The sequence below is a fragment of the Plantactinospora solaniradicis genome (assembly GCF_042658085.1).
Taxonomy (GTDB): domain Bacteria; phylum Actinomycetota; class Actinomycetes; order Mycobacteriales; family Micromonosporaceae; genus Plantactinospora; species Plantactinospora solaniradicis.
In genome coordinates, this window is the sequence record NZ_JBHSPR010000055.1 from 1 (window position 1) to 57,671 (window position 57,671).

Annotated in this window: 37 protein-coding genes (1 of these 37 running past the window's edge); 14 read left to right on the forward strand and 23 right to left on the reverse strand. The window is 70.4% G+C overall.

What is annotated here, in order from left to right:
• Positions 1 to 394: 394 nt before the first annotated feature.
• Positions 395 to 1,588 (reverse strand): flavin-containing monooxygenase, encoded by a 1,194-nt coding sequence (locus ACFP2T_RS38865; protein ID WP_377431280.1) that lies wholly within the window; start codon positions 1,586 to 1,588, stop codon positions 395 to 397.
• Positions 1,589 to 1,688: 100 nt separating this feature from the next.
• Positions 1,689 to 3,326: a helix-turn-helix transcriptional regulator gene (locus tag ACFP2T_RS38870; protein ID WP_377431283.1), complete on the reverse strand. Its 1,638-nt coding sequence runs from the start codon at positions 3,324 to 3,326 to the stop codon at positions 1,689 to 1,691.
• Positions 3,327 to 3,458: 132 nt separating this feature from the next.
• Between ACFP2T_RS38870 and ACFP2T_RS38875 the strand changes: the two genes are divergently transcribed.
• Positions 3,459 to 3,650, forward strand: coding sequence for a hypothetical protein (locus ACFP2T_RS38875; protein WP_377431285.1), 192 nt, complete (start codon positions 3,459 to 3,461; stop codon positions 3,648 to 3,650).
• The gene (gene xylB / locus ACFP2T_RS38880; protein WP_377431288.1) at positions 3,647 to 5,032 is read left to right on the forward strand and encodes a xylulokinase; all 1,386 of its coding nucleotides are present in this window, start codon (positions 3,647 to 3,649) and stop codon (positions 5,030 to 5,032) included. Before ACFP2T_RS38875 ends, xylB begins: the two co-directional genes overlap by 4 nt.
• A gap of 201 nt (positions 5,033 to 5,233) precedes the next feature.
• Here the strand turns inward: xylB and ACFP2T_RS38885 are convergent, their stop codons facing one another.
• The 4 genes from ACFP2T_RS38885 to ACFP2T_RS38900 all read right to left on the reverse strand — a co-directional run bounded on the left by ACFP2T_RS38885 (position 5,234) and on the right by ACFP2T_RS38900 (position 14,142).
• Positions 5,234 to 9,952, reverse strand: coding sequence for an outer membrane protein assembly factor BamB family protein (locus ACFP2T_RS38885; RefSeq protein ID WP_377431291.1), 4,719 nt, complete (start codon positions 9,950 to 9,952; stop codon positions 5,234 to 5,236).
• Between the two features lie 33 nt (positions 9,953 to 9,985).
• A complete protein-coding gene (locus tag ACFP2T_RS38890) occupies positions 9,986 to 11,128 on the reverse strand; it encodes a HupE/UreJ family protein (RefSeq protein ID WP_377431293.1) in 1,143 nt (380 codons plus the stop codon).
• A 217-nt stretch (positions 11,129 to 11,345) separates the two neighbouring features.
• Positions 11,346 to 12,686, reverse strand: a complete 1,341-nt coding sequence (locus ACFP2T_RS38895) for a S8 family peptidase (RefSeq protein WP_377431296.1) — start codon at positions 12,684 to 12,686, stop codon at positions 11,346 to 11,348.
• Positions 12,687 to 13,134: 448 nt separating this feature from the next.
• Positions 13,135 to 14,142, reverse strand: a complete 1,008-nt coding sequence (locus tag ACFP2T_RS38900) for a hydroxyacid dehydrogenase (protein WP_377431298.1) — start codon at positions 14,140 to 14,142, stop codon at positions 13,135 to 13,137.
• Between the two features lie 167 nt (positions 14,143 to 14,309).
• Between ACFP2T_RS38900 and ACFP2T_RS38905 the strand changes: the two genes are divergently transcribed.
• From ACFP2T_RS38905 to ACFP2T_RS38915, 3 genes are read left to right on the forward strand one after another with little or no spacing between them, the layout of a single operon-like run.
• Entirely contained in the window at positions 14,310 to 15,311 is a 1,002-nt protein-coding gene (locus ACFP2T_RS38905; protein ID WP_377431300.1) for an ABC transporter permease, read from the forward strand.
• A complete protein-coding gene (locus ACFP2T_RS38910; RefSeq protein ID WP_377431303.1) occupies positions 15,308 to 16,207 on the forward strand; it encodes a carbohydrate ABC transporter permease in 900 nt (299 codons plus the stop codon). The genes ACFP2T_RS38905 and ACFP2T_RS38910 overlap by 4 nt, the downstream gene beginning before the upstream one ends.
• Positions 16,208 to 16,232: 25 nt before the next feature.
• Positions 16,233 to 17,873, forward strand: coding sequence for an extracellular solute-binding protein (locus tag ACFP2T_RS38915; RefSeq protein ID WP_377431306.1), 1,641 nt, complete (start codon positions 16,233 to 16,235; stop codon positions 17,871 to 17,873).
• A gap of 20 nt (positions 17,874 to 17,893) precedes the next feature.
• Here the strand turns inward: ACFP2T_RS38915 and ACFP2T_RS38920 are convergent, their stop codons facing one another.
• A complete protein-coding gene (locus tag ACFP2T_RS38920; protein WP_377431309.1) occupies positions 17,894 to 18,904 on the reverse strand; it encodes a LacI family DNA-binding transcriptional regulator in 1,011 nt (336 codons plus the stop codon).
• A gap of 123 nt (positions 18,905 to 19,027) precedes the next feature.
• Entirely contained in the window at positions 19,028 to 20,980 is a 1,953-nt protein-coding gene (locus ACFP2T_RS38925; protein ID WP_377431312.1) for a DUF2264 domain-containing protein, read from the reverse strand.
• Between the two features lie 158 nt (positions 20,981 to 21,138).
• On the opposite strand from ACFP2T_RS38925, the gene ACFP2T_RS38930 reads away from it, so the two are divergent.
• A complete protein-coding gene (locus ACFP2T_RS38930; protein WP_377431314.1) occupies positions 21,139 to 23,886 on the forward strand; it encodes an exo-rhamnogalacturonan lyase family protein in 2,748 nt (915 codons plus the stop codon).
• A 9-nt stretch (positions 23,887 to 23,895) separates the two neighbouring features.
• A complete protein-coding gene (locus tag ACFP2T_RS38935; RefSeq protein ID WP_377431316.1) occupies positions 23,896 to 26,130 on the forward strand; it encodes a rhamnogalacturonan lyase family protein in 2,235 nt (744 codons plus the stop codon).
• Positions 26,131 to 26,290: 160 nt separating this feature from the next.
• Here the strand turns inward: ACFP2T_RS38935 and ACFP2T_RS38940 are convergent, their stop codons facing one another.
• Positions 26,291 to 27,610 (reverse strand): hypothetical protein, encoded by a 1,320-nt coding sequence (locus ACFP2T_RS38940; protein ID WP_377431318.1) that lies wholly within the window; start codon positions 27,608 to 27,610, stop codon positions 26,291 to 26,293.
• Between the two features lie 311 nt (positions 27,611 to 27,921).
• Between ACFP2T_RS38940 and ACFP2T_RS38945 the strand changes: the two genes are divergently transcribed.
• Entirely contained in the window at positions 27,922 to 29,631 is a 1,710-nt protein-coding gene (locus ACFP2T_RS38945; protein WP_377431320.1) for an ArnT family glycosyltransferase, read from the forward strand.
• A gap of 22 nt (positions 29,632 to 29,653) precedes the next feature.
• Here the strand turns inward: ACFP2T_RS38945 and ACFP2T_RS38950 are convergent, their stop codons facing one another.
• Both ACFP2T_RS38950 and ACFP2T_RS38955 read right to left on the reverse strand, forming a co-directional pair.
• Entirely contained in the window at positions 29,654 to 30,370 is a 717-nt protein-coding gene (locus tag ACFP2T_RS38950) for an SDR family NAD(P)-dependent oxidoreductase (protein ID WP_377431322.1), read from the reverse strand.
• 103 nt (positions 30,371 to 30,473) lie between these two features.
• Positions 30,474 to 31,466: a HEAT repeat domain-containing protein gene (locus ACFP2T_RS38955; protein ID WP_377431325.1), complete on the reverse strand. Its 993-nt coding sequence runs from the start codon at positions 31,464 to 31,466 to the stop codon at positions 30,474 to 30,476.
• On the opposite strand from ACFP2T_RS38955, the gene ACFP2T_RS38960 reads away from it, so the two are divergent.
• The 4 genes from ACFP2T_RS38960 to ACFP2T_RS38975 all read left to right on the forward strand — a co-directional run bounded on the left by ACFP2T_RS38960 (position 31,428) and on the right by ACFP2T_RS38975 (position 34,021).
• Positions 31,428 to 32,018: a DinB family protein gene (locus ACFP2T_RS38960; protein ID WP_377431327.1), complete on the forward strand. Its 591-nt coding sequence runs from the start codon at positions 31,428 to 31,430 to the stop codon at positions 32,016 to 32,018. The two genes, ACFP2T_RS38955 and ACFP2T_RS38960, sit on opposite strands and share 39 nt — an antisense overlap.
• A gap of 137 nt (positions 32,019 to 32,155) precedes the next feature.
• Positions 32,156 to 32,311, forward strand: coding sequence for a hypothetical protein (locus ACFP2T_RS38965; protein ID WP_377431330.1), 156 nt, complete (start codon positions 32,156 to 32,158; stop codon positions 32,309 to 32,311).
• A gap of 261 nt (positions 32,312 to 32,572) precedes the next feature.
• Entirely contained in the window at positions 32,573 to 32,833 is a 261-nt protein-coding gene (locus ACFP2T_RS38970; RefSeq protein WP_377431332.1) for an MmyB family transcriptional regulator, read from the forward strand.
• Between the two features lie 339 nt (positions 32,834 to 33,172).
• Positions 33,173 to 34,021, forward strand: a complete 849-nt coding sequence (locus ACFP2T_RS38975) for an alpha/beta fold hydrolase (RefSeq protein ID WP_377431333.1) — start codon at positions 33,173 to 33,175, stop codon at positions 34,019 to 34,021.
• A 113-nt stretch (positions 34,022 to 34,134) separates the two neighbouring features.
• On the opposite strand, the gene ACFP2T_RS38980 is transcribed toward ACFP2T_RS38975, so the two are convergent.
• Both ACFP2T_RS38980 and ACFP2T_RS38985 read right to left on the reverse strand, forming a co-directional pair.
• Positions 34,135 to 37,653 (reverse strand): glycosyl hydrolase family 18 protein, encoded by a 3,519-nt coding sequence (locus ACFP2T_RS38980; protein WP_377431335.1) that lies wholly within the window; start codon positions 37,651 to 37,653, stop codon positions 34,135 to 34,137.
• 53 nt (positions 37,654 to 37,706) lie between these two features.
• A complete protein-coding gene (locus tag ACFP2T_RS38985; RefSeq protein ID WP_377431337.1) occupies positions 37,707 to 40,565 on the reverse strand; it encodes an ATP-binding protein in 2,859 nt (952 codons plus the stop codon).
• Positions 40,566 to 40,962: 397 nt separating this feature from the next.
• Between ACFP2T_RS38985 and ACFP2T_RS38990 the strand changes: the two genes are divergently transcribed.
• Together ACFP2T_RS38990 and ACFP2T_RS38995 are read left to right on the forward strand one after the other, a co-directional pair.
• Complete coding sequence (locus ACFP2T_RS38990; protein ID WP_377431340.1) at positions 40,963 to 41,607, forward strand: TetR/AcrR family transcriptional regulator; 645 nt, start codon at positions 40,963 to 40,965, stop codon at positions 41,605 to 41,607.
• A gap of 187 nt (positions 41,608 to 41,794) precedes the next feature.
• Positions 41,795 to 43,021, forward strand: coding sequence for a hypothetical protein (locus ACFP2T_RS38995; protein WP_377431342.1), 1,227 nt, complete (start codon positions 41,795 to 41,797; stop codon positions 43,019 to 43,021).
• Between the two features lie 82 nt (positions 43,022 to 43,103).
• Here ACFP2T_RS38995 and ACFP2T_RS39000 read toward each other — a convergent pair whose 3' ends face one another.
• The 10 genes from ACFP2T_RS39000 to ACFP2T_RS39045 form a co-directional block, all read right to left on the reverse strand.
• On the reverse strand, positions 43,104 to 49,997 hold the full coding sequence (locus ACFP2T_RS39000) for a P-loop domain-containing protein (protein ID WP_377431345.1): 6,894 nt from the start codon (positions 49,995 to 49,997) through the stop codon (positions 43,104 to 43,106).
• 3 nt (positions 49,998 to 50,000) lie between these two features.
• Positions 50,001 to 50,300 carry a trypco2 family protein gene (locus tag ACFP2T_RS39005; protein ID WP_377431348.1) on the reverse strand — a complete coding sequence of 100 codons (300 nt, stop codon included), beginning with the start codon at positions 50,298 to 50,300 and terminating at the stop codon, positions 50,001 to 50,003.
• A gap of 317 nt (positions 50,301 to 50,617) precedes the next feature.
• Positions 50,618 to 51,802 (reverse strand): thiolase family protein, encoded by a 1,185-nt coding sequence (locus ACFP2T_RS39010; protein WP_377431351.1) that lies wholly within the window; start codon positions 51,800 to 51,802, stop codon positions 50,618 to 50,620.
• Positions 51,799 to 52,536, reverse strand: a complete 738-nt coding sequence (gene fabG, locus ACFP2T_RS39015) for a 3-oxoacyl-ACP reductase FabG (protein ID WP_377431354.1) — start codon at positions 52,534 to 52,536, stop codon at positions 51,799 to 51,801. The genes ACFP2T_RS39010 and fabG overlap by 4 nt, the downstream gene beginning before the upstream one ends.
• Before the next feature lie 48 nt (positions 52,537 to 52,584).
• A complete protein-coding gene (locus ACFP2T_RS39020; protein ID WP_377431356.1) occupies positions 52,585 to 53,265 on the reverse strand; it encodes a TetR/AcrR family transcriptional regulator in 681 nt (226 codons plus the stop codon).
• Positions 53,266 to 53,364: 99 nt separating this feature from the next.
• Positions 53,365 to 54,417 (reverse strand): branched-chain amino acid ABC transporter permease, encoded by a 1,053-nt coding sequence (locus tag ACFP2T_RS39025; RefSeq protein ID WP_377431359.1) that lies wholly within the window; start codon positions 54,415 to 54,417, stop codon positions 53,365 to 53,367.
• Positions 54,414 to 55,286, reverse strand: a complete 873-nt coding sequence (locus ACFP2T_RS39030; protein ID WP_377431362.1) for a branched-chain amino acid ABC transporter permease — start codon at positions 55,284 to 55,286, stop codon at positions 54,414 to 54,416. The genes ACFP2T_RS39025 and ACFP2T_RS39030 overlap by 4 nt, the downstream gene beginning before the upstream one ends.
• Before the next feature lie 68 nt (positions 55,287 to 55,354).
• Positions 55,355 to 56,599, reverse strand: a complete 1,245-nt coding sequence (locus tag ACFP2T_RS39035; protein WP_377431364.1) for an ABC transporter substrate-binding protein — start codon at positions 56,597 to 56,599, stop codon at positions 55,355 to 55,357.
• 51 nt (positions 56,600 to 56,650) lie between these two features.
• The gene (locus ACFP2T_RS39040; protein ID WP_377431367.1) at positions 56,651 to 57,343 is read right to left on the reverse strand and encodes an ABC transporter ATP-binding protein; all 693 of its coding nucleotides are present in this window, start codon (positions 57,341 to 57,343) and stop codon (positions 56,651 to 56,653) included.
• Positions 57,336 to 57,671 carry the final stretch of an ABC transporter ATP-binding protein gene (locus ACFP2T_RS39045; RefSeq protein ID WP_377431370.1) on the reverse strand. Its footprint extends 429 nt past the window's final position, so the window shows 336 of its 765 coding nt (coding positions 430-765); the start codon falls outside the window, past its right edge — the gene reads right to left on this strand; it ends in the stop codon at positions 57,336 to 57,338. The genes ACFP2T_RS39040 and ACFP2T_RS39045 overlap by 8 nt, the downstream gene beginning before the upstream one ends.

Sequence of the window (57,671 nt, forward strand, 5' to 3'; positions counted from 1 at the left end):
GCATGGATCGGCGCATCATGCTCCTTCTCTTGCGGCGGCGGGGATTCGTGGTGATGCGAGGGGCGTGGGGGTGGTGGATCCCGGCGATGGCCGCTCAGGTAGCCGCGCAGGGTGCCGTTGCCGTCCGGTTGGGGGTTGTGCGCTCGCGGAGCGGCTGACCCGACCCGCATGGCCACGCTAGGGCCGCGTACACAAGGGAGAGTTGACAGGGAATCGACATCTGCCCGCACCGATGTGACCAGCGGAAGAGCCTCAACCGATGGCATGCCAGCCGGAAGCGGAGCGGCAGTTTCCCACCGGTCGGACCGGCGGATCAGGCTTGAGGTCGTCGAGCATCGCCGGTAAGACCGGGGCGTCGGTGACCACCTCGGACGACTCGGTATCCTCACCCGTCCTACCAGGGCCGCGAGCGTGTCTTCGCGTCGGCCGCCGATGCATCCTGACCCACCCGGTGATGCGCGCGCTGGTCGGCTCCGACGTGTCCGTCGCGGCGGTCCCGGCCGCCGCCGCGGTGCCGGGCCAGGTGCCGGGCGATGTGCGCGGCGTCCCGGCCCACCCCGCCAACCAGCATCGAGCCGAAGCCGTACAGGAACGGCAGGCCGACGAAGTAGAGGCCCGGCGCGCCCGGCACCACCCCACGGATCTGGCGGGGCCAGCCGCGGTCGTCGAAGACTGGCAGGTCGATCCATCCGAACTCCTGGTGGAATCCGGTGCACCAGACCACGTTCGGCACGTCGAGCACACGGCCGTCATCGAGCAGTGGGCCGCCGTCCCGCACGCCGACGACCCGGCCGAGGTGCCGCTCGACCCCGGCCGCGACAAGGTCGGCCAACCTGGTACGCACCAATGGACCACCATGCGCCTGTACGTGCGGGCGCAGTTTCCGGCCCAGGGGGGTCCGCACGGTCAGCACGCGGTTGGCGAGGAGCCAGAGGACCGGCAGGATGCCCCGGGCCGGCCGGCCGTCGACGCGGAACGGCACCTGGCCGTTGTCCCGGCCGGCGAGCACCACGCGATGGTCCCGGGCCGCCTCCATCGCGATCTCCGCACCGGAGTTGCCAGCGCCGACGACCAGTACCCCGCCGGGACGCAGTTGCCCGGCGTTGCGGTACTCGCTGGAGTGCAACTGGACGATCCGCTCGTCCAGTTCCGGGGCGAAGTCCGGGATGGTGGGACGCTGGCAGGTGCCGGTCGCCACCACCACGTTCTCGGCCTCGAAGGTCCGCTCGCCGGCGGTCACCAGGTACCCGGTGCCGTTGCCGGTCACCCGGTTGACCCGTACACCCGTCCGCACCACCAGGTCGAAGCGGTCGGCGTACGCTTCCAGGTAGTCGCCGACCTGGTCCCGGGTCGGGTACGACCAGCCCGGTGCCGGGAACGTCCAGCCCGGCAACCCGTCGTAGCGCGCCGGCGAGAACAGCCGGAGCGAGTCCCAGCGAGCGCGCCAGGAGTCGCCGACCCGGTCCCCCGCGTCGAGGATCACGGCCGGCTGGCCCAGCCTGGACAGGTGGTGGCCGACCGCAAGACCGGCCTGCCCGGCACCGATGACGACGGTCGGGACGCGTTCGGAGCTGCCATTGTCGGCCATGCTCCGACGCTAGGTGGGGCGGCGCCGGGCGCGCTTGCGCAGAATCACCCAACCTGGCGGGCCGGCACACTGGGTGGTTCTGCCCAGCGTGTCCCCGGCGTCAGCGGATGCCGTGCTCGAAGGCGAACGCGGCGGCGGCGGTCCGCGAGCCGACCCGGAGCTTGCCGAAGATGTTGCTGACGTGCCGGGCCACCGTCTTTTCGCTGAGGAAGAGATCGGCGGCGATGGCCTGGTTGCTCTTGCCGGCCGCGACCAGCCGCAGGACCTCCAGCTCCCGGCGGCTGAGCCCGGCCGGCTCGGCCGCGGGCCGGCCGGGCAGCAGCCCGTCGACCCGGGCCAGGTCCGGGGCCGTGCCGAGCCGCCGGAACACCCGCCGAGCGGCGTCCAGCTCCAGCAGCGCCGCGTCGTCGTCCCCCAGGCCCCGGCAGGCCAGCCCGACGAGGACCCGGGTCCGGGCCACCTCGTAGGGCACGTCGAGGTCGTGCCACAGCCGCCCGGCGAGCCGCAGCGCCGGCAGCGCGGCCTCCGGCGCACCGTCGGCGAGCTGGACCGCGCCCCGGGCGTACGCTGCGCGGGCGTGCAGCGCGGACGTGCCGTACGCCTCGGCGATCACGGTCAGCTCCGCCGCGCCGTCCCGGGCCGTGCCGAGGTCGCCCGTCGACAGGCTGATCTCGACCTGGGCCGGCAGTAACCGCGCGCGCCCCAGCCGGTCGGTCGTCTCGGCCAGGGTCCGCCGGATCGCCGCCAGCGCGGTCTCCCGCCTGCCCTGGCCGAGCCGCAGCAGTGCGAGGCCGGGCTGGGTGGACCACCCGTGCTCGCCGGCCCGCCGGTACGCCGTCTCGGCGGCCGGCAGGTCCCCGGCGAGCCGGTGCAGCTCGCCGAGCCGGTAGCTGGCGGCGCCGATCACCTGCTCCCCGTACCCCTGGACCGGCTGCTCGCAGGCGAGCCTCGCCTCCCGAATCGCGTCCGACCAGGCGCCGCTCAGTTGCAGCAGTTCGGCACGGTGGACCTGGCACACCCCGGAATAGGCGCCGGTGAACTGCGGCCGGCCGTCGCACCAGGCGTTCAGGGCGAGGGTCCACTCGCGAGCCCGGCCCAGCTCCTGCAACTCGTGGCAGGCGGCGATCACGCTGCAGTAGACCCAGCCGGTGACCCGGATCGAGGACTCGCCCGCCGCGACGGCCGTCATCGCCTCGTCGAAGTGCGTCAGGCCCTCGCCGACCCGGCCCTGCTTGATTCGCACGTGTCCCTGCAGGTGGCAGGCGATGACCGCCAGATCGCGGTCGGCGCAGCGGTCGGCGATCTCCAGGGCCCGGCGGGCGGCGTCGAGGGCGGCGGCGTGCTCGCCGTTCCGGAGCAGCCGTTCCGCCTCCGGCACCAGCAGGTAACCTCGCTCGTCGCAGTCGGGCCGCGGCCGGACCAGCCGGGCCGCCCGGGCGATCCAGCCGGCGGCGTGCGCGAACTCACCGTTGAAGCCCAGCGCGAGGTAGAGCCAGAACGCGGTGCGCACCGCAGGACCGATCGCGCCGGCCTCGGCGTGGGTCTGGTAGACCCGTTGCAGGGCCCGCACCGCCTCGTCGCGCCGGCCGAGCATGTGTGCGTCCTCGGCGAACCGCTCCAGGTCGTCGATCGCCAGCGGAGCGACCGCGTCGACCGCCGCGAACCCGTCGACCGCGTCGGCGAACTCCTGCCGCCGATGGGACTCGCGGGCGTGGTCGAGCAGTTCGATCGGGTCCACGGGCTCCTCCGGGGTCCATTGAACCGCGCGCTCCGGCCGGACGGCCAGCGGCCCGGACCACTTTGGCAGGACATTGAGCTGACCGGTTGGTGGTCGTAAGATCAGCCAACCGCAAGCTACGGAGGCACCGCGATGAGTGGCGTCACGTCTACTCGGTGGGCCCGGTACTCGTTCGGATTGTGGACGGTCGGCTACGACGGCCGTTCCGCCATCGAACCCACACCCGACGAGTCACGTGACATCCTGGGGCCCACCGTCGGGCACGCGCCGGCGTTCGAGCGCCTCGACCAACCGGCCATGGAACACCTGCTGGGCGTGCGATGACGCTGGTTGCCGGGGTCGACACATCGACGCAGTCGACCAAGGTCGTGGTGTGCGACGCGGACACCGGCGAGGTGCTCCGCGAGGGCCGCGCCGCACACCCCGACGGTACCGAGGTCGATCCGCGGCTGTGGTGGGCCGCGTACGAGCAGGCCAGCGCCGGACTGCTGGACGGTGTCGCCGCGATCGGAGTCGGAGGGCAGCAGCAGGGCATGGTCTGCCTCGACGAGGCCGGCGAGGTGGTGCGTCCCGCCCTGCTGTGGAACGACACCCGCTCGGCGCGCGCCGCGGTCGACCTCACCGGCGAACTCGGCGGCCCGCAGGCGTGGGCCGACGCGGTCGGGCTGGTGCCGGTGGCCAGCTTCACGGTCACCAAGCTGCGCTGGTTCGCCCGCGCCGAGCCGGAACTCGCGGCCCGGACCGCCACGGTGCTGCTGCCGCACGACTGGCTCACCCACCGGCTACGCGCGGACGGCGGCGAGCCGACGACCGACCGCGGCGAAGCCTCCGGTTCCGGCTACTGGTCGCCGGCGACTGGGAAGTACCGCCGGGACCTGCTGAAACTCGCGTTCGGCCGGGACCTGGCGGTCCCACGGGTCGCCGGGCCCGCCGAAACGGTCGGCGAGACCGCGTCCGGCGCGGTGCTCGCGGCCGGCACCGGCGACACCATGGGCGCGGCACTCGGCGTCGGCCTGCGGCCCGGCGACGTGGTGGTGTCGCTGGGTACCTCGGGGTGTGCGTTCGGGGTGAGTGAGGTTCCGACCGCCGACGCGAGCGGGCTGGTGGCCGGCTACGCCGACGCGACCGGCCGGTTCCTGCCGCTGGTGTGCACGCTCAACGCGGCCCGGGTGCTGGGCACGGTCGCCGACCTGCTGGGCCGGTCGCTGGCCGAGCTCGACGAGTTGGCGCTCTCGGCGCCGCCGGGCGCGGGCGGGTTGACGCTCCTGCCGTACCTGGACGGGGAACGTACCCCCAACCTGCCCGACGCGCGTGGTCTGCTCGCCGGGCTGACGCGGGCTAACGCGTCGGCGGCGAACCTGGCGCGGGCCGCGGTGGAGGGCATGCTCGGCGGCCTCGCCGACGCCCTCGACGCGCTCCGCGCCCAGGGCACCCCGGTCAACCGGGTGCTGCTGATCGGCGGCGCGGCCAAGTCCCGCGCGGTACGGGCGGTCGCGCCGGCGCTGTTCGACGCGCCGGTGAGCGTGCCGAGCCCCGGCGAGTACGTCGCGCTCGGGGCTGCGCGTCAGGCGGCCTGGGCGCTGTCTGGCGGTGCTGAGCCGCCGCAGTGGCCGGTCGCGGCCGAGGAGGTCGCCGCCGCCGGTACTCCGGAGGTGCACGAGCGCTACGTCGACGTCCGCCAACGGGCGCTACGGCTGCTGACGTAACGGGACGGAGCACGGCGGGTCGAACGCGGCGGCGCCGGCTCCCCCGCCCTGCGGGGTTTCGAAACCCTGTCGCCGAAACCTCCGTACGCCCGAATCATTCTCGGTGATTCGACCGTCGGGGCGCGGCCGCCGCCGGCTCGCCGCACGGGGGGGCCGGCCCGGTTGGAGTCCAGGGCCGGCCCCGTGTGGGGTGGGTGTGCGTTACGGCGCGGGGACGCTGTCGAGGATGCCCACCGCGTCGACGCCCGGGGTGACGACGAGCTTGCGGGTGAGGGTGTAGGAGCCACCCGCCGGCACGTCGACGTTGAACCGGCTCATCACCCAGTTGCCCGCGGCGTAGACGTCGAAGGCGCTGGCCGGCGTGCCGTAGACGAGGCCGAAGACCTGCGGGTCGGTCCCGGTCATGCCGAGGTACGGCTTGGTCGGGGCGTACGCCGCCGTCGCACCCGGCGTCACGAGGCCGGCGCCCGGGATGACACTGGCCTGACCGGCCGCGTCGTGGTCCATCGCGTCACCGGTCCACACACGCTGTGGAGCCGACCCGGAGTTGCTGAGTTCCGTCGAGACCGTGGCGAAGTTGTCGCCCGGCTTCAGCGTGTACGTCGTCGTCGCCGTCAGACCCGTGAAGCCCTTGACCGGCCCGGACACCCGGACGACGGCCTTGTCTCCGGTCGCCTGGACGATCTGGACGTCGGTCGCCGCCACCGAGCGGATGTCCCACGCGCTACCGTCGGTCGGCTGGGTCGCCGAGACGTAGGGCAGGTTGATCCAGTCGAACTGGTCGGCCATGCCGCGGACGGCGATGTCGACCGGCTTGCCGCGGGTGGCACCGGAGAGTTGCGAGTCGTTGTAGGCGTCGGCGATCGCCATCGAGAGCTTGTCGTTCTCGAGCATCACGTCGCCGTAGCCCGCCTCGACCAGACCCGAGCCGATCTGCTTGCCGTAGCTCGCCTCGACCGTGACCGGGCTCAGCGCGACGTCGGCGACGCCGCTGCCCGCCGCCGGCACGGTCACCGTACCGGTGGCCGTCGTGTAGCCCAGCTTGGACACCCGGACGTCGTACCGGCCGGCCGGGGCCTTGACGAGGTACCTGCCCTGGGCGTCGGTGCTCGTGGTCGCGACCACCGTGCCGGCCTGCTCCAGGGCGACCCGGGCACCGGAGACGGCGGCGCCGCCCGCGGTGATCGTGCCGGCCGCGCGAGCGGCGTCCGGGACGGCCGCGTCGTGCAGATCGATCTCGTCGGCCCACTTCGCGATGTTGCGGGTGGGGTCGCCGCCGGCGGTCGCGTAGTCGGTCAGGTGGTAGAAGCTGAACTGCTTGGTGGCACCGGGCGCCATCGTGGCGTCGTAGTAGAGACCCTCGACGTAGCCGTACGCACCGACCGCGGTCGGCGTGTCCAACGCCCACGCGAGACCGTGGGCGGCCTGACCGTTCGTGGTGGCGGCGTCGGCCCCGACGTAGACGTAGTTCCCGGTCCAGCCCGAGGTCTTCAGACCCGGGTTGACGCCGCTGAACCCGGGGATCCGGCCGTTGTCGGCCGAGCTGTCGGGGTCGATCATGTAGTTGAAGTAGCCCTGGTAGTCCGTCGTGCCGGTGTTGGTCAGCGTGACCGTCATCTTCACGATCGGAGCGTCGGGCAGCGTCGCGTAGCGGACCTGCGCCTTGATGGCCGGGTTCGCCCGGTACTGACCGTTGCCGACCACGGCGGCGCCGTCGACCGCGAGGTCGGGCAGGTCGAGTTGGTCGTTCGGCCGGTCCCACGAGTCGGGCGGCGTGAGGCTCGGACGCAGCAGCATCTCGCCCCAGTCGAGGGTCTCGGCACCGTTGGCGTCGTTGAGCATGATGTCCGACAGCGCTCCCTGGCCCAGACCGCCGACGCCGTTGTTGCCGCCGACGCCGTTGTTGCCCGCGGCGTACGGCGTCACGGACGCCCGGATCTTGTCGTTGGCCAGGTAGTAGTACTCGGTGCCGGTGACGACGTCCGTGCGCGTGCTGCCGTTGCCGTAGTCCGGCGCGTACGTCGACTTGCCGGCGGTCGGGTGGATCACCTTGATCAGCTTCAGGTTGACCGTCGTGTTGCCGGTGGTGCGGACCGTGACGCTGGCCGTCGAGCGACCGTCGGCGATCAGGCCACGCTTGGCCGCCGTGACGGTCCAGGTCGACGCCGGCAGACCGATCCGGTAGCGACCCTTGGCGTCGGTGGTGGTCACCGCGGTCTCCTGACCGTCGGCGACGGTGGTGACCTTCGCGCCGGCGATCGGAGCGCCCGTCTCGGGGTCGCTGACCGTGCCGGTCACGGTCGCCCAGCGCTGTGCGGACTCGCCGCCTGGCACGAAGGCGTAGAGGTTGCCGTCCCAGGCGCCCGTCACGACGGTGTTGCCGCTGACGGCCGGGCCGGCGCCCACCCAGGTGCCGATCTCGTGGCTCCACAGGATCTGGCCGGTGTCGGTGGCCAGGGCGTAGAACCTACCGTTGTTGGCGCCGACGAAGAGCGTGTCGCCAGCCACGACCGGGCTGGACATGACGCCACCGTGGTAGATGTCGCCGGGCAGCACCCGCTCCCATGCGACGTTGCCGGTCTGGGCGTCGAGGGCGACGACGGCGCCGCTCGGGAAGCCCATGTAGACGAGGCCGTGCTTGACGGCCGCGGCGCTCGGGGTCGAGCCGCTCGAGACGAGCGAGGAGCGCGGGCTCCGGTACGTCCACAGCGTCGCGCCGGTCTTGGCATCACGGGCGACGATGCCGTTGTTGGCCCCGATGAAGACCTTTCCCTCGGCCGCGGTCGGTACGCCGTCCTGCCAACTGCCGAGCGACTCGGCTCCGGTCCACTTGCGGGCGCCGGTGGTCAGGTCGTAGGCGAGCACGCGGTCAGCGGTCTCGTTGCCGACGTAGACGGTGCCGTCCAGGACGGCGGGCGTGCCGTCGCTCATGGTCGCGCCGGACATCGGGGAGGCCCAGATCTGCCGCCCGGTGCGGGTGTCGAGCGCCTTGAGGACGCCCTGGCTGCCGATGCCGAAGCGGGTCTGGTAGGGCCAGAGCACGGTGTGCCCGGAGACGGCCGGCGAGTAGTAGCCGTAGGTCCGCTGGTTGTTCGGGGCCGGCGCCTGCTCGGGCACGGCCTTCCAGCGGAGTTTGCCGGTCCTCGCGTCGACGGCGTAGAGCTCCGAGCCGAGGGTCGGCGCGAAGATCAGGCCGTCACCGTAGGCGAGGCTGCCGTGGATCGACTGCGGCACCTTGAAGTTCCACAGCTCCTTGCCGTCCTTGAGCCCGACGGCGTAGATCCGGCTGTTGCCGTCGCCGTTCTCGTCGCGGGTGCCCGCGTAGACGACGCCGTCGTGGATGACCGGCGACCCGGTGAGGAAGGTGCCCTCGGTGCGGAAGCTCCAGGCCAGGCGGCGGCCGGCCTCCTGCGCCGGCGCGACACCGGAGTGGGCCTCGTTGCCGTGGTGCTGGTTCCAGTCACCGCCGGCGACCGGCCCCAGCGCGGGCTCGCGGGTGAGGGTGAAGTCCGCCGATTTGGTCCAGGTTCTGCCGTCCGCGTCGACCACCTGCACGTCGACGCGGTGCTTACCGACCTTCTGCAGGTTGCCGGGCAGGTTGCCCTGCCAGGTGAACTCGCCGCTGTGGCGCAGCGGCCTCCACTTCCTGTCGCCGGCGATCCGGTAGCTCGCCTCGAGAACCTCGTCACCGGTGTCGTAGGCGTTGATCTGGATGCCCGGGAACTTCGCGGCCGGCACCTTCGAGCCGGGTGCGGGGCTGACGATGGTGAGGTGCTCGTTCTCGCCGTACATCCGGAACGGGTTGTCGAAGCCCCGACCCGCCATGTGGATGTAGCGGAAGCCGCGGGGCGCGTTGTCGATCGTGTAGGAACTCGACACGGTCTGGATGTGCTTGGCGGCCCTGGCGAACGCCGAGTTGTTCTCGACGTGGTTGGAGTGCTCGTGGCCGACCAGGATCAGCTGCGCCTTGTACTGCTCGAGCACGTCACCGAAGGCGTCGTACGTCGACGGCGAACCGAACGGGACGTTCATCGGCTGGTGGGTGAGGACGACGACCTCGATGTCGTTCTTCGGGTTGTCGTCGAGCGGAACGCTCGCGGCGAGGTCGTCCTTGAGCCAGTCAAGCTCCTCGTCGAACGGCGCCGAGCCGTTGTTCTCGAGCACCACGAAGTGCCGGTTGCCGTAGTTGAACGAGTACCACTCCGGACCGACGTTCCGGCGATAGTTGTCGATCTTGTCCGCGTACGCCGACCCTCCCGCGTACTCGTGGTTGCCGACGGCCGGCCACACGCCGACTGTCGACTGCTGGGTGCCGCGGCGATACGTGTCGAACTGCCCCTGGCTGGCGTCGTTGGTGAGGTCGCCGCTGACCGCGATGAAGCGCAGGTCCGTACCCGTGGAGTTGATCTCGCGGATCTGGTCGGGCAGCTGCGCGTTGACGTGCGGGTCGGCGATGTTCGCCCAGGAGAACGTGTTCCCGTCGGAGATCCGGTCGCGCTCGACGGCGAAGTCCGCCGCGGGCGTCGCGCCGTCGACGAGCTGGCCGAGGTTGGCCCAGAACCTGGGCTCCTTGAACTCGTCGAGGCCGAACTGGTAGCCGCGGGGCTGAGTGGCCCACACGATGTCGGTCGTGCGGCGGTCGGTCGAGATTGTCAGGGAGTAGCTGCCGTCGGCTGCGCTCGTGGTGGCGACCACGCCGTCGGAGACGCGGACGCCGGCAAGACCGGCCTCGCCGTCGCTCCGTTCGCCGTCGCCGTTGGCGTCGACGTACACGGCGCCACTGACGGTGGCCTCCGGCGGGTCGATAGCGTACGCCACGTACGACGTCATCGGGCCCGCCACGACGCTGGCGGCGAGCCCCAGCGTGGCGGTGTACAGGACGACGCGCAGGCGCGCGCGTGTCCAGGCTAACGCGGACATCGGGATCCTTCGGGATGGGGTGGGAAATGGAAGTCAGGTCAGGATCGGCGAACGTTCGACGAACCAGACCAGACCGGCACCGGCGACGGCGACGGTCGCCGCGACGGTGCCGAGCGTGAGGACGCGAGCGGCGACCGGCGCGGTCGCGGCCCTACGCAGGAACAGCAGCCCTGGGAAGGCGAGCCCGATGATCGCCAACTGGACGAGTTCGATGCCGACGTTGAAGGAGACCAGGTCGGCCAGCGTCGAGACCGACAGCGGCCCGTCGACACTGAGCGCGCCCGCGAAGCCGAGCCCGTGCAGCAGCCCGAAGCCGAAGACCACGGGCAACCGGTGGCTCGTCCTCGGCGAGATTAGGTTGTCGACCGCGACGAACGCGATCGACAGCGCGATGAGCGGCTCGACGATCCACCCGGGCACGCTGACCCAGCCGATCGCGGCCAGCACCAGGGTCACCGAGTGTGCGACCGTGAAGGCCGTGGCGACCTCGACGACGTCACGCAGCCGCTTCGCGCCCAGCAGCAGCGCCAGCAGGAACAGCACATGGTCGAGCCCGAAGAGCAGGTGCTCCGCCCCGAGCCGGACGAACCGCGGGATCTCGCTCCGCAGCTCGCCGTGCCCCACGGTAAAGCTGGTGCGGGCGGTGTCGAGCAACGTCGAACCGCGGCGCCCGTCGATGTCGTAGGCCACCATCGTGGTGGTGTCGTCGACGACGCCGTCGGAGACGCGGAAGATGTCGGTGCGGACGGTGAGCGGGCCGGACGCCGGGCAGTCGTAGGAGAGCGCGACCTGCACCGCGCCGGAGTCGGCGAGTTCGACGCGGGCGTCGTCCTCAGTGGTGCACACGATCGAGCTACGGCGGAGGAGCAGCCGCTCGCCGAGGTATGCCGCCACGTCGCTCGCGTGCGCGTCCAGCGAATCGCGCCGCACCTCGGTCGGCACCTCGGCGGCCGCGTCGCCCACGCCGACCGCGTCCGCGTCCGGGTTCGGGTTCGGACCACCGTCGAGACTCAGCAGCCGGGCGAGGACGTCGTACTCCACGTCGACGACAGCCGCGACGCTGTCACCCTGGCTACGCAGGTCGACCGCGACCGTGGTCGCGCGGACGTGCGCCTGCGCCGGAGCGGCGACGAGGAGCACGGCAACAAGGGGGGCGAGGAACGCCAGTAGCCGCACAGGCAAGAACCCTGCAGCGCTCGCTCCACCCTCGGCAACTCGAAACGGCCCTATTCACCGAACCTTCCGATGCCGGTCACCCACCCACCGGAATCCGGGCTTTCGGGCCGGCCACGAGGCCCGCGTACGGAGCCGGGTGAACTCGGCGGCGCGACTCGGCAGCATCCGGCTGAGGGCGGTCCCGCCCGGTCTGGCACCGAGCGGGACCGCTGTGGGTTCAGGAGGAGGGCACGTACAGCATCCGGCTGGTCGTGTTCGGCCGGGTGTTGTAGACCACGCCCGAGGTGGCGTTGGCGAGCACCTGGGCGTGCACCTGCGCCGGCGTCCAGGTCGGATTGGCGGCCAGGATCAACGCGGCGGCGCCGGCCACGTGCGGAGTGGCCATCGAGGTACCGGTCTTGACGGCCACCGCGGTGTCGTTGGAGTGACCGGCGGAGACGATGTCCTGCCCGGGGGCGAACAGGTCCACGCACGGGCCCTGGTTGCTCAGCCAGGCGGCGGCGTCGTCCGGCCAGGTGTACCCGACGGTGATCGCCGCCGGGATGAAGGCCGGGGTCTTCTCACAGGCGTCCCTGCCATCGTTACCGGCGGACGTGACGACGGTCACCCCCGAGTTGATCAGACCGTTGGTCGCGGCCTCGTATGCGCCGGGACTGAGCGAGACCGATCGGCCGAAGCTCATGTTCGCCACGGCGGGACGTTGTGCATTCGCGGTGACCCAGTCGATCGCCTGGGTGGTCGCGGCGATGTCACCGCTGGCGTCGCAGGCAAAGATGCGTACCGCGACCAGGGTGACGTTCTTGGCCACTCCGTACGTCGTGCCGCCCAACGTGCCGGCGACGTGGCTGCCGTGCCCGTAGCAGTCGTCGGCGGTCCCGCCGTCCACCACGTCGATGCCGTTGACGACCCGGCCGCCGAAGTCCTGATGGGTAGCACGGATGCCGGAGTCCAATACGTAGGCGCGCACGCCCGAAGCGCCCGAGGTCGGGTAGCTGAAGGAGTTGTTCAGCGGCAGGTTGCGCTGATCCACCCGGTCCAGCCCCCATGACGGCGGATTCGGCTGCGTGCCCAGCGGGACGACGGATGCGGCGCTGTCCTCCAATCGCACCCGACGGTTCTGCTCCACGAAGGCCACCGACTTCTCGGCGGCGATACGCCGGGCCGTCGCCTCGTTGGCCTTGATCGTGAAGCCGCGCAGTGCGGCGGAGTACCGGTGGCCCACCGTCCCGCCGTGCCGGTCGGTGAGTGCCTGTGCCGAGCGGTCCACTGCGGCCTGCGCCGCCCGCTGATCCGAGGTGGACGGAACTCCGCCCGGCGCTTCGCCGTCCTTCGTCAGCACGCCGCTGCCCTTGAGCACGACGCTGTCCTTCAACACGACGATGTAGCTGCCCTGCACCGCGGCCGGCTCGCCGGCGCCGAGGATCGCACCCGGCTCGGCCGAAGCTGGTGCGGCGGCGCTGACGAGCGACGACGTCCCGACCACGACGGCCACCGACATCGCGCCGAGCCGACGCGAGATGTTGTTGTACCGGTGCAAATTGGCATGCGGAAACCGCATCAACTGCCTCCCCGATCGATCCCCGTTGCGGTCCCCGTTGTCCCGCACCCCGACGGAGACATCGATCAGTGCCGAGGTTATCCGGTGACGGATCGGAATGCGCGAACGCGCCGACGGCGAGGCGCGCGAAGGGCTCACTCGGCCCACCGGGGCGCGCCGAGCATCGCGTGCAGAGTGCCGGCCCCAGGTGGCGCCGCGCACACCCACTAAGCATCCTAGGAGGATAGGCATCTGGTCGTACCGACGCGGTCGCCTCGTTCGGCCGGGCACGGCGGCCGAACGACGCGCGGCGCTGTCGCGTTGCCGGTGATCGTGGGGCCGGTGATCGTGGGGCCGGTGATCGTGGGGCCGGTGATCGTGGGGCCGACGCAGGCTGACGGGCGAGGCTACCGAGTCGTCGTCCGCCGTAGCCGTGGATACCGGTCGCGCGCCGGCAGCGTCCGCAGCGTCATGCCAACCGGTTCAGGTCGTCCGCGCGGATGGCGCCGAGTAGTGGCTCACCTCGAACGAAACGTTCGACCTCTGCTACGGCGAACTCGCCGAGGCGGCGTAGCTCGTGTCCCTGCGAGCCGGCCAGGTGTGGGGTGACCAGCACGTTGGGCAGGCGCAGGAGCGGGTGGTCGGGCGGGAGCGGCTCGGGGTCGGTGACGTCGAGCACGGCGTCGATGCGGCCCTTGGCGCAGTGGACCGTGAGGGCGGCGGTGTCCACGAGGGACCCGCGGCTGGTGTTGATCACGGCGGCGCCGTCTTTGAGCAGGTCGAGCCGGCGGGCGTCGAGCAGGTGATGGGTCTCCGGTAGTGCGGGCGCGTGGATGGTGAGCAGGTCGCTGCGGCGGCACAGCTCGTCGACGTCGACCAGCTCCGTGCCGAGGGCGCGGGCGTGCGTAGCGGTGAGGTACGGGTCGGCCAGGAGCAGCCGCACGTCGAAGGCGCGCAGCCGGTCCAGGACGAGCCGGCCGGTGCGGGACGCGCCGATGATTCCGATGGTGGCGCCGTAGAGTCCGGTACCCGCACCCGAGCGCCAGTCTCCGGCGGCGCGGTGATGCGCGAACCGGTGGGCTCGGGTGAGTACGCGTTTGGCGGCGAGTACCAGGGCGGCGACCGTGTACTCGGCGACCGGTACGGCGTTGGCCTGCGCGGCCGAGGAGACGGCGACGCCCCGGGCGAACACGACCGGGCCGACATGCCGCTTCACCGAACCAGCGGCGTGGATGACGGCGCGCAACCGTGGCGCGGCGGTGAGCACGGCCGCGTCGATGCGCGGACAGCCCCAGCCGGTCAGCAGGATGTCCACATTGCGGAGTGCGGCGCCGGCCGCCTCGGTCCCGAACGACGTGAGGTTGGCGTCCGGTTCGAGCCGTACCAGCGTCCGCAGCCGATCCATCAGGTCGGGCGGGAGCAGGTCGGGCAACGCCCAGGGCTGCATGGCGAGGATCGCGACAGGGCGTGCCGGCACGAGCGGGCCTCCGGTGGGTTCGGATATGTAAACGCTTACTTGGCGTCAACCCTAGGCTGCACAGCCAGAAGAGGTCCACATGTTGACTAGCCTACGTAAGCGCTTTATCTTCATGCCACCTTGTTTCGGCCAGATGACGATGGTGACGATCCCGGGAGGCCGTCGACGTGAGCGCGATCGATGCGAAGCGGTCGTCCGACGTCGGCCGGCGTACCGACGCCGCCGGGGACCTCGGCGAGCAGCGCGCCGCCCCGAGGGCGCGGATGGGCCATCGTCAGCGGATCCGACGGGACCGGATACTGCTGCTGTTGATGGCCCCCGGCGTGGCCTACTTCCTGGTCTTCCACTACGGCGCGCTGTTCGGCAACACGCTGGCCTTCCTCGACTATGTGCCGTTCCTGGGCATCGCGGGCAGCGAGTGGGTCGGGTCGGCCAACTTCCAGCAGATGTTCGGCGATCCGGATTTCTGGAACGCCGTCCGCAACACCGTGCTGATCGCCGGGCTTCAGCTGGTGTTCTTCTTCCCTGCGCCGCTGGCGTTGGCGCTGTTGCTGCACAGCCTGGTGGGCCCGGTCGTCAAGCGGTTCGTGCAGAGCGTCGTCTACCTACCGCATTTCCTGTCGTGGGTGATCGTGGTGGCGTTGTTCCAACACATGCTCGGCGGCGCCGGGGTGGTCAACGGCTGGCTGGGCGACCTGGGCCTGGGCTCGATCCACGTCATCGGCAACCCGGACGCGTACAGGCCGCTGGTCGTCGCGCAGGTGATCTGGAAGGAGTGCGGCTGGGCGACCATCATCTTCCTGGCCGCGCTCTCGCAGGTGGACGAGCAGCAGTACGAGGCGTCGGCCCTCGACGGCGCCGGCTGGTGGCGGCGGCTGTGGCACGTGACGCTGCCCGGTATCCGGCCGGTGCTCGTGCTGCTGCTGGTGCTGCGGTTGGGTGAGTTCCTGGACGTCGGCTTCGAGCAGTTCTTCCTGCAACGGCAGGCGGTCGGGCCGGAGGCGGGAGAGGTGCTCGACACTTTCGTGTACTTCACCGGCTTCGCCAGTGGCGAGTTCGGCTACGCGGCCGCGGCCGGGTTGTTCAAGGGGCTGATCGGCGTCGCGTTGGTGTACACGGCGAACAAGGTGGCGCACCGGCTCGGCGAGCAGGGGGTGTACCAGCGATGAGGACCACGGTCAAAGGCAGGCGGGCGGGATATCCGGCCTGGCAGGGCCGTCCCGGGCCGGGGATCCGGTTCGCGAAGGCGGTGGCGCTCGCCGTCGTCGTACTGCTCGTCGTCTTTCCGCTGTGGACGGTGCTGGCGACCAGCCTGGCCGAGCCGCAGGAGGTGATCGCCAACGGTGGCTGGGTGGTGTGGCCCCAGCGGGTCACCTTCGGCGCGTACTCGGAGATCCTCGACGGCGGGATCGTGACGCGGGCGCTGCTGGTCAGCGCGGGCGTCACTGTCGTCGGCACGGCGCTGAGCCTGGCCTGCACGGTCTTTCTGGCGTACGCACTCAGCCGGCCGAACGTGTACGGCGGTCGGCCGCTGCTGCTGCTGATCCTGTTCACGTTCCTGTTTCCGCCCGGGATGATTCCGCTGTTCCTGGTCGTGCGCACCACCGGGCTGTTCGACCAGTACGCGGCGTTGGTCCTGCCGTTCCTGGTCAACGTCTTCAACCTGGTCGTGATGCGCGGCTTCTTCCAGTCCATCCCGGCCGAGTTGCTGGAGGCGGCCCGCATCGACGGCGCCGGCGACCTGGCCATCCTGTGGCGAATCGTGCTGCCGCTGTCCAAGGCGGTGCTGGCGGTCGTCGGGCTGTTCTACGCGGTCGCCTACTGGAACCGCTTCTTCGAGGCCATCATCTACTTCAACGACCAGACCAGATGGCCGATCGGTACGGTCCTGCGCCAGTACGTGACCGGTGGCGCCGACATCTCCGGTGAGGCCGCCACCGTCGCCGCTCCGCAGTCCACCCAGATGGCCGTGGTCGTGCTCGCCACCGCGCCGATCGTGCTCATCTACCCGTTCCTGCAGCGCTACTTCGTCAAGGGCGTGCTCACCGGCGCTCTCAAGGCCTGACCACCCTCGAAGGGAGGGACCACGTATGGCTTCTCACGTCCACCGGCGGTCACTGCTGAAGCTCGCCGGCGCCGGTGCGTTCGCCACCGTGGCCGCGCCGGCCCTCAGCGCCTGCGGTGACGGCTCCGGCGGCGACGTCGGCAACGCCGGCAAGAACCTGGCGCCGTGGCCGACCTACACGCCGTTCGCCGGCCCGCGACCCGACTCCCCCGGCGACGAGTCCGGTGTCCAGCCGCTGTACCTGAACTACCCGCAGCAGGTGGTCAGGTCGGTGAACGACACCGTCGGCGACGGCTCAGAGGTCACCGCGATGGTCATCACCTACGGCGCCCCGCCGAAGCCGGTGGAGACGAACCGGCTCTGGCAGGCGATCAACAAGGCGCTGAACGTCAACCTCAAGGTCGTGGTCGTCCCGGACGCCGAGTACGGGCAGAAGATGACGACGCTGATGGCCTCCGGCGACGACCTGCCCGACATCATCATGTTCAGCCAGTTGGCGCTGCCCCGCTCGCACGAGTTCATCCAGGCCCGCTGCGCGGACATCTCCGCTCTCGTCGGTGGGGACGCGATCGGCGACTATCCGAACCTCGCCAACATTCCGACCCGCGCCTGGCAGGCCATGGGCCGCATCGACGGCAGGATCTTCGGGGTGCCGCTGGAGCGCCCGGCGCCCGGCAACAGCCTCTTCGTCAACCGCACCGCCCTGGGCCAGGCCGGCGTACCGGTGGACTGGGACACCGAAGGGTTCCTCACGGGTCTGAAGCAGGTCACCGCCGGCCGTCGGTGGGGCATCGCCGGGTCCAAGCCGCTGTTCGGCGGGCTCGGCGCGATCACGTTCCATGCCGGCTCGCTCGGCGCACCGAACGCGTGGCGGTTGGACGGCGGGAAGTTCGTGAGCACGTTCACGACGCCCGAGTTCGAGGAGGCGCTCGGCGTCATGCGCCGGCTCGCCGAGGCCGGCGCCTACCACCCGGACAGCCTCTCGATCAGCTCCACCGACCTGCAGACGTTCTGGCACAACGGCACCGTCGTCTCCACCACCGACGGCTTCGGTTCGGTCAAGCTGGCCACCCTGACCAAGATCGACGACCGGTTCGAGTTCGACCTGGGCCGGCCGTACGGACCCAACCCGACGCCGTGGCGGGGGTCCGGCTACTTCGGGCACGCCGCGTTCAAGAAGGCCGGCACCGACCGGATCAAGCTGCTGCTACGGATCTGTGACTACCTCAGCGCCCCGTTCGGCACGGCCGAGTACGAGCTGGCCAACTACGGGATCGAGGGCGTGCATTTCACCAGAGACGGGAGCGGCATCAGGACCACCGACCTGTACAAGGTGGAGAACACCGACAACCTCCCGGTCAAGTTCATCGCGGTGGCGCCGGCGGTGCTGTACCTGCCGGGGTACCCGAACGCGGCCCGCGCCGTCCACGAGTGGGAGAAAGCGGTGCTGCCGAAAGCGGTGGCCGACCCAGGGCTGGGCCTGCGGTCCGCGACGCAGACCAGCAAGGGCGCCGAGCTGCAGCGCATCGTCGGGGACAGCATCTCGGCGATCGTCTTCGGTCGCAAGCCGGCCTCGGCGTGGCGGGACACCGTCGTCCAGTGGCGGCAGGCGGGCGGCGACAGGGTCGCCGAGGAACTGGCCACCGAGCACGCCGCCGCGAAGTGAGCCGGCCGCCCGGCCCCGCCTCAGGTGGGGCGGGGCCGGACCGAGTTCCGGACCACCAGGTGGGTGCCGAGGACGACGTGCGCGGGGGTGCCACCGCGCGCCTCGTGTTCCAGCGCGAGGCGCACCGCGGTGCGCCCGACCTCCTCGTGCGGCAGGTGCACGGTGGTCAGGTTGAGGTCGAGCGAGGGCGGCAGGTCGTCGAAACCGACCATCGACACGTCGTCGGGCACCCGCAGCCCCCGCTCGACCAGTGCGCGATGGGCACCGCCGGCAATGAGGTCGTTGACGCAGAAGACGGCGGTGAAGTCCGGCGACCCGGCGGCCAGCCGCTGCTGCATCATCCGGTAGCCCTCATGCCACTCCATCGTGCCCTCGACCTCCAGCGTCGGATCGTGCGGCACGCGGTGCGCGGCCAGCGCCCGGCGGTACCCGGCCAGCCGACCGTCGGCGGTGGTGTAGCCGGGGCGGTGGCCCAGGAACAGGATCCGCTCGTGTCCGGCGGACAGCAGATGGCTGGTGGCCGCGAACGCGCCGCCGGCATGGTCGTACTCCACCACGACCGCGGGCACGTCCGGGCCGAGCGGCGGGCGGCCACACAGCACCAGCCGGGAGCCGATCGCGGCCAGGGCGCGCGCGTACTGGCTCATCCGCTGCCGGTACTTCTCGTCAGCCACCACGTTTCCGACCAGGATGACCGCCTCGGCGTGCTGCTCCCGCATGAACTTGACCATCGCGAACTCACGCTCGGGATCACCACCGGTGGTGCCGATCAGGCACAGCCGACCCTCGCTGGCGGCCTGGGCCTCCACGCCCTGGGCGACGTGGGCGTAGTGCGGCGAGATCACCGAGTTGAGCACGATGGCGACGCTCTTGCTCGGCGTCCCGGCCAGCGCCCGGGCATGGGCGTTGGCCACGTAGTCCAGCTCCTTGACCGCGCGCATGACCCGCGCCCGGGTGGCCGGCGAGGCCGGGTAGCTGCCGGTCAGGATCCGGGAGACGGTCGCCACGGAGACGCCGGCACGGTCGGCCACCTCACGGATCGTGGACCGACGCCGGCCATCCACAGGTTCGCTCCGCTGCCGCACCATCGCACCACCCCGGTGTAACGATTCCAGAAAACGGTTACAGGATCATCGGCCGCGCGCTGAGCAGTGTCAAGCCGTCGACCAGTGGACCGAGGCGCCGACCACTGGATAGCGCGCGTACGCCGGTCGGGCACCGAGCATCACCTCGATCCGCTCCCCGTCCGGGAAGTGCACGCCGACCCTGTCCCCGTCGACCGCCACCACGACCGCCTCCCGCAGCGCACCGGGAACGACGCGGTCGCCGGTGAGCGCCACCAGCGAGACGTACACGGCGCTGCCACCCGGGTGGTCGGACGCGGTCAGGTACGGCGTGGCGGAGCACGCGCCGTACGCGCTGGCGTCCACCGCTCGCGCGATCGCGGCCTCACCCGAGCCGTGCAGGGCGACCACGACGCTGGCCAGTCCGTCCGGCCTGCTCACCCGTGCCCATCCGGACCCGAGGTCCGCGGCCGGCGGGCGGGCGGCGGCGAGCGCGTACCCGCCCTCGCGCACCCCGCAGCCGGGTGGCGCGGTCACCCGGTGCACCCGCAGCTCCCACGGCCCGCGCACGACCGACGCCGTCTCCACCCGCACCGGGCCGCCCGGCAGCTCGTCCTCGTAGGCCGAGGCGGCGAACCGGTCGTACGCGGCGATCGGCTCGATCCGGCGGCGACGCGAGACCGTGCCGTCCGGTGCGACGACGGCGAGGTGGCCGTCGACTGCCCGCGCCCGGGCCTCCTCACCGGTCTCCGGGGCGGCATGGGAGGCGTACCCGAGGCGGGTGTAGTGCGGGTCCTCCAGCCCGTTGGCCGCGAGGTGGCGGGCCCGGTCGCTGCCGTGGTTGACCACCCGCACGATCCCGTCGTGGCGGGTGGCGTGCAGCAGCCAGCCGGGGCCGGGCATCGCCACGACCTGGTCGCCGTCGTCGATCGGGGCGGCGGCCTCGCGCACCGTCCACGACGGGTGGTCGGCGGGCAGTAGCAGCCCGAGAAAGGCCTTGCTGGCCCAGTACGGCGACGCCGGCCCGGAGTAGGGCTGGGTGCAGGGCAGGAAACGTTCGTACCAGCCGAGGTCGAGCAGCCCCCGCTCGTCCGGCACGCCCCGCTCGACAAAGTGCCGGAGCACGCCGCTGGCGATCCGGCGGGTGCGGCCGGGCGGCAGCGCGCTGACGTCCATCAGCTCGCCGAGCCACAGCGGAGCGACGCTGGCGAACCGATAGCACAGCGACCGGCCCTGGTGCACCGGGGCGCCGTCCCGGGCGAACATGTGCTGGTACTGCGCCAGAAACGCGCGCAGCCGCTGCCGGTACCGGTCGGCCCGTTCCCGGTCGCCGGACATCCGGGCCCACATCAGCGGGTACAGGTGCATGGCCCAGCCGGCGTAGTAGTCGAAGCACTGGCCGGCGCCGTCGGTGTACCAGCCGTCCCCGACGTACCACTGTTCGATCCGTTCCAGCCCGCCGTCGATCTCGGCCGTGTCGTGCGGCCCTCCGACGTTGACCAGGAACTGCTGGACCACCACCGGGAACAGCACCCAGTTGCTCTGCCACGTCCGCTTGCCGGTGACGCCGGCCAGCCAGTCCACGACCCGCTCCTGCACCCGCGGGTCGAGTCGGTCGAACAGCCACGGCCGGGTTTCGTGCAGGGCGAGGGCGATCGAGGCCGCCTCCACGAGTTGCTGGGAGCAGTCGGCCAGGGACGGCCACGCGTACCGGTGCCCGGGGTCGGTGCCGTGGGTGAGACCGTCCGCGTACCGCTCGATGAGGGCCGCCGGCACGTCGCCGCCGGCGCCGGCGATGCGGAACGCGGCGAGCAGGAACGTCCGGGCGTACCCCTCCAGACCGTCGCTGGACAGGCCGGCACCGCTGGGCCGCCCGGGCAGGCGGACCTGGGCGAAGCCCGGCACGGCATGGGGCAGGACCGCGTCCAGCAGGTGGTCGGCGACGGCTTCCCAGTGCGCCCTGGTCCAACCGGTGTAGGGCGAGAGCCAGCCGTCGATGGGTGCAGGTCTAGTTAAAGCGTTTGTAGTGATGAACTGGAGCATAGGACAGCGCCATGACGACGAGCAACCCTCCTCTAGCAGCGAACAAAGGCGGAGTGCCTCCACATTGACATCGATGCAACTCTCTGGTTACCTGCACGACATAGTAAGCGTTTCCACAGCGGCCTCCGGCCGCGATCCCCCACGAAGTGGAGTGCGCTATGCCCCAACTGCCCAGACGCAGCCTGCTGATGGGCGTCGCGATCGCCGGCGTCGCGACCCAGGTCCCGAGCATCCGACCGGCCGCCGCCGCACCGCACCGCACCGCGCCGGCCGGCGAGCGGACCGGTGCCGCCCCCGGCCTCGACGCCGGCGTGCCGCTTCGCTGGCTCGAGGGCGGCACACCCGCAGCCCTGGTCGGCGCCACCTGGGGCGTGCCGTGGCCGCGCGGTGCCCTGGCCCGTGGTCAGGAGCTTTCCTTGACCACCACCGCCGGCACCGTGGTACCCGTGCAAACCTGGCCGATCGGGTTCTGGCCCGACGGCACGGTCAAGTGGACCGCCCACGCGGTCGGCACCGACGTCCCGCCCGCCACGGAGTACCTGCTCCGCCCCGGCCAGCCGGCCGCACCGGACGTCCCGTTGCGGGTCGTCGAGAGCGCCAAGCTGATCGAGGTGGACACCGGCGTCGTCCGCTGCCGGATCGCTCGCCGCGGCCGCGTGCTGGTCCCGGCGGTCGTTCGTGGCGACCGCACCGTCGCCACGAACGGCACACTGGTCTGTCTGCGCAAGGACGACCCCGGGGATCACGAAGCGGGCACCGTGCGACAGGAGGGGTTCACCAGCGACATCCACGCGGTGACGATCGAACAGCGCGGCCCGGTACGGGCAGTGGTGCGGATCGAGGGCCGGCACCGCGCCGACCGGGGCCGCCGCGAGTGGTTGCCCTTCACCGTGCGGCTCTACTTCTACGCCGGCAGCGACGGCATCCGGATGGTGCACACCTTCGTCTTCGACGGCAACGACAAGAAGGACTTCATCAGCGGTCTCGGCGTGCGCTTCCAGGTGCCGATGACCGACCAGCCGCACGACCGGCACGTGCGGTTCGCCGGGGACGGCGCCGGCGTGCTCGGCGAGGCGGTCCGCGGCATCACCGGCCTGCGCCGCGACCCCGGCGCGGTGGTACGGCAGGCGCAGGTAGCCGGACGCCCCACGCCCGAGCTGTCCACCTGGGACACCCGGGTGAGCAGCCGGCTACACCTCATTCCGGCCTGGGGCGACTTCAGCCTGCGACAGCTCTCCGACGGCTGCTTCGACATCCGCAAGCGCACCTCCGCCGGCCACGGCTGGATCCAGGTCGACACCGGCCGCCGCGCCGCCGGCCTCGGATACGTCGGCGGCATCTCCGGCGGCCTCGCGTTCGGCGTGAAGGACTTCTGGCAACTGCACCCGACCCAGCTCGACGTCCGCGGCGCGGCCAGCGACACCGCAGAGGTGACCGCCTGGCTGTGGTCCCCCGATGCCACGCCGATGGACCTGCGCTTCTACCACGACGGGATGGGTCAGGACACCTACCCGGAGCAACTGGAAGGGCTGGAGATCACCTACGAGGACTACGAGCCCGGCTTCGGCAGCCCGTACGGGATAGCGCGCACCACCGAACTGTCCTTCTGGGCGCTCGACGGCACGCCGTCCGCCGGCCGGATCGCCGAGCTCGCCGCTGCCGTCCGCACCCCGCCGCTGATCGTCGCCCCGCCGGCCCACCTGCACGCGGCCGGCGTTTTCGGCGACTGGAGCCCGGTCGACCGGAGCACCGACGCCCGGCGGGAGATCGAGGACCGGCTTGACTTCCTGTTCGACTTCCACCGCAACCAGGTGGAGCAGCGCTCCTGGTACGGGTTCTGGAACTACGGCGACATCATGCACAGCTACGACCCGGACCGGCACGTGTGGCGGTACGACGTCGGCGGATACGCCTGGGCCAACTCCGAACTCTCCCCCGACCTGTGGCTGTGGTACCAGTACCTGCGCTCCGGGCGGGCCGACGTGTTCCGCTTCGCCGAGGCCATGACCCGGCACACCGGCGAGGTCGACGTCTACCACCTCGGCAGGTACCGCGACCTCGGCACCCGCCACGGGGTACTGCACTGGGCCGACAGCGCCAAGCAGCTACGCATCAGCTCCGCCGCGTACCGCCGGTTCTACTACTTCCTCACAGCCGACGAGCGGGTCGGCGATCTGATGCGCGACCTCGTCGACGCCGACCGCACCTTCCTGGTGCTCGATCCGATCCGCAAGATCCGCACCGAGCCGTACGAGCCGGATCCGCACGCGCTCTCGGTCGGGACCGGCACCGACTGGAGCGGCCTGGCCGCCGCGTTCCTCACCGAGTGGGAACGCGGCGGAAACCCGATCGCGCTGCGCAAACTCGTCAACAGCGCCCGCACCATCGCCGCCATGCCCAACGGCTTCATCCAGGGCAGCGGGCTCTACGACCTGGACACCGGCGCGTACGCCCCCGCCGAACCAACGGTCTCCGTCGGCTCACTCGGCGCGGTCTTCGGCCTCGTCGAGATCTGCAGCGAACTCGTCGACCTGCTCGACCTGCCCGACTTCACCGACGCCTGGCTGCAGTACTGCCGGCTGTACAACGGCACCGCCGCCGAGCAGATCGCCGAAACCGGCGTCTCCTTCGGCAGCCTCAACCTGCGCCAGGCCCACGCCCGGCTGACCGCCTACGCCGCCGCCAGGACCGGCAACGCGGCGCTGGCCGCCCGCGCCTGGCAGGAGTTCCACACCGGCCACGCCGGCTACCCGCGAAACCTGAACTGGCGCTCCGAACGGGTCGAGGGATCCGCGGTGCTCAAGCCGGTCGACGAGGCCGGTTTCGTCTCCACCAACGCCAGTTCCCAGTACGGCCTGGCCGCGATCCAGTGCCTGGCGCTGGTCGGCGACCACCTACCTGCTTAGGAGGATCGAATGAGAAGAAGGACGAAGCTCCTCGTCGTCACCGCCGTGACGACCCTCCTGACCGGCGCCGGGGTGCTGGTCGCCGTCGGCGCGACCGCCGCCACGACCCGGTACGAGGCCGAGAACACGCCAGCCACCTGCGACGGGACCATCGCGGCGAACCACTCCGGGTACTCCGGCACCGGGTTCTGCGACACCAACGGCGCCACCGGGGCCGCGGCCCAGTTCACCGTCAGCGCGCCCAGCGCCGGCCCCGGCACCGTGGACATCCGATACGCCAACGGCGGTGCCGCCGGCCGACCCGCCGACATCAGCGTCAACGGAACGGTGGTGCAGGGCGGATTCGCGTTCGACGGCACCGGCGGGTTCAACCGCTGGGCAACCAGGACGCTGACCGTTGCGCTGAACGCCGGCAACAACACCATCCGGCTCGCCGCGACGACTGGCGGCGGGCTGGCGAACATCGACTACCTCGACGTCACGACGGGCGGCACGGCCCCACCGCCCGCCGGCGCCCGTCGGATGGAGAGTCTCGGTCGTGGCGTGGTGGCCGTGCGATCGAACAACACCCAGGTGCTGGTCGCCTGGCGGCTGCTCGGACTCGACCCGGCCGGCATCGGCTTCAACGTGTACCGCTCCACCGGCGGCGGCGCGGCCGTCAGGCTCAACTCGTCCGTGCTGACCGGCGGAACGAACTACACCGACACCACCGCGAACCTGGGCCAGCCGAACACCTACCACGTACGGTCGGTGATAGGCGGTGTGGAGCAGGCGCCCAGCGGGCCGTTCACGTTGACCGCCAACCACGCCACCGAGCCGGTGGTCCGGGTGCCGCTGCGCGCCGGCGGCGCCGTCAAGTTCGTCTGGGTCGGAGACCTCGACGGCGATGGCGAGTACGACTACGTGCTGGACCGACAGACGTCTCCGCAGACGGTCGAGGCCTACCGGGGCAACGGTCAGTTCCTCTGGTCGGTCAACATGGGCCCGAACAGCACCGACCAGGACAACATCGAGGGCGGCTCTGCCACCATCGACGTCGGACACAACGACGGCGTCACCGTCTACGACCTCGACAGCGACGGCCGCGCCGAGGTCGCCCTGCGGATCGCCAACGGCGTCCGGTTCGGCAACGGAACCACGTTCACCAACAGCGACAACAACCGCCAGTTCATCGCCATCCTCGACGGCACGACCGGAGCGCCCCGCGCCACCGCGCCGGTGCCGACCGACTACCTGGCCGACGGCCCCATGTACGCCCGGTTCGGCGTGGGACACCTCGACGGGATCAACCCGAGCCTGGTGGCCTTCATGAAGAACCGGATCGGCAGCGGCGACTTCAACCTCATGATGACCGCCTGGCGGTTCACCGGCTCGGCCCTGACCCAGCAGTGGAAGTGGCTGCGCGGCAACCAGAACACGCCCGACGGACACAACACCCGGATCATCGACGTCGACGGCGACGGGAAGGACGAGGTCGCCGAGATCGGGTTCGTGCTGGGCGGCAACGGCACCCTGAGGTACTCCATGGGACCCCAGGGCGTCATCCACGGCGACCGCTTCCACATCGCCAAGATGGACCCCAACCGCCCAGGCTTGCAGGGCTACGGCGTCCAGCAGGTCAACCCCAGCGGCCTACGCGACTACTACTACGACGCCGCGACCGGCGCCATCATCTGGCGGCATGTCGAGTCCGGCACCGCCGACGTCGGACGCGGCATGGCCGGCGACATCGATCCACGCCTGCCCGGCATGGAGGTCTGGGCATTCTCCGGCCTCTACAACGCGCCCACCAACCGGCTCGCCGAGCCCAACACCTCACTACAGCCATGGCCGCAACTCGGCCTCTGGTGGGACGGCGACACCACCATGGAACTGCTCAACGACGGCAAGATCGAGAAATGGAACCCGAACAGCCCCACCGCGAGCGGTAGCGTGCCCCGGCTGGTCAGCACCTGGAGCTACGGCGCGGTCAACGCGAGCCAGGGAGTCCAGCCCACGCTCGTCGGTGACATCCTCGGCGACTGGCGCGAGGAAGTCGTCTACACCAACGCCAGCTACAACGAGCTCATCATCTTCACCACCAACCAGCCGAGCAGCACCCGGCTGTACACGCTCGCCCACAACCCCGCCTACCGCAACGCCATGACCCTCAAGGGCTATATGCAGTCGCATCACGTCGACTACTTCCTCGGTGCAGGCATGAGCACGCCTCCCCGACCGAACATCACGTACCCGGTGCGGTGAAGACGTCGTAGACGCTCCACGGCGGGAGGCATACCAGGGTCGGGGCCCGGATGTCTCCCGCCGCGGAGCGGGTCCGCCAGCGAGAAGCCCCGCCGGAGTCACCAGGACGGGCCGGCCGAGCGGCCCGCTCTCGACGGACGCGGGACGGGCCGACCGGGCACTACGCCGACGGCTTTCTCCGGGTCAGCAGCCAGCGCAGAATCCCGCTGTCCTCGTACGTCGGTCCGAACGCCGCGTGGTAGTCAGGCAGCGAGAAGGCATCGTCCTCGTACTCGGTGTAGTGCACCAGATCGGCAGTCTGCTCCGGGGTCTTCCCCCGCCCCGCGTACGCCTCCCGCAATGCCGCGGCGGAGCTGCGTGCCCCGGCGACGTTGAGCAGGTGGTCGTGCACACCGTGCGTGATCCAGAGCGGAATCTCGGCGTTCGCGATCGCGGTCGCCTGCTCCGCGCCGACCTGGAAACCGCCGGTCACCAGTCCCGCGGCGAATAGGTCCGGACGTTTCGCGAACGCCTCCCACAGCAGCGTGGAGCCGTAGGAGACGGTCGTCGCGTACACCCGTCGGGTGTCCACGCCGAAGTCGCGGACGAACTGGTCGAGCAGCTTGACCAGCAGGTCGGCCTCGGCGGCGGCACCGACCCGCTGGTTCTGCGGGGCCAGGACGATCACGTCCTCACTGCTGCCGGTCCAGCTCGACTGCAGCCACGCGGTCGCGGGGATGTCGGCCGCGATCTGGACCCCCAGGTTGTCTCCGTCCCAGCCCATGCCGTGGCCGGGCAGGACGACCACGAGCGGATACTTCCTACCGGGCTGGTAGTCCTTGGGCAGGTGGTAGTGGTATGGCAGCACCATCCCGCCGTTCAGGAACGAGCCGTATGTGAACTCGTCGACGAGCAGGTTGACCGGCTTCTCGGTGACGCCGAGAGAGCGGTGCGGCGCGGCTTTGGCAAGCAGCGGGCCCTTACCCGACCCCTTCCCCGGTTGGCCGTGGACGTCCTTCCGCTGCACCACCCGGGTCGGGAGATCCGGATTCACCTTCACCGTGCAGAGGAACGTCGGGCACTTGGAGACGATGACCGTCCATCCGCCGGGATCGGTGGGAGCCAGCTCGACGATGACGTACCTGCCCGGCACGGACCGGTGGTCCGGGCGGGTCGTCGGTGCACTGTTGGTGTAGGTGTGCGTGACGGTCCGGTCGGCCAGCTTCGGAAGATCCTCGATGGGGTTGAACCGGAAGTTGTAGATGGTGTCCGACACTCCGAACGTCCGGTTGTCCACCATACGTGGGTTGACCGTCGCGGCGTACTCGACCGCTACCGCGGACACCTTCTGTCCGTACGTATAGACCGTGGTGATCGGCGTGACACTCCGGACGCCCGTCTGCGAGCTGCCCCGGTCGGCCAGGCTTCCGTACGCCGTACCGGAAGAGGCGAGCGCCAGCACGGAGACGAGCGTGACGACCACCCCTCTTCGTAACCTCATCCAGATCCCTCCCTAGCGGACGCGGCCCGCCCGGCCGGCGCAGCCGGCCCGACACAGCGAACCCCGCACTGGCGGCTGTCGGGGAGGCGCGCCGCTAAATTGATTTAGCAGGAGGATGCGCGTTGCCGATCGCCATGTCAAGGGGAAGGACGACATGATCCTGAACCTGAAGTACCCGCGGGCCCGCCCCGGCGATGCCGCTGGTTCGGATGTGCCCAGCCACCCGCCCGGTCAGCCCTGAACCGGGGCCGTGTCATCATCTATGCCGACAAGCGGAGTGACGGTTCTGATCGGACTCACTGGATACCTGGATGATGATGCAGGAACAGCACCCGCTCCTCGATTCCGACGGTCGCCAGGCCGCCGCGCCGTCCGCCCCGCCGGGCCGCTTCGACGGACTGCGGCGGCACCGAAGGTGGCTGTTCGCGCTCGTCGTGGTCGCGTTCCTCGTCCAGATGGCGGTCGCGATGGTGAGCACCGCCGTGCAGCAGACCCCGACCATCGACGAGCCCGTGTACGTGGGCACGGCAATGGTCTACCTGCGGGAGCACAGCCTGCGGTACAACCCCGAGCATCCGCCGCTGGGGAAGCTGATCATCGGGGCCGGTCTGGTCTTCAGCGGCGCACGCCTCGATCCGGCCTACACCGGTAACCAGGGGCAGGTCGGGCGGCATCTGCTCTACGAATCCGGCAACGACCCCGGGCAGCTGATGCTGCTGGCGCGGCTACCGATGATCCTGTTGACGCTGCTGTTCGGTCTGGTCGTCTACCTGTTCGCCGCCGATCTCGTCGGCCGGGCGGGCGGGTTGGTGGCGCTCGCCCTGTACACGTTCTCGCCCGACATCATCGCGCACGGGTCGTTGGCCACGCTCGACGTCGCCACGTCCGGGTTCCTGCTGACGTCGATCTGGATGCTGTGGCGCGCCCGGGAGAGACCGCTGCGCTACCTCCCACTCGCAGGCTTGGCGATCGGCGCCGCCATGGCCACGAGGATGAGCGCGCTCGCGGCGGTACCGCTACTACTGCTGCTGGTCGTCATGTCCGTCTGGTACGCCGGCCGGAGGAAGGACCTCGGCAGGCGCGAACGGGCTCGGCTTCTCGCGATCGGCGTGGCGGCGGCGATCGGCGTCGCCCTGGTCGCGGTCGTCGTGGTGTGGGGCACGTATCTCGCCGTCGATCCCCGGTTGGGCTGGGTGACTCCGGACAACATGCGGGCCCTCCAAGGGTTGCGTGGACGGGCCTTCGAGTGGCTGCCGTTTCCGGAGCCGTACCGGGACGGGATGCGCATCCAGGTCCGTTTCGAGCGGAGGACATTCCACGGCTTCCTGTTCGGCCGGCACTACCGAGGCTCGTTGTGGTACTACCTGCCGGTCGCGTTGCTGGTGAAGACGCCGCTCGGCGCCCTCGCGCTGTGGCTTGCCGGCAGCGTGGCGATGGTGACGGTAAACCGGCTGCGGCCCGCGGTGCCGTACGTGCTCATCCCAACGGGGGTCCTGTTTGCCGCAGCCGTGACCGGGTCCCGCGACTTCGGCACCCGGTACGCGATCTTCATGCCGATGTTCCTGGCCGTCGCGGCCGCGGCCGTGGTCGCTGCCCGCTGGCGGTGGGCAGCCGCCGTGACTGCGGCGCTGGTCCTGTTCGTCGCGATCTCTTCGCTGCGCACCTACCCCTACTACCTGCCGTACTCCAACGAGGCGTTCGGCGGGCCGTCGAAAACCCACCTGCACCTGCACGACTCGAACGTCGACTGGGGTCAGGACCTGGGGCGACTGGCCGACCGCCTCCGGCAGCGGTACCCGGGAGAAAAGGTATGGCTCGTCTACAAAGGCGGCGGCGCACCGTCCTACTACGGAATCGCCGCGAACAACCCGCTCAAGGTCCCCCCGAGCGAGGTCCACGGGTTGCTCGTCGTGTCAAACAGTCGACTCGCCAGGCGCGACCGCCCGCTGATGACGCTGATCGAGGGCAGCAGGCCCATCGACGAGGTCGGTCACTCGATCACGATCTACCGCCGGCCGTAACGCGGGCAGGATCGGTGAGTGCTCAGGGGTGTGGCCGCTGTACCTGCTCGAAGTGGAACTCGCGAATGAAGCAGTCTCGTGGTTGGCCGACCGCGAAAAGCACGCAGTCGATGACCGACCGCGCGGTGAGGTCGCCGTTCACGTGTCGCGGCCCGTCCTGAACGAAGTCCGGCGGAAACAGGGAAATCACCCGGATTCCTTCTGGTCGGAGCCGGTGCGACAGGATCTCAGCGAGCCCGGCATGGGCATGCTTGGCGGCGTAGAACGCTGGATGCGCGGCAGAATGACGGTGCCCCACCTCGCCGCACGCCGAGATCATGTTGACGATGTCGGGCCGCGACGATGCTCGCAACAGCGGCAGCAAATGTTTGGTCAACAGCACGGTGCCGGTCCCGCCCGCAGCCATCACGCTTTCGATCTTGTCGTCCGAAGAGTCTCCCAGGTCGTCACCTTCGATGTATGCGGCACCATTGTTGATCAGCACATCGAGGTGTGTCGTCCGGTTGGCCAGGGCCGTAGCGAACGCGCGCACCGAGTCCGCTACGGCGAGGTCGCAGCGAAACGCATCGGCCCGACCTGGCCCCCGCTGACTGATCGCGTGCGCGACATCCTCGGCGGCCGCCAGGTCGCGGGCCGAGAGGAAGATCTGCGCGCCGCGCTCGCCGAAGGCTTCGGCCAGCAGCCGTCCCGTGTCACGTGCGCCGCCCGTGATAGCGACGCGGAGACCGTCCAGATTCATGGCCGACAGTGAAGCATCTGAAGCCTGGTTGAGGTCAAGGCGTGTCGGCTGGGCGCCGCCGATCAGCGGCTACAGATGTGCGTACGCGATCGAATGCTGAAGATCAACGTCTCAGGCTTCGCTCCGCTCGTTGCCGGACGACGGGGTCCGGATCAGTCAGTGCCGCAAGGCAACGCTCACGGTGACCTGGCGCTCCAAGCTGGCGAAGCAACTCGATGGAGATCTCGCGGCGCCGAGGGCTTGTGTCGGAGAGGCCATGGCGCGCGAGTTCGTTTACCGCCTTGGCCAGCTGCGATGATCGGGTCGCGACGACTCGAAGCGTGGACATTGCCGCGCCCTGTACCGATGAGTTCCTATCCGCCAGGCACTCTGTCAGAACCTGCAGAGTCGAGTCGTCAATCACTCGGATGGCGCGCAGTCCAGTCAATGCCGAGCACCTGACGGAAGCTCGGCCGTCGCGCGCGGCGGCGACAAGTGCCGATACCGCACGGTCGGGTTCGACCTGGACAAGCGCTCTGACCGCCGCCTCGCGCACGGCGTAGTCCTCGTCTGTGATGGAAATGGTCAACACTGGAACGGATAGCGACGAAGGCAGGGCACACAGACCGCGAACTGCCCTGATTCGAACCTTGGGGACGGTGTCATCCGCTGCCCGCACGAGCGCCGATGCGATCATCTCGTGCTCAGCGCCACGCGGCCGGAATCGGCGCACCATTGTTCCCAGACCTGTGATCGCTGCACGCCGCTCTGCCTCGACGCTCGATGTCGACCGGCGCAACAGGTCCGCCACCTCATGGCCGAGGTCCCCGTCAAGTCCAACCATTCCCCCATCGTCCCAGCTGTGAAGGCTCCGCAGCCATCCTGATCTTGACATGACCGTGCCCCACACGCCGGCCGGAGCTGTCACCCTGTGACCTGTAGCCGACCCGTCACCGCGCCCGCTCGGCGGCAGATCGGGATGCCACCCGCGCCCCGCCAGGCTCTGATCTTGCAGGCTCTGATCTTGCATGCGACACCTCACCCGAATGGCTCGGGCGGATGAGGAAGACTGGTGGGCATGGCTGATCTCAGCGACCCGAAGGCCGCGCTGCACCATTACCTTCAAGCGACTCGGGACGACCTTATCTGGAAGCTCGACGGGCTGAGCGAACGCGAGGCCAGACTGCCCCGCACCGCGACCGGCAACAACCTGCTGGGAGTCCTCAAGCACTGCCTCAATGTCGAAGCCGGCTACTTCGGGCCCACATTCGGGCGCGAGTTCCCGACGCCTCAGGACCTGGTTCCCATGCAGGCGTTCGAGGAGGACCCGCAGGCAGACTGGTACGCGGGAGAGGGCGAGACGAAGGAAGGGCTGATCGACCTGTATCGCCGCGTGGCGGTGTTCGCGGACCAGACGATCGACCAGCTACCCCTCGACGCGCCAGGGCAGGTGCCGTGGTGGCGGCCAGATGGACAGGACGTGACGCTGCACAGGATCATGATCCACGTGACCTGCGACCTCGCCCGTCACGCCGGTCACGCCGACATCATGCGCGAGCAGCACGACGGCGCGATCGGCTTACAGCGGGAGAACAGCAACATCCCCCACGACCATGACTGGCCGGCGTACGTCACCAGGCTGACGAAGCTCGCTGACCGGTTCGGATAGCCGTGCCGGACGTACCAGCGCCGCCGCGTCCCGTCGCCGGCCGGAGCGGAAACCGGCAAGCAGAGTCCACGAACGCCACCAAGCCGATGCCGGAGCAGTTGCCGGTGGGCGTGAGCTGGCGAAGTACCCTGCCGGCCGTGCTGGACTGGATTGGCGGGCCCGGTGTCGCAGAAGCGCTCCAACGCGCCGACGACCAGCGGTACGTCGTGATGTGGCCCGACTCGCACAAGGCAAAGCAGTTGCGGCGTACCTGGCGCAGACAGGCGCAGCAGGCGAACGGAGAGCCCGGGTAGGCCCGCACGAGCCGGCGGTTCCTGAGCCCTGTCCGCCGAACCTCCCAGGTTACGCGAGGCCGTCGACCACGCTGAGGAGGGCGAAGGCGGTCTCGTGAACGAGTTGGGTTCGTGGACCTCCGGCGGGACCCGCGCCGGTGCGGGCCCCGCCGGAGGGCCGGGACTCTCAGTTCCCCACGCCGAGGCTGGACATGAACGCGGACGGGTATCGGTCGCCGCGCGCCGCGCCCGGCGGCACCGCCTGCCGGACTCGTCCAGCGGTTGCAGGCCGCAAGCGCCGACTTCCGGCGACTCTGGGCCGAACACGAAGTGGCGGTCCGCCGCATCGACCGCAAGACCATCGTGCACCCACGGATCGGCCGCCTGCTCATGGACTGCGAAACCCTGGTCACCCCCGACCTGGGCCAGCAACTGCTGGTGCTCAGCCCGGCCGACGCCGAGACCCGCGAGCGGCTTGACCTGCTGCTAGTTCTCGGCATCCAGGAGTTCCCCATGGCGGCTACGGACACGACCGTACGGTGACCCGGTAGGCGGTGATGGCCTGGCGGGCCCACTGCCAGACGGCCCCGATCGATCCACCGCCGGAAGCGACCTCACACGGAGCAGCGCGACGGGATCGCGTTGGCCAGGCTTGAGCTGCGCAGCCGCGGTGGTGATCCCGCGACAGCGTCATATATCGATGATCTTTGATGGATGGACCCGCGTCGGTTGCCGGATGTCCGCCGGCGGCCGGCCGGGGACGCTGCGGCGTTGACGGTGTCGCCCACGCCCCCTTCCGGCGTCGTCTGGTTTCCGGCGTACGGCGACGCGTCGCCGCAGGCCGTTTCACCCAACCGCAACCCCTATCTCGAAGGAGTGGCCATGTCCCCCAGGTCGACCCCGATCCTGTTCCTGCACGGCTCCTGGCATGGTGCCTGGTGCTGGACCGAGGTCATCGCCCACCTCGTGCCGTACGACCGCCCGACCCTGGCGGTCGACATGGCCGGGCACGGGCTGCGCGCCCGTCGGCCCGAGTGCCTGAGCATGCGTCCGTTCGATCCGGACGCGCTGGCCACCGAGGTCTCGCCGGTGGCGGAGGTGGACCTCGACCAGGCGGCCGAGTTGCTGATCTCCCAGATCGAAGGGCTCGGCCGTGGCGCTCCGGTCACGGTGCTGGCCCACAGCATGGGCGGCGCCGTCCTGACCCGCGCGGCGCAGCAGGTTCCCGAACTGGTGGCGCACGCGGTGTACCTTGCCGCGATCATGCCCGGTTCCGGCAAGGCGGCCGATGGGTACTTCGCGCTGCCGGAGAACGCGGACGCGCTGGTCCTGCCCGCCCTTCGGGGCGATTCCGGGGTGACCGGGGCGCTGCGGCTCGACCTCGCCTCGAACGACCCCGCCTATCGGCAGCGGCTTCGCGAGGCGTTCTACGGCGACGTCGCCCCGGTCGTCGCCGACGCCGCCCTGGGCCTGCTGACCCCGGACGCCCCGGTCAGCATGATGCGCGGCACCACCCGGCTGACCCGCGACGGTTGGGGCTCCGTCCCCCGCACGTACGTCGTCTGCACCCGGGACATGGCGATCCGCCCGGCCCTCCAGCGGGTACTCATCGCGGAAGCCGATGCCGCCTTCCCGGAGAATCCCACCTCCGTCGTGACGCTGGAATCCGCACACGCGCCGTTCCTGTCCGTGCCGGGCGACGTAGCGGAGATCGTCGGAAAACTGGGCTGAGCCACGGCTCGGCCGGGGAGAGAGCAACCGAGGTCGCGACCGCGACCGCGCAGCGAATCGGGGCGCCCCGCAGGTCGCTTTCGCGACCTGGGGGGCGCCCCGATCTCTGGTGGTCAGTTCGCCGGACCGACCAGCTTCCACGGCTCATGGTCGGCGTCCGGTCCGGTACCCGGGACGTTGCCCTGGGTCCACCACTTGGCTTGCCAGACCATGCCGCCGTACTTCACGGTGGTCTGTTCGATCGGCTGGGTCGCCGGGTTGTAGACCTTGCTCGCGTCCCATGCCGGGGCGGAGCAGCCGCCCGTCGGTGGAGGCGTCTGCGACGATCCCCGGTTGTGCTCCGACAGGAGCGCGAACCGCTGGGTGCCCACCGTGAGCGCGGTGTTCACCGGTCCGGTGGCCGGGAGGTAGTAGATGATGGGGATGTCCAGGATCTTCCCCGGTGGGATGATCTGGCAGTAGTCCAGTTTGACGCCGACCCGGTGGAAGTCGCCGCGCAGGCCGCCGCCGGCGTTGGGGCCGGTGTGCCCCGCCTCCACCTGCCACTTGCCGCCCTGCTCCCACGTCTGCCAGTTGCCGTCCTTGACCAGGGGCGGTGTGGAGGTGGGCAGGTCGAAGCGGAGCGCGACGTCCTTGCCGCCGCCGATGGTGACGCCCGTGTTGTTGGTGATCCGGAGCGCCGGCTGCATCGGCCACAGGTCCGTGGCCGTGGACCCGTACTCCACCAGGTCGACCGTGACGTCGATCGCCGCCGACGGCATCGTCACGGAGCTGCCCGTGTTGCGGCTGCCGCCGTACGCTCCCACGCCAGCCAGCCGCTGGTGCAGCTTGTTGGTCATCGTGTAGCCCAGGCGGCAGGGATTCTGGCCGGTCACGTTCGCCGGGCAGTCGTAGTCGCCGCCGAGCTCCCAGATCATCACGCCGCCAGCGCCTTTGTCGATCACGTAGTCGGCGATCGCGTCGACGCCCCCGGTGTCCATCGTGGACAAAAACACGTTCTTGCTGTCGTTCCACAGCCAGGAGGACTTCGTGGTGTCGTCCCAGTGCCGGACGTACTCCCCCTTGATCTCGTCGGAGGGGTCGTCGTCCGGGGTCAGCCCCACGTTGTTCGCGTACCCGGGCATGACGTTGTTCTCCAGGTTCTTGGCGTGCCACATGGGGCTGACGCCGGCACCCAGTTCCTCGCCCTCGGCCGTCTTGTCGTGCCAGATGTTGTCGATGCCGACGGCGCCGTTGCCGCACGGCCGCACGATGCCGGTGCCGGGTGGGCAGTCGGTTCCCGCCGACGTCCCCCACATGCCGGACTCACCACCGTTGACGCCCCGCCAGCCCCGTGTGTAGTAGGGGGTACCGATGTTGATCCGCCCCGCCTGCATCGCGCCGCGCAGGTAGTGGAAGGCCCAGTCGGTGTTGAAGTAGCCGAGGCCGTCGTACTCCGGGGTCTCGTAGAGGTCCTTCAGCTCGACGTCCCTGCCATCGTCGTAGAGCGGGGCGTTGGGGCCGACCACGTCGTTCCACGTGCCGTGGAAGTCGTACGACATCAGGTTGGTGAAGTCCTGGTACCGCAGGGCCTTCTGGTTCGCCATGCCGCGTACCAGGTAGCCCGACGCCGACGACGCGGACGTCACCAGGTAGTACCTGTCGTCCGCGACAGCGGCCCGGTCCAGCTTCTCGCGCAGCGTCTTCATCAGCGCGGCGTAGCTGGCCGGCAGTCCCGGCCGCCGGGACCGCGCCGCGTCCCAGTCGTTCGGGTTGCCCGTCTCGTCCAGCACGGTCGGGTACTCGTAGTCGATGTCCACCCCGTCGAAGCCGTACTCGCGCAGGAAGTCCACCGCGGAATCCGCGAAGGTGTTGATCCCGCCCTGGTTGACCGTGCCGTCGGCGTTGGTGGTCATCGCGTAGAAGCCGCGGGACTCGGCCCAGCCGCCGACCGAGATCAGCGTCTTCACGCGTGGATGCAGCCTCTTGTACTTGGTCAGCAGGTTGAAGTGCCCCTGGTACCCCAGGCTGGGATCCATCTCCGCGCCCGGTATGCCGGGCCAGGTCATGCCGATGGCCGGGTTGGTCGAGCCGGCGGCGCCCACGGAGATCCGGTTGTTGTCGATGTGTGCGAAGGCGTAGTTGATGTGCGTCACCTTCGACCACGGGATGTTCTTGACCAGGTAGTACGGCATCCCGTCGGCGCCGGTGCGGCCACCGTTGAAGTAGCCGATCACCCGCCGGGACCGGCCCTGGCCGAGCCACTCCCGGCCCTCGGAGTCGTAGACCTCGCAGTACGGGGTGTCCACGCCCGCGGTCGGCGTCAGCCCGTCCGGCCGGCAGGTGTGGTGAGCGCCGGTCGGCGGCTTGACACCGCCGTCGTCGCCACCGGTGTGCACCTCCATCGGGTCGCCCAACCCGCCGTTGCGCACCGGGTCGGGCGGCGTGACGCTGTTGTAGGCGTTCCAGCGGTAGTCGAGGTCGGCGGCGTCGGGCCGGCCTGGCCAGTCGAAGTAGTTGTGCACGAGTTCGGCCGGGTTGGTGGCCAGGTATCCCCGTCCCGGGAGGTCGTCGCCGTCGTCCCAGGCCCACGCCGGGTTGGCGGAGTCGGTGGGGCAGGCGCCCGGCGCCGGTCCTACCACCCCGCCCTCGCCGCAGGCGTTGCCGTACGGGTTGCCGCTGTCGTCGCCGGCGAAGTTGTCCGGCTTGGCGAACAACGTCGTCAGGTTCCGGTTGTTCCACATGCCGTCCGGGGCGAAGATGTCGATCAGGGTGTACTGCACGTCCCGGTCGTTGGGCCCGTCGGGCACCTCGGCGGTGGAGCCGGGGTAGTAGAGGATGCCGTCGCCGTTCCGGTACTGGTCGCCGAGGTCCGTGGAGGGCGTCCGACTGGCACCCATGGCCCACGCGGCGTGGGTGCCGGCCTGCTGGGCCGTCCACGGACGCTGATGACCATCGTCGTGCGGGCTGCTCGTCGTCGCGATCACGCCGTCGACATCCTCGGCGCCGCTGGAGAAGTCGCTGCCTTCGGGCACCCAGGAGAAGAAGTTGCTGTGCGACACGGTGATGACGGCCTTGAGCGTGCCGTGTGCGGAGCCGTCGTTGGCCACGACCACCAGGGCGCCTTCGGCGTCGTTCTCGTGCTCGGTCGCGTCCTCCTCGTAGTCGTCGAGAGCGCCGTCCGCCCAGTCGCGCGGGTGGAAGTACATGTAGATCAGGTAGGTGAAGCTCGGCGTCTGGACCACCGAGTAGTACACGTGGGCCGCCAACGGGTACTCGCTGGCGTTCTCCCAGTTGTTCCGGCCGTTGAGGTCGCCGTCGAAGTCGTACGACGTGATGTAGTCGGACTCGCCACCGAACGAGGTCTCGCCGGTGGTGTCGACGTCCTGGAAGTGGACCGGCGCCCACCACCGGGCGAGTTCGGCCCGTTCGGCGGCGGTGGACGGGATCGTCGTCGCGGCCGCGGCGGGACGGGCCGGGCCGACGGCCCCGGAGACGGCCAGCAGGGCGAGGACGAACAGCATGGCCAGGGATCTCGGAGGCACCCAGGCGGCCAGCGGCCGGCTGGCTCGTGAACGGTGGACGACGACTCGCTGAGAGCGTCCGTCGAGTTCAACGCGGACGACGTGCAGGGGGTTGATATTCATCGCCATCGCTATAGCGTGCCCGGCCCCCCAACGGTGGACATCGGGCAACCGACGCGGCTCTATCCATCGATGTACGTCAATGCATGGACCTCCCGGGCGATTTCCACACGGCTGTGCAGCTCCAGCTTGGCCAGTACGCGGGAGACGTGCGTCTGCACGGTACGCCGGGACAGGAACATGGTCGACGCGATGTCCGGTGTGGACCGGCCCTCGGCGATCAGCAAGGCGACCCGGCGCTCGGTGTCGGTCAACGCCGTCCAACCGCCGACGGCGCGCGGCGTCCGGGCGCCCGGAACGCCACGCCGGATGCCCCGCCGCCGCAGCCGGGCGTCGGTGCGGCGGATGTCCCAGGTCGCGCCGAACCCGGCGTAGAGCTCGACCGCCTCGTTCAGCGCGGCGCGGCACGCGGCGGTGTCCCGGTCGGCGAGCACCACCGCGAGATCCTCCAGCGCGCCCGCCAGATCGACGGCCGGACCAACCGCGCGGTAGTGGGCCACCGCCGCCGTCACCAGGGCCGGATCGTCGCCGAACAGCCCCTCGCAGCGCAGCCGGGCGGCGTCCGCGCGCCACGGCTCCGCCTCGGTGGCGGCCTCACGCCGGCTCACCTCCACCGCACTCCGGGCGGCAGCGCGATCATCGGCGGCGACCGCGACCCGTACCAGGTCCGGCAGCCACTGGTGGATCAGCGTCATCTCGCCCGGACGCCGGTCCAGGATCTCGCCGAACGTGGACACGGCGAGCCTGAGTGCGCCGTCCCGCTCGGCGGCCAACGCCCGAGCGGCCAGCAGGAAGTCCCGGTTCTCCCGGTCCGCGGGGGTCTCCACCGGGAACGCCGAACCGGCCGCGAAATGCTCGGACGCGGCGGTCCGGTTCTCCCGCCGGACGGCGAGGAGGGCGGCCACCCCGTGCCGCAGCACCGTGGGTCCCCGCTCGCGCAGTCCGGCGTACGTGATCCCGGGCCCGTCCTCGTCGACCGAGTTCAGCTCCGCGATCGCGTCGTCCCACCGCCCCGTCCAGTACAGCAGGACCGCGGCCGTCACCCCGGTCGCCGCGCCCACCGCGTTGCCCGGCTCTCGGGCGACCTGGCGGGTCAGCCGCTCCGCCGCCTCGGCGTCCACCCACCGGCACAGGTTCTGCAGGGTGAACACCCGGGCGTGCAACGCGAACATCCGCACGTCGGCGTGGTCCGGTTCGTCGCCGAGCACCCGCAGCGCCCGGTCCACCCGCTCCAGCGCGGACCGGTGCCGCCGCCGGACCGACTCGGTCATCCACAGATCCGTCAGCGCGTACCCGATGGCGTAGGCGTCGCCGGACAGTTCGGCCGTGCGCAGCGCCTCGGCCGCCGCGGCATCGGCCGCCACCAGGTCACCCCGGCTGGCGCGCAGCGCCATCGCCGACGACGCCAGCAGCCGGGGATGCCAGGAGCCGAGCTGCCCCGGCCGCCCGAAGACGTCCCGTAGCGCATCGAGGGCCTCGTCGGTGTGGCCGCCACCGATCAGCGCGCGGGTGAGCACCCAGTACATCTCACCCCGGTCCTCCGGCCCGGTCGACACCGCGATCGCCCGCCGGGCGTGCGACGCCGCCTCCTCGTGGCGGCCCATCCCGAGCAGGATCCGGGCAAGCGCGGCGAGCACCGGCGCCTGGTCCCCGGCCGCCGACGGCGACCGGCCGAGCTCCCGTCGCAACAGCGTCGCCGCGACATCGGGAGCGCGCGCGGCCACCGCGGGCGCCGCCGCCAACAGCCAGCCGCGGACCCACCGGTCGCCCAACTGATCCGCGGCGAGCAGTTGCTGCGCGACCGTCAGCGGGTCACCGTCCGCGTCCGCGAGCACGCGCGCCGCGTCGAGATGCAGAGCCGCGCGTACGGGCATCGGCATGCGTTCGTAGAGTGCCTGCCGGATCAGGGGATGCCGGAACGCCATCCGCGATCCCGACCGCACCAGGATCCCGGCCGCGACGGCGTCCCCCAGGCCGTTCGACAGCACCGGCACCGGCTCCCGCACGAGCGTGGCAAGCTCGGTCACGGCGAACTCGTGACCGAGCATCGCGGCAGTGTCGAGCGCCTGGACCGCCAGGTCGGGCACGAAGCTCAACCGGCCGCTCAGCGCGTCCGCCAGGGACACCGGCACCCGGTCGGCCTCGTCATCGGGCAGGTCGGCGACGCCGCCCCGTACCCGGATCATCCGCTCCCGCAGCAGCGCCTCGACCAGTTCCCACAGGTGCAGCGGGTTGCCCATCGCGGCGGCCACCCAGCGGGCGAGGTTGGGGCCTGGCCGGCCTCCGACCAGCCTGGCCACCAACGTGGCCGTGTCGGCGTCGGTGAGTGGTTCGAGTGTGATCACGGTCTGGTCGCGCCGGCTGACCACGGTACGGACATTGACCACCTCGGGCCGGCGCAGGACTGGACCGCACACCCCCACCAGCATCAATGGCATCTGCTCGACGGCCAGGCAGAGGCGCTGCCAGACCGTCACCGACGCCGGGTCCGCCCACTGCAGGTCGTCGATCACGAGCACGGTGGGTACCGCCGTACACAGCTCGTCCACCAACGCGACCAGCATCTCGGCCGCCGCGGCGTAAGCCACGTCGAAATCGCGGAAGAGCCCCGGGCCGCGCCTGAGCAGGAATTCCGCGATCTCGGCGCGCCGCCGGTCGGGCGACCGCACCCGGATGCCCAGACAGCTCGTCATGACCCCGAGCGGCGAACGCTGCGACAACTGGTCCGCCGTACCCCACAACACCTGGCAACCGAGGCCATGGGCCGCGGCGATACCCGCCTGGACGAGCGTGGACTTGCCGACGCCCGGCTCGCCCTCGACCCAGATCGCCGAGCCCCGCCCGCGCGCCAGCTCACCGACGGCAGCGGCCAGCAATCCCAGCTCCTGGTCGCGCCCCACGAGGCGGTCCGGATCTGTCACCGCACCCCCGTCCCGTACTGCATCGTCTCGGCGATCGTCGGGCCCGATCCGGGCCGCCGCCGCACCCGGTACGGCACGAGCACCCGCTCAGCCCGGCCACCTCACGGCCAGTTTGGAAGAGACCTCGACCCGACCGGGTCAGAGCGGACTCGTACCAATAACTATCGTCGTCAATGTGAGCTCGCCGAGATCGGGCCGTCCGGCCACCGGATAGTGGAACGGCCGCGGCGAGGGTTTCGGCGGCGCTCGCCCTGCCGATGCCGCCGGACCCGCCGCTGATGAGCGCGACGCGTCCGGCGTTGTTAGCCATGACCTGAGCCCTCGATAGGATGTGGACTAACAGTTCACATACGACGGTACGCCGAAATGGACTAGCCGTCCATAAGTGAGGTGGCGAATGTCCGAGAGCCCTGCCCCACGCCGGGGCCGAGGTCGCCGGCCTGCCGCAGAGGTACGCGCCGAGGTGCTCACGGCGACCGGACGCATCCTGCTGCGAGACGGCATGCAAGCGGTCACGTTCGACCGCGTGGCGTCGGAAGCGGGATCCAGCAAGACGACCCTCTACAAGTGGTGGCCGACGCCCGGTGCGCTCGCGGCCGAGGCCTACTTCGCCCAGAGCCGACGGGTACTGGAGTTCCCCGACACCGGCGACGTGCGCGCCGACCTGGTCACTCAGCTCGGCGCGTTCGTCCGATGGCTGAAGGACGAAGGCGCGGAGAAGCCCGTATCCGAACTCGTCGGCGCCGCCCAGATGGACCCGAGCCTCGCCCGCGCCTGGTCGGAGAGCTACGCGCTGCCCCGGCGCGAGCTCGCCCGGGAGCGTCTGCGCATCGCTCAGCGACAGGGTCAGTTGCGCGAGGACGCAGACCTCGACGTCATCGTGGACCAGCTGTGGGGTGCCTGCTACCACCGGCTGCTCGTGCTCAGGGTGCCCTTCGACGCGTCGATCGTCGAGCCCCTGGTCGACCAGGCGCTCTACGGGTCGGCACCGCCCGGAGCGGACCACCCGGAACCGGCCACTGCCCGTCAACGCACCAACTGACCCGACCCGGATTGCGCTACGACAAGGTGGACGAGAACCCATCCCCGGGCGGAGCCGGAGCAGTGCTTGGCCAACTGAGCGTCAGCGGTTGGCGGCGACGGACCGTTCGCCCTGATGGGGTGGCGGTAGCCGGCGCCGATCGCTAGGGTTCCCCGGTCGTCTTTCTTGATCTCCGGGGGCTTTTCCGATGAAATTCCGTACCTGTGCCCTTGCGCGCGCTGGCGCAGTGGTCCTGCTGGCGGCTACCGCCGCCGCACTGGGTGCGCCCGCGTACGCCGCCGGCACCGAGACCGATCTGGAACTCACCGTGGTCGGCACGAAGGTCGCCGCCAACGTTCGAGACAACCTGACGCCCTGGAAGATTGGCTGGGCGAAGATCGCCAACAAGGGCGCGAACACCCCGCGCGAGTTGTCGATCACGGCAGATCTGTCCGCCGTCGATCTCGACAAGGGTCTCGTGCTGGTCAACCCGTTCCTTCACGAGACCAGCCCGGACGCCGACTGTGGTGCCGAATCCGAGGACGGGCCGGTGATCTGGACCTGCGAGCTGAAGGGCAGCCTGATTCCGGGACCGGGTGAGACGGTCGAACTCGCGGTGTTCGCCTTCGAGCAGGCGGGGGGTCCCAGGCCGGCGTACACCTTCCCGGTGCCCTTCACCATCAACTCCCCTGACGACACCAACAAGGCGAACAACTCGAAGACCGTCGACGTCGTCTACAGCGATGAGAGCGGCGTCGACCTCGGCGTGTGGGTGCCGGACGTGAAGGAGACGCCGCTTCCAGACAGCGGAGAGTCGCGGCAGCTGCGGGCCGGCGACACGACCATCGTCTCGGGACAGGTCTTCAACTGGGGCGACATCACGGCCAACGGCGTGCGGGTCACCGTGCAGCTGCCGGAGCAGGTGACGTTCGCCGAGAAGGAGGACGAATGCACCTACAGCGCCGACAACCGCAAGGCGACGTGCGAGTACGGGACCCTGGTGCTCAACCCGAGCAGCATGAACGAGGAGGACGACTACGTCGCGGCCTTCTACTGGCCGATCATCGTCAGCGGTGACGTCGAGGCGCCGGTGACGCTGCCCGATGGTTCGTGGACCGCCGAGGCGCTCGGCCAGGCCTCGCCGAACGCGCGTAACGCCCGTGCCGCTGGCGCGCTCCCCGACAACGTGGAGATGATCAGCGCCAAGGAGGCCGGCGTCAACGAGGTCGACGCCAGCGACAACGTCGACGGGTTCGCCGTGGTGGTCTCCGCGGACGGTGGCTCCGGCGGTGGACTGCCGGTGACCGGTGTGCAGGCCGGCGTGCTCGGTGGTGTCGGCGCCGCCGTGGTGGTTGCCGGTGCCGTCCTGGTCCTGACGGCCCGCCGCCGCCGGGTCGTGCTGGTGACCCCCGGCGACGAGAAGCCGACCGCCTGACGAGGATTGTCGACCGCCTGAGGTCGTACTCCCCCGGCCCAGCGGGGCCGGTCGGGTCGTCGGCCGCTCCGGTGCGGTCCCGTCAATCGGGGCCGTTCCGGTCATCGGCGGCAAGGATTGTGTCGTAGACGGCGCGTACCTCGTCCGGAGCGACCTGGGCGAGCGCCGTGAGCCCGGCGAAAGACTCACCGTCGGTGAGCGTGAGCCGGGCGATCCGTCGGATCGCGGTGGTCGTCTCCGCCGGTCTGGGAGCCGTCGGGATTCGGGCCGCCAGCCGCTCCGCGACCTCGGTCAGGGCAGCGGCCCGCTGGGCCGGCACCTCGACAGCCCGGGCGACCCGCTCCGCGTGCTCCCACATCTCGGCCTTCAGCAGGGCTGTGACGAGAGCGCGTCGCAGCACCGTCCGGCGCCCCTGTTCCGGCACGGTCGAGGGCGCCGCCAGGACCTCCTCGATCTGTTCCGGCCGATGCGGCTGCGCCGACCCGAGCCGGCCGACGAGGGCATACGCCCGCCAGTACGGATCGGTGACGGTCTCGAGATTCGACCCGATGACGTGCCACTGGCCGGTCTCGCCGAGCCGCCTGGCCACGCGGGCGTAGTGCGCGTCTCTGGTCTCCCGATCGGGTATCCGCTCGGCGGCGACGAGCGCCCGGATGGCTGTCCTCAACGCCAGGTCCGGATGGGTCGTGCGGAGTGCTTCGAACACGCTGAGCAGCAGCGTCGGCCGGCCCTCGGGCGGTGCCGCCGGGTCGACGCGCTCCAGGACGTCGAGGAGGAGCGTGGATACCTCGCCTGCCTGCTCCGCCGGCAGCCGGGACAGGAGGAAGGCCAGGGCCCGGGCCCGTACCTCGACCATGTTGATCCGCTCGGCGACGGATCGGGCCTCCTCCCACTCACCCACTGCGGCGAATGCCCGGACCACCTCGACCAGCAGTGGTTCCCGTTCGGCTGGTTCGAGATCGTCGACGGTCTCCTGGACGATCGCCACAAACGTCCCGGCGCGTTCCAGGCTCTGCTCGGCGGCGGCCTCGGCCAGGGTGGCGAAGGTCCGCACTCGGAGCGGTAGCTGTTCGACCGTCGCCGCCATCCGTTCCGCGTCGGACCAGAATCCGAGTCTTCCCAGCTCGCTGGCGAGAGTCCGGAGAATTTCGTCACGGCGTTCGGGGTGGGGGATCGTCGGGACGCACTCGTGCGTGGCCGCCCCGAGTCGCCGCGCCTCCTCCGAGCCGGAAGTGGTGGCGCCGAGCAGGATGAGGAACCCCCGTGCCCGCCGGTACGGGTCGGTGATGTTGAGGGCGAGGTCTTCCGCCCGGCGGGTGAGGCCCCCGTCCACCAGCGCCTCGACGATCCGGAGCAGCACCATGGAGCGGTGCGGCTGCGCGATCGCGCCGATGGTCACGGGCAGTTCTCCGGCCAACCGCCCGGCCCGGTCCTGGTCGACGGCGCCGAGCGCGCGGAGCAGCTCGGTGACGACCTGCACCTGCCAGGCCTGGTCGGAGACGGTACGGGCCAGCCGCTCGGCCGACTCGGCGATCCGCCGTGCCTGGGCGGACTGCTGGTCGGACAGCGTCAGGGCGACGGTGGTCAACACGTCGGCGTGCACGTGCGGATCGTTGTCTGCGGCGACCTGTTCCGCCTCACTCAACAACCCGGCCCTGACCAGGCCGTTGCCGAGCTCACCTGCTGACTCTCGGCGCAGCCGGCCGTCACCGATGAGCCGCACGGCCCGGCCGGCCGGACCCCACAGTCCGGCGGCGCTCAGCTTGGTGGCGAGCCCGTGGAGCGCCTCGTCCCGTCGGAACATGTTCGGGAGGTTCTCGGTCAGCCCGGTCGCGGCCATGGCGATCCGGTACGCATCCTCGGGATGCTCCGGCATCAGCGCTGCGGCCAGTTCGCCCAGTAGGTCGGACCGCAGTCTCACGTCGTAGACCGCCACGGCGGCCTCCTCGGCGAGTCTCCACTGACCGGCGCCGTGCAGGGTCCGGAAAAGCGATTCCAACATGGTTTCCCGGAAGGGCCCGTTTGCCTCCCGGCCGGCGTCGAGCAGCAGTCTTCCCTCGTCCGTCGTGAGTCTCGTGCCTCCGGCGGACACCCTGGTCATCAGGGCAGTCAACGTGGTCGGCGAGAAGTCACGGCGCGCCCACCTCTGACTGAGTGCCGCGGCCAGCGCCGCCAGCACCCGGGCTCGTGCGTCCGCCCGGACGCCGTCGTTCCGGATGAGCAGCATCAACTCCGCCGCCGATTCGAGTACGCCGACCTCGCAGTGGGCGTCCACCAGGGCAGACAGTGCCGAATCAGCCTCCGCACCGATGATCACGACCGCCGCTCCGAGCCGTGTCCAGTCCCTGCTCTCGGCCAATGGCCTGAGCAGCCATCGCATGAGTTGCATCCGGCGTCGGTCGTCCGCGCTCGTCGGGGTCAGGTCGGCCGTGAAGAGTCCGGCACGGTCCATGGCTTCCAGTAGGGCGGCGTCCAGGGTTCGCCGTTGCTCGACGTCGGGCAACGCCGCCACGGCGTCGAGGGCCGGCGCGACCATCGGGATGGCCCGCTCAAGGTTGGCAGCGGCGACGACTATGGCGATGTCAACCCGAGTGCGTGCCCGCTGGTACGGATCCGCGATCTGTTGGACGAAGAACTCGTACCGGCCACCCGCGGCCGTAGCGGGCCTGCCGATGTCGGCCCACTCCGGAACGTCCCACGGGGCGGCAGTCGCCATCTGAACGGCGATCCACCTGAACAGCAGGTCCCGAAGGCCCGGATGCAGAAGCCCGGCCGCGATCTCCTCGGCCCCGACCCAATGGCGTGCGCCCGCCATTTCGGCGCCGAGCATGGCCAGGGCAGCGCCCTGGCTGTCCTGGTCCCCGATCAACAGCGCCGTCCGTCGCGCCAGCGTCCAGTGCCCGAGCGCGCTCAGCACCGCCGAGAACTCACTGAACGCCGCCGAGCGCTCTGCCGGGTCCTCGATGGCTCCGACGACGGCCGTAAGGTCGGCGAGGACCTGCTGGCCCCGGCCGATCTCCATCGGTGCCAGCGCCTTCACCAGGGTCTGGCAGATCGCGGTCCAGTCGACTGCCGAGGGGGCCCGGTCAAGCAACCGGCGGATCTCCGCCCAGGTCTCGCGGGCCCGCGCGGCGCTCGTCGACTCCGATTGGACCGCCGCCAGAGCCTCCACCCGGGCGAGGTTGATCAGGTATGCCTTCCGGCGATCCGCGCCAGCGACCAGCCGCACCAGGGACAGGCACTCGGCGGCGGTCCGTCGCGCCTGGACCAGGTCTGCCGGCGCGGCTGACCGCATCAGCTCGAGCAGCAGTCGGAGCCGCCGCTCCGGACCGTCCACCTCCCCGGCGGTCTCCTCGGCTGACGCCCACAGCCGCTCGGCGATGAGCCGTCGGGTGAGGGCGGCGATCGCGTCGGCGCGTCGGTTTGGCTCCTCGATCGCGGCGGCAGCCTCGCGGGCCAACTTCCAGAGCATCAGCGCGCCGCAGGTCTCGGCCAGGGCCGCCAGCAGGTCCGCGCGGCGCTCCGTCGGGAAGCCTGCGGCCGTGCCCAGGATCGTCGTGCCGAGCCGCTCGGCCCGCCCAGGGTCGAGCGCGGCCAGCGGCTCGATGAGCCGAACCAGGGCGAAGGGATCATCGACGAGCCCGAGCGCGGCCTCGATGTCGGCGGCCAACCGGCCGGCTGCCTGCGACATCGGATCGGCCGGACACGTGACGGCCAGGCGGATCAGGGCACGGGCCCGACCCTCCGGCTCGGCGATCGCCGACGCGAGCTTCTCGGCCCGTTCCGCCCGACCCGCCCGGCCCAGCCCCTCGACGAGTCGCTCCCGTGACTCGGCCGTCCACCAGGGATCGTCGCTCTGCTGGAGGGCGGCCTCGATCTCCGCGACCACCGCGTCGGCCCACGACGGGGCATGTTCGAAGAGCGGGGCGAGGAGCGGAAGCAGGGCGGTGGCGCGGACCTCCGGCACCGGCAGCGCCATGGCGAGTCGGGCCGCCTCCGTCCACCGGCCCGACCCGGCCCAGAAGTCGGCGAGCCCGCGCAGCAGCCACCCTCGCGACCGGTCGCCGAGTCGCTGCGTGAGCGTCTCGATCTCGCTGGCGAGTGATGCGGCCGGCGTCGAGTCGGGCATCGGTGCGACCGCCAGGAGGTCGGCCAGGAGCCGGGTCCGTAGGTCGAGGTCGTCCAGGGTCGACGCGGTCCGCACCGCTACGTCCCAGTCCCCGGTGTCGGCCATGGCGCCGACCAGTTCCACCAGCAGCCTGGTCCGAACGGTGGGGTCGGGGACGTCGGCCACGACCGCGTGGGCCTGCGCCCAGCGGCGGCGGCCCATCAGGGCGCGGATCAGGAGGAACACCGGATCGTCCTGGCCCGTCACGTCAGTCGCCGCCCGGGCCGCCCGAACGACGCGTGCGGCGACGTCCCACATCTCGCGGGGTAGGTACGTGTTGACCAGATCCGACAGCACCATGATCCGCCGTGTCGGGTCGACGATCGCCGTCGTCTGGGTGAGCGCCTCGTCGGTCGCTCCGGCCCCGGCCGCCGCTCGGGCTACCTGCGCCCGGAGACTGTCCCGCCCAGAAGCCCCGAACGCCGGCAGCAGCGCCGCCGCCTCCGCCCACCGGTGCGCGGCGACCAGTGCATCGACCAGCTCCGACAGTGTCCGCTCGTCGTGCTCGCCCGCGAGTACGACCGCCAGTTCGGTGGCGTCCCGCCAGCGTTCCGCTCCGCGAAGGACCGTGATCAACTCCGCCAGTGCGGACGACCGGGCGGGTCCGGCCATCTTCTGCACGGCCTTGGTCGCCTTGTCCAGCAGTGTGCGGTCGCGCTCCTCGTCACCGGTGCCGGTGACGCCGACCAGCCGGATGAACGCCCGTGCCCGGCGCTCGGAGTCCGCAATGGTCTCCGCCAGCGCGACAGCCCGGTCCAGCTCGCCCAGACGTGCCCAGAGCATGGGCAGGTCCACCGGAATGGCCTGGTTGCGGCTGGCCAACTGCGTCCGCCGGATGGCCAGCAGCGCCAGGGTGGCCAGGTCGGCCGACGGATCCGCCGCGAGCATCTGCTGCGCGGTGCCGATCTCGCCGAGAGCGACGACGTCGCCGTGGGTGTCGGAGAGCAGTCGCTCGTGCCGCGCCGGGTCGACGGCCAACGCCGCCAGACGCCGATGATCGCCGGTCGCGGCGAGCAGTCGCGAGTAGGGGCTGAGCAGGTACCCCGGAGTCCCCGCAGGCCAACCGCGGCTGCGGTAGCCGTCCGCCCATTCGTGGATCCGGTCGCGGTACGGGGCGAGGTCGGCGGCGAGGTGCTGTTCCGCCATCACCCGCAGCGTGTCGTGGGCGAAGAGGTAGACCTGCGGGGCCCGGCCGGAACCGGCGTGTCCGGCCCGGTGTTGCAGGCTGCGGCCGAAGACGCCGCCGAGCAGGGTGTCGAGCGCGTAGCGGGGATGACCGGTGAGGGCGGCCAGTTCGTCGAGCGACAGACCGCCACCGGCGGCGGTGACGAACGCGAGGACGTCCACCTGTCGCGGGTCGGTACTGGTCAGCCGCTGCTTCAGCTCGTACATCGCGCTTGACTGCGCGTCGCGGGCGTACCTGGACGGTGCGAGGGGCAGGACGGGGCTGTGTCGGAGCGGATGCTCGGCCGCGACATCGGCTGGGATGCCCGGGTGGGGCCGGCTGGTGACCATCACCCGGATCGCCGGATGCGGCCGCGACGGCAGCAGGGCCGCGATGCTGGGGGTGCCGGCGCTGGCCGAGGGTCCGTCGTCCTCGTCGAGTCCGTCGACGACGATCAGCAGCCGGCGACCGCGTTCCGCCGCGCGTTCGGCTGCCACTTCCAGCAGCCGCCGCCGGTCGCGGTCGCGCCCGGCGACCGAGACCGCAGGCGGTACGGCCTCCCCGGCGAGCGCCGCGCTCTGCTCGACGATCGCCTCGGTGTACGAGTCGCTGTCCGCCTGCCCCTTCAACCGTCCGGTGACGAAGAACGAGACGACGTCGACCCCGGCCGGCGGATGCAGCACCGTCCAGGCGGCCAGCGCCGACTTGCCGGCCCAGGGACCCGCCTGCCACCACAGGTAGGGCCGCTCACCGGCACAGAACCGCACCACCTCGGTCAGCTCCGCCTCACGGTCGTGCAGCCGCTCCGGTGCGATGTCGCGAACCTGGGCCAGGTAACCCTCGACGACGCTTCGGGCTGGCCGGGCAGGCACCACGTCGACCAGCGACTCCGGGGTGGCGGGCAGTCCGGTCAGCCGGCACAGCTCACCGAGCCGCTCGGCGTCGAGCTGGGCGTACCAGCCGTCGACCCGGACGGCCGCCAGCCGGTTGAGCCCGTCCGTCCGGTGGTGCCGGGAGAGCAGCCCGACGATCCGGCCGTCGACCAGTACGGCCGCCCCGGAAATGCCCTCCCACGGGGACCGGTCCGGCTCGGCGTCGTCCCGTTCGGGCGGATCGACGACGATCTCCAGGGCGCCCTCCCGACGGTTGGACAGCACCGGGATCGTCCCGATCACGTGGCACGAGTCGCGATACCGGGCAGGCGCACCGGGTGCCGCCGGATCCTCCGGATCGGTCCGCAGCTTGAACCGGGGAAAACCCATGCTGCTACAGGTCAGCACCGCATCGTCGGCGCTGATCCGGCCGAACAACGCGGCCTGGACACGGGTGGCGGACTCCGGGTGCGGCGTCGCGGATGCCGGATCCGTCCGCCCGCCGGTGCCGACCCGAAGGACCGCGACATCGGCAGCCCCGTCCGACCAGACGACCGTCGCCGCGGCGCTCCACTCCTGCGGAGTGTCCGCGTCGAACCGCAGCCGCACCGTGGCGCCGTGCGGTACGACGTGCGCGGCGGTCAGCACGGTGGTCGCGTCGAGCCGGTAACCGCTGCCCCGGCTCCGTGCGCCGTCGGAGGCGACGACCAGCACCTCGGCGACCCGGTCCGGCTGCACCCCACCCGGCCCGCCGCCGCTGGAACGCGGCACCGGTCAGCGCTCCCCCGCGGCCTCGGGTCCGGACACCATCGGTGAGCCGGCGGATCCCGCGAGTCGCGGATGCAGGGTCAACTGCACCCGCTGGGTGGAGGACCTGCCAAGGGTGCCGTCCGTACCGAGGTCGACGACCAGGAAGCGGACCTTCCCCGACGCGTTCGCCTTCCGTTCCACCGCCAGCGACACCTCGAGTTCCACCGGCCCGAGCTCGAAACGCAGCCCGTCAGCCGGCGCGGCGTCGACCGCGCTCGCCAACTCCGTCCGCAGTTCCCGGATCAACTCCGCCAACTCGATCACCGAAGGCCTCCCAACTCGTCACCGTTCGTTGTCGTACGACGACGATTGCGGAGGATACGGGAGGTGCGCAATCCAGAACCCGCCGCACGGTTGTTCAGCCGATCGGCCGGCTGACGGGGACGGCCCAGGCGGGCCGTGGCAACAGGCCCGGTACCAGGCCGACCTCGACCGCATCTTGGACGAGATCGCCTTTCCGGTACTTCGCAGGCACGGGATGCGCGTGGAGTGGGACCGCAAGCAGAGGCGAATCCGGATCACCGGCGCTCAGTGGTACGCGCCGTTGCCCCTGCCGTGGGTGTGCCTGGTTCCTGCGCCCGTCACACCCGCCGGAAGAGGGCAGCCAGTGCCTGGCCACCACCGATGCACATGGTGACGACGCCGAGCTCCAGATCGTTGCGAACCAGGTGCTTGGCCAGCCGGAGTGAGAGGATAGCGCCGGTCGCGCCGACGGGATGACCGAGCGCGATGGCACCTCCGTAGGGGTTGACCCTGTCCGGATCGAGTTTGGCGTCGCGGATCACGGCGACCGCCTGGGCCGCGAACGCCTCGTTGCACTCGATGGCGTCGATGTCGTCGGGTGTCGTACCGGTCTGCGCGAAGAGCTTGCGGAGCGCGACCACCGGGGCGTAGCCCATGATCTCCGGGTCCAGTGCACCCGTGGCGACCGCCTCGATGGCCACCAGGGGTGTCAGCCCACGTTCGGCCGCGGCGGACCGGGTGGCGAGCACGACGGCGGCCGCACCGTCGTTGATGCCCGCGGCGTTGCCGGCGGTGACCGTTCCACCCTCCTTGAAGGCCGGGCGGAGGCGGGCTAGCGCCTCCACCGTCGTGTCGGGCCTCGGGTGCTCGTCGATCGTCACCTCGACGCTGCGGCGTCCACCGGTGGTGACCGGCACGATCTCCTCGGCGAACGCCGCCCGGGCGGCTGGGGTCGCGGCGCGGCGTTGGGACTCGGCGGCGAACTCGTCCTGGTCCGCGCGGGAGACCCCGTAGCGTTCCGCAACGTTCTCCGCCGTGAGTCCCATCTGGATGTCGTAGAAGGGATCGGTGAGCATGAGGACGGTGCCGTCCACCAGGGCGCGATCGCCCAGCTTGTAGCCGGCGCGTGCGCCGAAGTCGTAGAAGGGCATCCGGGTCATGGATTCGTCACCGCCGGCGAGAGCGAAGTCGACGCCGTTCCAGCGCATCTCCATGGCCGCCGACCAGATGGCCTGGAGCCCGGACCCGCACAGCCGATTGACGGTGTACGCGGGTGTGGACACCGGAAGTCCGGCGGCGATGGCTACCCGACGAGCGTTGTAGGCGTCGGGCCCGACCTGCCCGATGCAGCCCATCACGACCTCCTCGATGGCGTCGGCAGGCACCGCCGAGCGCGCCAGCGCCGCCCTGGCGGCGACGGCTCCCAACTCGTGAGCGGGCGTGTCCTTGAACACCCCGCCGTACTTGCCGATCGGCGTGCGGGCACCGTCGACGATCACGATTCGCTGGTCCGGCCTGGTCATATCGAGATTCCTCCGTCGACGGGAAGGACGACTCCGGTGATGTATCCCGCCTCTTCGGAGGCGAGGAAGGCCGTGGCCGCGGCCATCTCGCTGGGCGCCGCGAACCGGCCGAGTGGGATGGCGGCGGCGAGCTCTTGACGCTTTTCCTCGGGAATCGAGCCGATCATTCGCGTCTCGGCGTTGGGCGAGATGGCGTTGACGGTGACACCGAAGGCCGCGAGTTCCTTGGCCGCGGTCTTGGTGAAGCCGATGATTCCGGCCTTGGCGGCGCCATAGTTCGCCTGCCCGATGTTGCCGCGCAGGCCCGTGTACGAGGTCACGTTGATGACCCGGCCGTACCCCTGCTCCCGGAACACCGGAACCGCGGCGCGGGTCAGCCGGAAGGTTCCGCCCAGGTGGACGTCCAGCACCTCGGCCCAGTCCTGGTCCGACAGCTTCCACAGTCGACGGTCCCGGAGGATGCCGGCGTTGTTGACGATGATGTCCAGGCGGCCGGCCGCCGTGATCACCTGGTTGACCAGGGCTTCGACGGCCTCGGTGCTGGTGACGTCGCAGGCGACGCCGACCGCGCCCACCTCGTCCGCCGCCAGCGCGACCGCGTCGGCGTCGGTGTCGACCAGGAACACCTTCGCCCCGGACCGGTGGAAGAGACGGGCGAACTCGAGTCCGAGCCCTCGCGCCGCTCCGGTCACGATTGCAGTTCTCCCCGCGAAGTCGAACGTCAGGTTCGGCAACTCCTGCTCCTCACGTGCGGTACTCGTTCATGATCCTGTCCGCCATGGCTAGCGCAGTTCCTCCGCCGCGTCTCTCAATGAGGTCAGGACGCGGCGGGTCTGCGGCGTGTCAGGGAGCAACGCGAGGAGCAGCGGAGAGGTGGAGAAGGTCGACTGATGGACCATGAGGCGGCGGACCCATTCCATGCCCGCCGCCAACTCGGCGACGGCGTCGGTCGCGCCGCCGCTGCGTACCCAGTTTCCGAGCGCGGATCGGTGGATCGCGTCGATGAGGGCCGCAAGGGCCATCGACTGAAAAGGCGGGGCGTCGGATGGGAGGTGATCGCGCAGGAACGAACGGGTAAGCGTCACGTACCGCTCGTGCTCGATGACCTCTCGCTTCCGCAGCTCGGGAACGACGCGCGTCAGTTTGTATCGCCGGAGGACGAGCTCGGGCCGACTGAGGAAGTCGCGCAGTGACTCCTCCGTGGCCGCGATGACCGCCTCGACCGGATCCGTATCAGGAGCGGACTCGACGAGACATCTCTCGACAAGCCTGAGGCGTTCGGTGTGGTCCGGAAACGCGAGTTCGTCTTTGCTTTCGAAGTGTCGGAACACGGTACGGCGGGACACGCTCGATGCCTCCGCGACGGCTTCGACAGTCACATTTGCGTACCCCTCCTCGAGGAACAAGGCCATCGCCGTTTCCGAGATCCGGTACTTGGTCTCGAGTATTCTCCGCGAAGTCACCGACAGGTGCCCTCTCCTGATCTGGTCTGCGCGAAGTTTGGTTCCCGCGCATTGTGAGGTTTACCGAACTCTCTGACCCTGCGCTGCGCTTGCAGCGGCTCACGGCCCGCGTCGCGCCGGGTCAGCACCGGCCGAATTGCGGCGCGACGACGTACGGCGCTGCTGCCGGGCCAGCCATTGATGCCGAACGGTACCCCAGATCCCACGGCGGAACAGCAGCACCACGAGGACGAAGACCGAGCCGGTGACCAGGTCGATGCCGTCGAAGCCGGACGACGCGAGGTAGTCGGCGAGCATCACGGCCAGGAACGCGCCCAGAATCCCTCCCCACAGCGTGCCGATGCCGCCCAGCACCGTCATCAGCACGACTTCGCCGGAGGTGCTCCAGTGCAGCTCGGTCAGCGCGACGAAACCGTGGTTGATGGCGAACACACCGCCGGCCAGGCCGGTCAGTCCGGCGGAGAGCACGAAGGCGATGATCTTGTACTTGTCCACTTCGTAGCCGAGCGCCCGTGCGCGCTGGGTGTTGTCGCGGATCGACACCAGGACGCGTCCGAACGGCGAGTGCACGATCCGCCAGGCTGCCCACATGCCGAGCAGGAGAATCGGCAAGGCCGCGTAGTAGAAGTAGAACGACTCGGTCTCCACGAGCTCGATGCCGAAGAAGTTCCGGGGCACGCCCTGGAGGCCGTTCTCGCCGCCGGTCAGATCGCTCCACTGGTACCCGATGAAGTAGACCATCTGCGCGAAGGCGAGGGTCACCATCGCGAAGTAGATCCCGGACCGGCGCACCGACAGGTACCCGACGGGCAGGGCGAGGACCATCGCGAACAGTGCCCCGCCGACGACGGCCACGGGAAACGGCACACCGTAGTGCGTCGCGATCAGACCGGTCACGTACGCCGAGCTGCCCCAGAACGCCGCGTGTCCGAAGGACAGCAGGCCCGTGTAGCCGAGCAGGATGTCCAGGGCGATCGCGAACAGCGCCATCGCCACGATGTCCATCGCCACCGGCGGATAGACGAACCATGGCAGCGCCAGCGCTGCCACCAGGCCGACGGCCAGCAGACCCCATCGCAGCCTTGTGCGGCCCCCGGCGAGGACGGCGTGTGGCTCGGTGGCCGGGGCCTGGGTAACCGCGGACTGGGTCATGCCGTCGCCTCCTTGCGTCCGAACAACCCGGCGGGGCGGACCAGGATGATCAGGGCCATCAGGACGAAGATCAGGATCTGCGCGAACGTCGGGGCGTAGGCCTGACCGAACGCCTCCACCAGGCCCACCATGAAGCCCGCGACGACGGCGCCGACGATCGAACCGAGCCCCCCGATGACCACGACCGCGAACAGAATGATCGCGAAATTGTTGCCCATGTCGGCCGTGATCGCGCGGAACGGCGCGGCGAGCACACCGGCCAGGCCGGCGAGCGCGACGCCGAAGCCGAAGACCGGAGTCACCCAGCGGCCCACGTTGATGCCCAGGGCACGGGCAAGCTCGGGCTTCTCGGTCGACGCCCGGACGATCATGCCAACCCTGGTCCGCGTCATCACCAGCCAGACGAGCACACAGATCGCCACGGAGAACAGGAAGACGAACAGTTGGTAGCGCGGCAGCACGACACCGGCCAGGTCGACGCGTCCCCGAAGCACGTCCGGAGGCTTGTACGGCAGTCCGGAGACGCCGTACTTCTGCTTGACCAACTCGACGAGGACCAGCGTCAGACCGAAGGTGAGCAGGAAGTTGTAGAGCGGGTCGAGCCGGAGCAGCCACTGCACGAGCAACCGCTCCACCACGACGCCGAAGACGAACATCAGCACCGGCACCACCAGCAGCGCCCACCACAGCGTGAGATCGAGGGTGTCGAGAAGGACGGCCGCGGTGACCGCGCCGAGCATGTAGAACGCGCCGTGGGCGAAGTTCACCACGCCCAGGACGCCGAAGATGATCGCCAGTCCCAGGGCGGCCAGCGCGTAGAAGCTGCCGGCCGCCAGGCCCTGTACGGCGTACTGCAGCACTGCGTTCATGAATTCCTTTCCCGGTGCTGACCCTGAGCGCCAAGGGGCGCCCAGGGCTTACGAAACCGGACCACCGCTCACATCGAGCAGCCGGACGCCTCGGCGGGAGGGAATGCCTTCTCGGCGGGGATCGTGGTCACGATCTCCTCGTAGTCCCAGTCCTCCTTCACCTCCGACGGCTTCTTGACCCGGGCCAGGTATGCGTCGTGGACGACGGAGTGGTCCTTGGCGCGGATCTCGCCGTTGCGCAGGAACACGTCATTGATCTTCTTGCCCTCGAGCTTGCCGACGACCGCGTCGGCGTCGTCGGTGCTGGCCTCCTGGACCGCCTCCAGGTACTGGAGCGCCGCGGAATAGTTGCCGGCATGCTCGAAGGTCGGGCGGGTCCCGGTCTCGTCGCGGAACCGGTCCGCCCACGCGCGCGACTCAGCGTCCATGTTCCAGTACCAGGCGTCGGTGAACATCGTGCCGGCGAACTGGTCGACGCCCAGCGAGTGGATGTCGGTGATGAGCATCAGCCCGACGGCCAGGTCGATGCCCTTCTCCTTCAACCCCGACTCGTTGAACTGCTTGACCACGTTGATCAGGTCACCGCCGGCCTGCATCGTGCCGATCACGTCGGGATTGGTACTGCCGGCCTTGGTGAGGAAGGTCGCGAAGTTGTCGTTCGGGAACGGCGTCGGGATGGTGCCCTGCACCGTGCCGCCAGCCTTGGAGATCGCTTCGGTGAAGGACTTGGTCATGTCCTGGCCGAACTGGTAGTCGGGGTAGATGATGTGCCAGTTCTTGTCGCCGTTCCCGGTGACCGTGGTGCCGGTGCCGTTGGCGAGCATGAAGGTGTTGTATGCCCACTGGAAGGTGTACTTGTTGCACTGGGCGCCGGTCAGTTCCATGGTCGCCGCGCTCACGTCGATGAACAGCTTCTTGTGGTTCTTCGCCTGGTTGGCGACGGCCAGGGCCGCGGACGAGGTCGGCACGTCGAGGATGACGTCCGCACCCCCGCGCTCGTACAGCTCCTGAGCCTTGGTGTTCGCGACGTCCGGCTTGTTCTGGTGGTCGGTCGACGTCACCTCGATCTTGTCGACGACCGCCTTGTCGCCGTACTTCTTCTGGTAGTCGGCCACCGCCATCTTGACCGCCTTGACGCTGTTGGGTCCCGACGCGTCCTTGTAGACCCCGGACTGGTCGTTGAGCACCGCGAGAACCAGTTTGCCGTCCGTGAAATCACCACCGGATCCCCCGGGGCCGCCCTCACCGCAGGCGCCGAGGAGCAGTACCCCCGTCATGGCCGCGGCGCCGGCTCGAATTCGTCTGCTCTTCATGGTGGTTCTCCTCGTGTCGTGTCGGATGTGTCGCGTCGTCTGGTGGACCGGTCAGATGCCGAGGTGCTTGAGGAGTTCGCCCTCGCGCCGCTGGAGGTCGGAGTTGTCGAGGGTCTCGACGATGCGGCCCTGGCTGAGCAGGTAGTGCCGGTCGGCCACGGTGGCGGCGAACTTGACGTTCTGCTCGATCAGCAGCACGCCGACGCCGGTGGCCTTGATCTGGCGGATGATCGCCCCGATCCGCGCCACGACCACCGGGGCCAGGCCCTCGGAGGGCTCGTCCATCAGCAGCAGACGGGCGCCGGTCCCGAGCGCCCTGGCAATCGCCAGCATCTGCTGCTCCCCACCGGACAGCGTGGTGCCCGGCGCCTTGCGACGGTCGGCGAGCACCGGGAACGCTTCGTAGATCCGCTCCAGCGTCCACGCCCGGTCGGAGACCTTCGGCGGGAGCAGCAGGTTCTCCTCCACGGTGAGGCTCGCGTAGATGCCGCGGTCGTCCTGGACCCAGCCCATGCCGGCGCGGGCCCTCTGGTGGGCCGGCATGCGGGTGACGTCACGGTCGAGGAAGGAGACGGTGCCGCCGACCTGCCGGTGCAGGCCGATCAGGCACCGCACCAGGGTGGTCTTGCCGGCACCGTTGCGTCCGACCAGGGTGACGACCTCGCCCTCTCCCACGCGCACGCTCACCTCGTGCAGCGCCTGCGCCTCGCCGTACCACGCATTCAGACCCGTGACCTCAAGCATGGTCGGCCTCGCCCAGGTAAGCGGTGATCACTCGTTCGTCGTTGCGGACCTCGTCGTAGGGACCCTCCGCCAGGACCTTGCCCTGCTGCATCACCGTCACCCGGTCCGCCAGGCTGCCGACCACGTGCATGTTGTGGTCGACGAACACCACGGTGCGGCCGGCCGCGATGCGACGGACCAGTTCGATGGTGCGATCGACGTCCTCGATCCCCATCCCGGCCGTCGGCTCGTCGAGGAGCAGCACCCGTGGGTCCAGCGCCAGCGCCAGTGCCAGCTCCAGCGCGCGCTTCTGCCCGTAGGCGAGCAGTCCGACCGGCCTCTCCGCCAG

What these genes read in the sequence shown, in the direction of transcription:
- ACFP2T_RS38865 (WP_377431280.1), bottom strand. Translation starts at nt 1,588, where the DNA reads ATGGCCGACAATGGCAGCTCCGAACGCGTCCCGACCGTCGTCATCGGT.
- ACFP2T_RS38875 (WP_377431285.1), top strand. Translation starts at nt 3,459, where the DNA reads ATGAGTGGCGTCACGTCTACTCGGTGGGCCCGGTACTCGTTCGGATTG.
- xylB (WP_377431288.1), top strand. Translation starts at nt 3,647, where the DNA reads ATGACGCTGGTTGCCGGGGTCGACACATCGACGCAGTCGACCAAGGTC.
- ACFP2T_RS38885 (WP_377431291.1), bottom strand. Translation starts at nt 9,952, where the DNA reads ATGTCCGCGTTAGCCTGGACACGCGCGCGCCTGCGCGTCGTCCTGTAC.
- ACFP2T_RS38895 (WP_377431296.1), bottom strand. Translation starts at nt 12,686, where the DNA reads ATGCGGTTTCCGCATGCCAATTTGCACCGGTACAACAACATCTCGCGT.
- ACFP2T_RS38910 (WP_377431303.1), top strand. Translation starts at nt 15,308, where the DNA reads ATGAGGACCACGGTCAAAGGCAGGCGGGCGGGATATCCGGCCTGGCAG.
- ACFP2T_RS38915 (WP_377431306.1), top strand. Translation starts at nt 16,233, where the DNA reads ATGGCTTCTCACGTCCACCGGCGGTCACTGCTGAAGCTCGCCGGCGCC.
- ACFP2T_RS38925 (WP_377431312.1), bottom strand. Translation starts at nt 20,980, where the DNA reads ATGCTCCAGTTCATCACTACAAACGCTTTAACTAGACCTGCACCCATC.
- ACFP2T_RS38930 (WP_377431314.1), top strand. Translation starts at nt 21,139, where the DNA reads ATGCCCCAACTGCCCAGACGCAGCCTGCTGATGGGCGTCGCGATCGCC.
- ACFP2T_RS38935 (WP_377431316.1), top strand. Translation starts at nt 23,896, where the DNA reads ATGAGAAGAAGGACGAAGCTCCTCGTCGTCACCGCCGTGACGACCCTC.
- ACFP2T_RS38940 (WP_377431318.1), bottom strand. Translation starts at nt 27,610, where the DNA reads ATGAGGTTACGAAGAGGGGTGGTCGTCACGCTCGTCTCCGTGCTGGCG.
- ACFP2T_RS38945 (WP_377431320.1), top strand. Translation starts at nt 27,922, where the DNA reads ATGATGATGCAGGAACAGCACCCGCTCCTCGATTCCGACGGTCGCCAG.
- ACFP2T_RS38950 (WP_377431322.1), bottom strand. Translation starts at nt 30,370, where the DNA reads ATGAATCTGGACGGTCTCCGCGTCGCTATCACGGGCGGCGCACGTGAC.
- ACFP2T_RS38960 (WP_377431327.1), top strand. Translation starts at nt 31,428, where the DNA reads ATGGCTGATCTCAGCGACCCGAAGGCCGCGCTGCACCATTACCTTCAA.
- ACFP2T_RS38955 (WP_377431325.1), bottom strand. Translation starts at nt 31,466, where the DNA reads ATGGTGCAGCGCGGCCTTCGGGTCGCTGAGATCAGCCATGCCCACCAG.
- ACFP2T_RS38975 (WP_377431333.1), top strand. Translation starts at nt 33,173, where the DNA reads ATGTCCCCCAGGTCGACCCCGATCCTGTTCCTGCACGGCTCCTGGCAT.
- ACFP2T_RS38980 (WP_377431335.1), bottom strand. Translation starts at nt 37,653, where the DNA reads ATGGCGATGAATATCAACCCCCTGCACGTCGTCCGCGTTGAACTCGAC.
- ACFP2T_RS38990 (WP_377431340.1), top strand. Translation starts at nt 40,963, where the DNA reads ATGTCCGAGAGCCCTGCCCCACGCCGGGGCCGAGGTCGCCGGCCTGCC.
- ACFP2T_RS38995 (WP_377431342.1), top strand. Translation starts at nt 41,795, where the DNA reads ATGAAATTCCGTACCTGTGCCCTTGCGCGCGCTGGCGCAGTGGTCCTG.
- ACFP2T_RS39010 (WP_377431351.1), bottom strand. Translation starts at nt 51,802, where the DNA reads ATGACCAGGCCGGACCAGCGAATCGTGATCGTCGACGGTGCCCGCACG.
- ACFP2T_RS39025 (WP_377431359.1), bottom strand. Translation starts at nt 54,417, where the DNA reads ATGACCCAGTCCGCGGTTACCCAGGCCCCGGCCACCGAGCCACACGCC.
- ACFP2T_RS39030 (WP_377431362.1), bottom strand. Translation starts at nt 55,286, where the DNA reads ATGAACGCAGTGCTGCAGTACGCCGTACAGGGCCTGGCGGCCGGCAGC.
- ACFP2T_RS39035 (WP_377431364.1), bottom strand. Translation starts at nt 56,599, where the DNA reads ATGAAGAGCAGACGAATTCGAGCCGGCGCCGCGGCCATGACGGGGGTA.
- ACFP2T_RS39040 (WP_377431367.1), bottom strand. Translation starts at nt 57,343, where the DNA reads ATGCTTGAGGTCACGGGTCTGAATGCGTGGTACGGCGAGGCGCAGGCG.